The organism is Aquitalea magnusonii, assembly GCF_003202035.1.
GTDB lineage: Bacteria > Pseudomonadota > Gammaproteobacteria > Burkholderiales > Chromobacteriaceae > Aquitalea > Aquitalea magnusonii.
Genome location: NZ_QJKC01000010.1, coordinates 113,682 through 170,630 on the forward strand (window position 1 = coordinate 113,682; position 56,949 = coordinate 170,630).

The following is a 56,949-nucleotide window of genomic DNA, read 5'->3' on the forward strand; positions in this document are numbered from 1 at the left end:
TTCTGGAGCGGTCTGATCGACTGGGTAAAAAACCATCTGGTAAAAGAAGGTATGATCAACCCTGACGACGTGAACCTGATCCAGCTGATCGACGAACCCGGCCAGATCGTGGAAACCATTTTCAAGCACTACGAAACCCGCGGCTTCGAGGCTCTGCCGGAAGAACGCGAAAAACTGCTCAACCTATAACGACACTGTCACCAAGGACCCATCATCATGCGTCGCTTCCTTGCCCTCCTCGCCCTGCTGCCGCTTGCGGCCGCCTGGGCCGACACGCCGGCCCCGGCCACCGTTCCGCCGCCGCCCACCATTTCGCCGGATGCTGCCGCCACGGCCGAACCGGAAGTACGCATCATCCAGCGCGGTGACGACAAGATCGAGGAATACCGCCTCAATGGTCAGCTCTACATGATGAAAGTCACCCCTGCCATTGGTTTCCCTTACTACCTGATGGATGAAGAGGGCAATGGCAGCATGAAGCAGGTGGACCCGAATCGCCGCATCGTCATCCCGCAATGGGTTCTCAAGCGCTTCTGAGGAACAGGCATGTCGGTTTACACCACCGTCAGCGATGACATGATGCAAGGCTGGCTGAGCCGCTATGCGCTCGGCCAGCTGGTCGAACTCAAGGGCATCGCCGCTGGCGTCACCAATACCAATTACTTTGTCACCACCACCCATGGCCGTTACGTCCTCACCATCTTCGAAACCCTGAAGCTGGAAGAACTGCCCTACTACCTGACGCTGATGAGCCATCTGGCGCGTCACGGCGTGGCCTGCCCGGCCCCGCTGGCCGATCACACCGACCAGTTTGCCTCGCTCCTGGCCGGCAAGCCGGCTTGCCTGGTGAGCTGCCTGTCCGGTGCCGACATCAGCCGGCCCAGCGCCATCCAGTGCCGGGCCGTGGGGGAAATGCTGGCCCAGATGCATGTGGCCAGCGCCACCTTCCCGCGCAAGATGAAGAATCCGCGTGGCCCGCGCTGGTGGAGCGAAACCGCCACGGCCATGTATCCCTACATGGACGCGGCCGATGCCGCCAGCCTGCGTGAAGAGGTGCAATTCCAGGACAGCCACCGCTTTGATCACCTGCCCAGCGGCGTGATCCATGCCGACCTGTTCAAGGACAATGTGCTGATGGACGGCGACAAAATCGCCGGTTTCATCGACTTTTACTACGCCTGCAACGACATCCTGCTGTATGACGTAGCCATTGCCTTCAACGACTGGACGCGGCTGGAGGACGGCAGCATCTGCCCGGAACGGGCCACTGCCTTGCTGGCCGGCTACCAGTCGGTGCGTCCGCTGACCGCCGAGGAAATCCGCGCCTGGCCGGTGATGTTGCGCGCCGCCGCGCTGCGCTTCTGGACCTCGCGCCTGCTCGACCTCTACCAGCCCATGGCCGGCGAGCTGACCTACACCAAGGACCCCAAGGTGTTTCAGCGTCTGGTGGAAGCCCATCGCCAGCGCAGCGACTACTGGCTGTAAGCAGCCGGTTCACCAGCCGGCCCTGCCGCTACCCGCCACGGCCTTGCGGGCCAGCCCGCAGGGCCGTTTCACATGCGGTTGAACGCCAGCATGCCACGCGTCTGGCTCTTGTCCTTGTGATGAATGCGGTACAGCGGGCGATGCAAGGCAGGCAGGGGGGCCAGTACCGCCACCACCTGCCCGCTGTCCAGCAGTTCCTGCACCACATGCAAGGACAGGCAGCTCACCCCCAGCCCGGCGGCCACCACCCGCTTGATGGCTTCGGAATGGCCCATTTCCATGACCTGGGCAAAACCGCCCACATGCGGCAGCAACAGGCGCTCCACTTCCTCGCGCGTGCCGGAACCGCTCTCGCGCAATACCCACTGTGCCTGTGCCAGCCGTGACAGGCTGACCGCACCCTGTGCCAGTGGATGGCTGGCGGCAGCAAACACCACCAGAATATCGTCCTGCCAGGGTTCCACCACGATATCCGGGTGGTGGCAGGGCCCTTCGATAAAGCCCATGTCCACCTTGAAGCCAGCCACCGCCTCCACCACATCGGCGGTATTGGCCACCAGCAGTTCCACCCTGGCCTGCGGCTGCTGCAGCTGGAAACGGGCAATCTGTTCCGGTAGCAGATAATTGGCGATGGTGGTACTGGCGGCCAGCCGCAGATGCATGGCCGCCTCGCTGTCGAACAGCCGCTGCATGTCCTGCGCAGCATCCAGCATGGCGCGGGCGCGTGGCAGCAGCAGCCGGCCATGTTCATTCAGCACCAGCCGTCGCCCCACGCGGTCGAACAGCGGAGCGGCCAGCCCGGTCTCCAGTGCCGCCAGTGCCTGGCTGGCAGCTGACTGGGTCAGCGCCACCTGCCCGGCGGCCGCGGTCACCGTTCCCTGCTCGGTCACCGCCACAAACACTTCCAGTTCGCGCAAGCTCAAACGCAATGCCATCTGCCGCTCCTGTTGCGGCTGCTCGCCAGACACGGCGGCCAGCCGGATTGCCGTCCATTCAATATATTAATTTTTCTAATTATTTAAAGATATTTTATCCGTTTTTCAACTTTCAGGTGGCGGCGTATCGTTCAGACATCGGGGCAAAGCCCCCCACATCTTGCAGGTCGCTCATCATGAACACGCTACGTCAGCACACCCCCGGCCTGTTGCTGGTTCTGGTCCTGGCTCTGGGTTCGCTCCATGCCGCCACGTTGCCCTGGTTCAGCCAGCTGGGCCTGTCGGCACTGACCATCGCCATCGTCGGCGGCATGGTGCTCGGCAACACCCTCTATCCGCGCATTGCCCTGTCCAGTCACAGCGGCGTCACCTTTGCCAAGGGCCAGATCCTGCGCCTGGGCATCATCCTGTTCGGCTTCAAGCTGACGTTTCAGGACATCGCGGCGGTCGGCATCAGCGGCATCCTGATCGATGCCTGCGTATTGAGTTCCACCTTTTTGCTGGCCTTCTGGCTGGGTCGACGCAAGCTGGGGCTGGACGAGCAAAGCGTCATCCTGATCGGCGCGGGCAGCTCGATTTGCGGTGCTGCGGCCATTCTGGCCACCGAGCCGGTGGTGAAGGCGCATGCCGAGAAGGTTGCGGTGGCAGTGGCCACGGTGGTGGTATTCGGTACGCTGGCCATGTTTTTGTATCCCCTGCTGTTTTCGCTGGTGCAGGCGCTGGGCGTGTCCGAATTTGCCTATGGCGTGTTTACCGGCTCCACCGTGCATGAAGTGGCCCAGGCCGTAGCGGCCGGCCGGGCGGTGAGCGAGCAGGCGGCCAATAGCGCGGTGATTACCAAGATGATCAGGGTGATGATGCTGGCACCGTTTCTGTTGATCCTGTCGACCTGGCTGGGCCGCCGCCATCAGGCCGGCAGCAAGGAGGCGCGCCGCATCACCATTCCGTGGTTTGCCCTGGGTTTTCTCGCCATGGCGGCTTTCAATTCGCTGCACTGGCTGCCGCAAGCCTGGGTGGCGCAGCTGATTGCGCTGGATAATCTGCTGCTGGCCATGGCCATGGGCGCACTGGGCCTCACCACCCACTTTTCCGCCATCCGCCGTGCCGGCAGCAAGCCGATGTGGCTGGCCAGCGCGCTGTTTGGCTGGCTGCTGGTGGGCGGCACGCTGATCAATAGCGGCATCACTTATTTGCTGCACCAGCTGTGAAACACTGTGTGCAATAAAAAACCGCCCGGCATCGGGCGGTTTTTCAGGCTGCTGACAACGATATTTGCTGCGATTGTACTGGACCCGGCAAAGCCGGGCCTTTCGACTAAATAACCGATTTCGCAGCCTTGCCATCTATTCCCTATCCCCTCACCCTTTCCCTGAAAGGGAGCCTCGCTTTCCTTGCAGGCAGCGAGAGGGAGAATCGAAAAACCGCCCGGCATCGGGCGGTTTTTCTATGGCTGTCGGCTAATCAGCACGGACACTTTTTCATCGACTTGCCACCATAACGCTCGGACTGGCAGTGGGCGAAAAAGTCCTCGCGGCTCATCACCGGGGCATTGGGGCTGCAACGGCGGCGGCTGGCGACATACTTGTCGTAGTCTTTCACCCCCACCATCAGCCGCGCCGCCTCGGTCAGCTGGCGCAATAACTCAGACATTGGCTTCTCCCTGACGATAGACCGCCGGCACTTCCTTGGTGGTGACCCACTTCACGGCCAGCGCCTTGCGGATGACATTGACGGAGAACAGCAGCATGGCCACCACCACGGCAATGAACATGGCGGTGAGGGTGGCATCCACATAATCATTGAAGATGATCTGCTGCATTTGCGCCAGGCTTTTCGCCGGGGCCAGTACTTCACCCTTGGCCGCAGCGGTGGCGAACTTGTCGGCATGGGCGAGGAAGCTGATCTTGGGGCTGGCATGGAACAGCTTTTGCCAGCCGGCCACCAGGGTGACGATCAGCAGCCACAGGGTGGGCAGGGCAGTCACCCACACATAGCGCAGTTTTTGCATCTTGATCAGCACCACGGTGGCCAGGATCAGCGCAATGCCGGCCAGCATCTGGTTGGCAATGCCGAACAGCGGCCACAGGGTATTGATGCCGCCCAGCGGATCCACCACCCCCTGGTAGAGGAAGTAACCCCAGCCGGCCACGGCCAGGCCGGTGGCGGTCAGGTTGGCGCCCCAGGATTCGGTATTGGCCATGGGCTTGATGAAGATGCCCAGCAGGTCCTGGATCATGAAGCGCAGCACGCGGGTGCCGGCGTCGATGGTGGTGAGAATGAACAGCGCTTCAAACAGGATGGCAAAGTGATACCAGAAGGCCATCATGGTCTTGCCGCCAATCACGCCGGACAGGATGTGCGCCATGCCCACCGCCAGTGTCGGTGCGCCACCGGCACGCGACAGGATGGTGGTTTCGCCCACATCCTTGGCCATCTGGGTCAGCACATCCGGGGTGATGACAAAGCCCCAGCTGGAAATCACCTGTGCCGCGTCCACCGCGGTCTTGCCGATGACGGCTGCCGGGCTGTTCATGGCGAAGTACACGCCCGGATCCAGCACGCAGGCGGCAATCAGCGCCATGATGGCGACAAAGCTTTCCATCAGCATGGCACCGTAGCCGATGACACGGGCGTGGGTTTCGTTCTCGATCAGCTTGGGCGTGGTACCCGAAGCCACCAGCGCGTGGAAGCCGGACACGGCACCGCAGGCAATGGTGATGAACAGGAAGGGGAACAGGTTACCGGCAAAGACCGGGCCGCTGCCATCGATAAACTTGGTCAGCGCCGGCATGTGCAGGTTAGGCGCCACGATCAGGATGCCGATGGCCAGACCGATGATGGTGCCGATCTTGAGGAAGGTGGACAGATAGTCACGCGGGGCCAGCAGCAGCCATACCGGCAGCACCGAAGCGACAAAGCCGTAGCCGATCAGCACCCAGGCCAGGGTGGTGCCCTGCAGGGTGAACAGCGGTGCCAGCGTGGCGCTCTTGGCCACATCGCCGCCATAGACAATGGCCAGCATCAGCAGCACAAAGCCGATAACGGAAATTTCGCCAATCTTGCCCGGACGGATATAGCGGGTATAGATGCCCATGAACAGGGCAATCGGAATGGTGCAGGCGATGGTAAAGCTGCCCCACGGGCTGCCGGTCAGCGCCTTGACCACCACCAGCGCCAGTACCGCCAGCAGGATGATCATGATCATCAGGATGCCGATGGAGGCAATCACGCCGGGAATCGGCCCCAGTTCCAGCCGGATCATTTCACCCAGCGACTTGCCGTCGCGGCGCATGGACAGGAACAGCACCAGGAAATCCTGTACCGCGCCGGCCAGCATCACGCCGATGAGAATCCACAGCGTGCCCGGCAGATAGCCCATCTGCGCGGCCAGTACCGGCCCCACCAGCGGACCGGCCCCGGCAATGGCAGCAAAGTGGTGGCCGAACACCACCCATTTATTGGTGGGGACGTAGTCCAGGCCGTCGTTGTGCTTTTCCGCCGGGGTCAGCCGTTTGGCATCCAGCTCCAGCACACTATTGGCAATGAAACGGCCATAAAAACGGTAAGCGATGGAGTAGACCGACACGGCGGCCACCACCAGCCAGATGGCATTGACCGGCTCGCCACGATTGAGTGCCACCACGGCAAAAGCGACGGCGCCCGCCAGGGCCACGGCAATCCAGATTGCCCATTCCTTTAAGCGTTGCATGTGATTTTCTCTGTCCTTGGTTGATCATGGGCCGCTGCCGAAGCCGGCCTGACTGCCTCGTATGTGCAGCGTCGATTCTGTCCGCATAAACCGGGAAATACAAGCCGGATGCCAGCCCTGCCATACATGGTGATACTATTTCCACCATTGATTTTCGCAGGCATGGCATGACACCCCACATTCTCATTATCGAAGATGATATTCATCTGGCTCAGCTGATTTCCGCCTACCTTGGCAAACACGGCTACCAGGTGAGCCTGCATGGTCGCGGCGACACCGCCGCCGATGTGATTCTGGATACCCGGCCGGACCTGGTGATTCTGGATGTAATGCTGCCAGGCAAGGAAGGCTTCGATGTCTGCCGCGAGGTGCGGCTGCGCTACCATGGCCGCATCCTGATCATGACCGCCCGCGACGAGGACGTGGACGAAATCCTCGGGCTGGAACTGGGCGCCGACGACTATCTGGCCAAGCCGGTCGAGCCGCGCCGCCTGCTGGCACGGGTGCGCGCCCTGCTGCGCCGTGGCGTCGACGATGGCGGCAGCAGCGACAGCAGCGACCACGATGACCTGGTGTTCGGCCAGTTCAGCATCAGCCAGGGCACGCGCTCGGCCTCGCTCGCCGGCGAGGAAATGGAACTGACCACCGCCGAATTCGACCTGCTGTGGCTGCTGGCCAGCCATGCCGGCCAGGTGTTGTCGCGTGATGACATCATGAACGAATTGCGCGGCATCGGCTTTGACGGGCTGGACCGCTCCATCGACGCCCGCATCTCGCGCCTGCGCAAAAAGCTGGGCGACAGCCCCGATTCGCCCACCCGCATCAAGACCGTGCGCGGCAAGGGCTATCTGTTTTCGCGCAGTGACTGGGAATGATGAAGCTGCCCCTGTTGCGAGCGGACAAAAAACCGCGCCCGGGCAAAGCCTCCAAGGCATCACTGGCCACGCTGTTTGCCCGCTACTTCATCATCGCCATGGCGGCCGAGCTGGCCATCATCATCGGTTTCGCCTTCATGCTGGGCAAGCTGTACCAGAATAGCGACAGTGAAAACGCCCGCCGCATGCTGGATGGCCCGGCCTCGCTGCTGGTGCAGGAACTGGAGCGGGTCCCGCCAGCCGGCCGCGAACACGCCCTGCCACAGCTGACGCGTCATTTCAGCTATCCGGTCAAGCTGATCACGGAATTGCCGGCCGATCTGGACCCGGAGAGCAGGCAGAACTTTGCCGCCGGCAAAACCTATCTCGATTTCGACAACAACCTGCTGTACATCCCGCTGCGCGACGAGCACCGCATGGTGCTGATGGGGCCGCTGGATGCCACCAGCAACAGCAACGACAGCGGCTGGATTACCGAAGACATCGAAGTGCTGCTGCTGTGGATCCTGTTTACCGGCAGCACGCTGGGCCTGCTGATCTACTTTTACCTGCGGCCGATGTGGCGCGATCTGGTTTCGGTGCGCGATGCCGCCGAACTGTTCGCCAACGGTGATTTCCACGTACGCACCCCGCAGGCGCACAGCCGGCTGTTCGCCCCCCTGTCCACTGCCCTCAACAGCATGGCGGCCAGGCTGGAGCGCTTGCTGGAAATGCATCAGGCGATGAGCCATGCCGTGGCGCATGAAATCCGTACCCCCATTGCCCGGCTGCGTTTCGGCCTGACCATGCTGGAAGAAGAAGAGGACGAGGCCGAACGCCAGCGTTACCGCGACGGCATGGAACGTGACATGCAGGAGCTGGAAGAGCTGATTACCGCCAGCATGGAATACGCCAAGCTCAACCGGGGCGACTCCATCCTGCAGCGGGAACAGGTCGACCTGTACGACTGGTTCGACGACCTGCTCGACCTGGTCCATCCCCTGAAACCGGCCAATCTCAGCCTGTCCATGGATTGCGCGCGCGGCCAGGCCACCTTCGACCGCAAGCTGATCTATGTCGCCAGCCGCAACCTGCTGCTGAACGCCTTCAAATACGCCCAGCGCCAGGTGCATCTGATTGTCGAGCGCCATGGCAACATGCTGGAAATCCATGTCGACGACGATGGCCACGGCATTCCGCCGCAGGACTGGGAACGGATTTTCGAACCCTTCCGCCGGCTGGACCGCAGCCGGGACCGCGCCACCGGCGGCTATGGTCTGGGGCTGTCCTATGTCAGGCTGATTGCCGAACATCACGGCGGCAATGCCTTCGCCAGCAAGAGTCCGCTGGGCGGAGCCCGGCTCACCCTGCGCATCGCCCTCAGCTGACAGAGTCACAGCCTGTCACAATCCTGTGACAGGAAACTGACAGACTGGCTGCTTTATCTTGCGCATACTGCAGGCTGTTCACTTTCCTGCCGGAATTTTCCATGCCTTCACCTCGTCCCGCCGCCCTGCTGATTCACGGCCTGGGTGGTACCGTTTACGACCTCGGCTCGCTGGGCCGCACCCTGGAAGAAGCCGGGATCGATACCCATGCCCCGCTGCTGCCTGGCCACGGCACCGTACCGGACGATTTGCTGGCAACCGGCTGGCAGGACTGGATAGACAGCATGCGCGCCCAATACCGCACGCTGAAGCAGCGCCATGGCGTGGTGCATCTGGCCGGCGTCTGCCTGGGTGCGCTGGTGGCACTGGAAGTGGCACGGCTGGAAAACCATCAGGACAAGCTGGCACTGTATGCGCCACCGCTGTTTCTGGATGGCTGGAGCCTGCCGCGCCTGACCTGGTTGCGCAAGCTGGGCTATATCCTGCCGGGCATGGCCAAACGCATGCGCGTGCCGGAAGCCGAACCATTCGGCATCAAGAATGCGCGCATCCGCAAGCTGATCCAGCAACGCTTCGAACGCGGCGAACGTTTCCATTACCCGTATGTGCCGCTGGCCTGCATCCGCGAGGTCGACAAGCTGCGCAAGCAGCTGATGCCGCGCCTGCAGGAAATCACCTGCCCCACGCTGATCGTGCATGCCGACGAAGACGACATCACCAGCCCGCGCTCGGCACACCACCTGCAAAAACATCTGGGCGGGCCGGTCGACTTCATGCCGCTGTCCGACAGCTATCACATGATTCTGGTGGATAACGAACGCATGGCGGTGCTGGCGCGCAGCGTGGATTTTTTCCGGGCCCGTCCGGCCAGCAAGCCGCGTCCGGCCAGCACGACACAGCCGCTGTGGCAGGGTGAGGCCATCACCGCCTGAGCTGCCGCTGCTGCTTGCCAACACCGGGCCGACACTGCCAGCAGTGCCGGCCCGGTGTCATTGCAGACGGGCAAAGTTCCCCGGCTTCATCAACAGCAACAAAGTCCGGCGCTTTGTCATGCACTGTCATCAAGCCGGCACAGCGCCGCCACATAGCCCAGACGCTAGCCGCACAGAGCGGCCAGCCGGCTCTGGCACACTGTTTCCCATGCAAACAAGCCATGCCGCGGATACCCCCGAGCCTGCGGCAAGGTGCTTGCTCTGTATCTGTTTAGGGTCTGGCAACGGGCCCGTTCTCCTCTGTCCTTTGTGTGACTTTGTGTAACCCGCCCCCTCAGGCGGGTTCTTTTTTGTCCGCAGCGCGCGCTGCAGCAGCCGGGAAGGGCTCTGCTACAATGCCAGCCACACCACCACCCAGGATATTGCGATGAGCCATCCCCACGCCAATGAAGTGAAAGCCTTTCTGCTGCAACTGCAAGACCGCATCTGCGCCGCACTGGAACAGGCCGATGGCAGCGGGCGCTTTGTCGAGGATGCCTGGCAGCGGCCGGCGGGTGGCGGCGGACGCAGCCGTGTGCTGAGTCAGGGCGCGGTATTTGAACAGGCCGGGGTGAATTTCTCGCATGTCAGCGGTGATGCGCTGCCGGCTTCGGCCACCGCCCATCGCCCGGAACTGGCCGGTCGCCGTTTCGAGGCCATGGGGGTGTCGCTGGTGATTCATCCGGAAAACCCGCACATTCCCACCAGCCATGCCAATGTGCGCTTTTTCATTGCCGAGCAGGAGGGCGCCGAGCCGATCTGGTGGTTTGGCGGCGGTTTCGACCTGACGCCCTACTATGGCGTGGAAGAAGACGTGGTCCACTGGCACAGCGTAGCGCGCGACCTGTGCCAGCCGTTTGGCGACACGGTTTATGCCGACTACAAGAAATGGTGCGACGAGTATTTCTTCCTCAAACACCGCAATGAAGCGCGCGGTGTGGGCGGACTGTTTTTTGACGATCTGAACCAGTGGGGTTTTGCCCGCTGCTTCGACTTCATGCAGGCGGTCGGTCAGGGCTTTGTCGCGGCTTATGTCCCCATCGTGAACAAGCGCAAGGCCACGCCGTGGACCGAGGCGCAGCGCCAGTTCCAGCTCTACCGCCGTGGCCGCTATGTGGAATTCAATCTGGTGTGGGATCGCGGCACGCTGTTCGGCCTGCAGACCGGTGGCCGTACCGAATCCATCCTGATGTCGATGCCGCCGCTGGTGCGCTGGGAATATGGCTACCAACCCGCCGAGGGCAGCGCCGAAGCCGAGCTGTACCAGCGTTTCCTGCCGGTGCGCGACTGGGTGTAAGCCAGCCTACTCCACGCCGGGCGGCTGCCCCTGCAGGTCGACACAGACCCGGTTGCGACCCTCCTGCTTGGCCCGGTACATGGCGTCATCAGCCCGTTTAAGCACTGCCCCCGCCTTGCTGTCGCTGGCCAGCACCACGGCACAGCCCATGCTAGCAGTGACCTTATCCGGCAGGCCCAGCTTGGCCCAGTTCAGCCGCTCCAGCTGCAGGCGCAGACGGACGGCCGCCTTCATCGCATCGCGCAGCTCGGTGGCCGGCAATACCAGCACGAACTCCTCGCCCCCCAGCCGCGCCACCAGATCCTGGCTGCGCAGCATGCGCCGTGCCAGCCGTACCAGCACTTTCAGCACCTCGTCGCCCACGGCATGGCCGAAGGTGTCGTTGATTCTCTTGAAGTGATCCAGGTCCACCATTACCAGCGCAAACATCTCGCCGGTCTCGTGATAGCCCTGATACAGCTGTGACAGCACCGCCTGAAAGGCGCGGTGGTTCAAGGCGCCGGTCAGCGCATCGTGTTCGGACAGGCGACGCAGTTCGCGGTTGAGCACCCAGGTGCGGTTGAGCAAGGCCAGGGCCAGCCACAGCAGCAAGGCTGCCACGATGCCCGGTGCCGTGCCCTTGGCGATCTCCAGCGCCAGCACCTCATTGGGCAGGTAATGCAGCACCCGCATGCCGCTATCGCCCACGGCAAACACCTTGACATGGGCGGTGGGGCCGGCGCGGTAGTCGGCCATCACCGGCAGGCGCAACAGGTTTTCCTGCGGCAGGGCCTCCTCGGTATTGGCGGCAACAATCTGGTTCTGGGCATTCAGCAGATACAGCTTGCCCAGCACCTCGCCCGCGCTGCCCAACAGCTGATGCAGGGTGGGAACGCCGACATCCATGTACAGCGCGCCGTAAAAATGCCCGCCGGCCACAATGGGCTGACCGATGGTCAGCATGGCGCCCTTGCCCGCCTGATCGATATAGACGGGCGTGATGAAACGCCGGCCCGCCGGGTTTGCCTCCGGCAGCGCCATGCGCCAGAACACGCCGTTGGGCGTGGCCAGGGTGTAGTGGTAATCGGCGGCGGGGGCGAAGGGATAAAGGTAGATGAACTGCTGGCGTGACACGTAGTAGACCCAGGCCACGCCATGGTCATCCAGATTGCGGTAGGCTGCGGTCAGCATCGGTGCCAGCCCCAGCGCCACCGCCATTTCGCGCTGGCGTGAGGGCTCGGGCTTGCCGGGCAACACCAGCCCGGTCAGATTGCCGATCTGCTGATGGCTGAGCGGCGGCGGCAGCTGGTCCAGCGAGAAATAATTGCTCCCCGGCACCGCGCGCAGTGCGGACAGCTGGCCATCCACATCGCGCGGTGGCTCGTTCCATTGCAGCTCACGGACGGCTTCGGCCTGAATGGTATCGATAAAACCGGATATTTTTTCAAAATGCTGGCGCAGGCCGGCCACCGCACGGTGGGCATACTGGTCGGACAGACTGAGCGAACGGGAATAGACATACCAGCCGTTGGAAACAACCAATAGCATGAATACCAGCGTCAATATGCCGCGAAATAGCCGCTGGTGGTCCAGCACCATCTCGCCCAACAGCATCCTACGCATCTTGCCAACCCGCTTGCGACTCTCTCGACACCATAGCAATGTACTTTATATATGCTCACACGCTAACACGGGTATTAGCTGAGCTGTACCTTGCGCGGTCGATTGACCAGCCGGCATTGAAAAAACGGGTCAGATTGACCCGTTTTTCCCACAACAACCCGCCTGCTCAGAGCGCGAGTGTGGCAATCGCTTCCTTGGCGGCATGAATGGCGGTGGCGCGCTTGTCTTCGCCCATATTGACCGCCTCGGCCCGCACGAAGGCGATATCGCTGATGCCCAGGAAACCCAGCACGGTACGCAGGTAGTCTTCCTGGAAGTCCATCAGCTGGCCCTGTTCGGTGGAGTAGACACCGCCACGGCTGGAGACGATCACCACTTTCTTGCCACCGGCCAGGCCCTGCGGACCATTCTCGGTGTACTTGAAGGTGCGGCCGGCAGCGGCCACACGGTCAATCCAGCTCTTCAGCTGCGACGGGATGGAGAAGTTGTACATCGGCGCACCGATCACCAGCACGTCGGCAGCCAGGAATTCTTCGATCAGCGCATTGCTCAGGGCGCTTTCACTGCGCTGGTTTGCAGTCCAGTCGGCTTCGGCAGTGAAATTGGCACCGATGATTTCGCCGGACAGATGGGCAATCGGCTGGCTGGCCAGATCGCGGTAGCTGACTTCGACGGCGGCGTGACGCTGGCGCACGGCATCCACCACGGCAGCAGTCAGCTGACGGGAAACGGAGTTCTGACCAAGAATGCTGGAATCAAGGTGTAGCAGTTTCATGATGGACTTCCTTTTGTGCAGTTGGGTATGGGTGAATGGTAGTTTTTGACACCAATCATGACTAGACTGCAAAAAAAGGAAACATTGTTCCACCGATAGGACAATCTGATGCAAGACCTCAACGACCTGCTGTATTTTGCCAAGGTGGTGGAATTCGGCGGCTTCATGGCGGCCAGCCGCATGCTGGGCATACCCAAATCACGGCTGTCGCGCCGGGTGGCCGAGCTGGAGGAGCGACTGGGGGTGCGTCTGCTGCAACGTACCACGCGGCGGCTGGCACTGACCGAAGTCGGCAGCAGCTATTACCAGCATTGCCAGGCCATGCTGGCCGAGGCCGAGGCGGCGGATGACGCCATTGCCCGCATCACCGCCGAACCCCGCGGCCTGGTACGGGTCAGCTGCCCGGAACTGCTGGCCAAGACCTTGCTGGCACCGGCCCTGCCCCGCTTCATGCTGCGCCATCCGCAGGTGCGGGTCAGCCTGGAGGCCACCAACCGGCGGGTGGATCTGATCGAGGACAATATCGATGTCGCCCTGCGCGTGCGCAACAGCCTGGAAAACAGCGCCAATCTGGTGGTGCGCCAGCTGTCGGTCAGCCAGGTCATTCTGGTGGCCAGCCCGGACTTCATGCGCCAGCACCCCATGCCGCAATCGCCGGCCGACCTGCTCGCCCTGCCGGCACTGACCATGAGCCGCCCGGATGGCCGCGGCCAGTGGCAACTGCTGGACCAGGCCGGCCACACCTATAACCTGCAGATCGACAGCCCGCGCCTGATGACCGACGACCTGCTGGTACTGCTGGAGGCGGCCATTGCCGGCCTGGGCGTGGCGGCCCTGCCAGTGATGGTCTGTGACGAGGCCTTGCAGCAAGGGCGCTTGCTGCGGCTGCTGCCGGAGTTCGACAGCCCCTGGGGTATTCTGCATGCGGCCTTTACCAGCCGGCGCGGCTTGTCGCCGGCGATCAGGGCCTTTATCGATTTTCTGGTGACCGACCTGATTCCGCCCGGCCACCCCTCCTATCCTCCGGCCGGCTAGGCCGCCGGTGCCTGGCGCTGGGCCAGCAGGGTGGCGTGCAACCGGGCAGCGGTCTGCGGCCGGGCAAAATGATAGCCCTGGGCCTGCTCGCATCCCATTTGCCGCAGCAGTTCGGCAATCTGCTGGCTTTCCACCCCTTCGGCCAGCGTCTGCAGTTGCAGCTTGCGCGCCATTTCGATGATGGCGCAGACGATATTGCCGTCGTCGGCATCTTCTGCCAGATGGCGGATGAAGGATTGATCAATCTTCAGCTTGTTGACCGACAAGCGCTTGAGATAGGCCAGGCTGGAATAGCCGGTGCCGAAATCGTCGATGGCCAGCCTGACGCCCAGTTCGCTCAGCCGTGACAGCGTGTGCTGCACACCTTCGGTCTGGTGCAGCAAGGTGGTTTCGGTCAGCTCCAGTTCCAGCAGCTGTGGCGGCAGGCCGCTGTGGGCCAGCGCCTCGGCCACGGTCTGTTCCAGATTGCCGCGCTTGAACTGCACTGCCGAGATATTCACCGCCACAGACAAGGGGTGGTCCAGCAGCGGCTGCCATAGCGCCGCCTGGCGGCAGGCTTCGCGCAGCACCCATTGGCCCAGCGGCACGATCAGGCCGCTGCTTTCGGCCATGGGGATGAACTCGGCCGGTGCAATCAGCCGCTCGCCATCCTGCCAGCGCACCAGTGCTTCCACCCCCAGCATGCGGCCGTCCTCCAGACTGACCTGCGGCTGATAGTGCAGCACGAACTGGCCCGCCTCCAGTGCCGCCATGAAATGGCTGCGCAGCCGCAATACCTGCTGCGCCTCGACATTCATCCTTTCGTCGAACAGGCGGTAGGTATTACGCCCGGCATCCTTGGCGTGATACATGGCGGTATCCGCCTTTTTCATCAGGGTGGTGAAGTCCTCGCCATCGGCCGGATACAGCGCCACCCCGATGGAGGCCGAGGTGGACAGCTGATGGTTGTGCAGCATGAAAGGCTGCTCCAGGCCATGCAGGATGCGCCCGATCAGCGAGGTCAGTCCCTCCAGCCCACCCATGCCGCACAAGCCGGGCAGCAAGAGCAGGAACTCGTCGCCCCCCAGCCGGCAGGCGGTATCCTGCTCGCGCAGCAAGGACTGCAGGCGCTGCGCCACCGCTTGCAGCATCTCGTCGCCCACATCGTGTCCCAGTGAATCATTGATGGTCTTGAAGCCGTCCAGGTCCAGAAACAGCATGGCCAGCTGCTCCGCGTGGCGCTGGGCCAGGCTGGCCTGCTGGCAGAAGCGGTCTTCGGCCAGAATGCGGTTGGGCAGGCCGGTCAGTGCATCATGATGGGCGAGGAAGGCAATCTGCTGCTGCTGGCGCTTGCGTTCGCCAATATCCTGGAACAGCAGCACCGTGCCGACATTCTGGCCATCCTTGAGCAGCGGGTAGGCATCGTAACGCACGGCCAGCAGGCTGCCATCGGCGCGGGTGAATACGTCGTCGGCCTCATGCACGCTACGTCCCTGCTGCAGCGCCTGGCGAATCAGGCAGTTCGCCGCCGGCAGCGGCCGGCCATCGGCCTGCTGCGCATGAATCAGCCCCGGCAGGTCCGCCACGCGCAGGGTCGCTTCGTCGGCATGGCCCAGCAACTGGCGGGCGGCCGGATTGGAAAACAGGTAGCGGCCCTGCTCATCCATGCCGCAGATGCCCTCACCCACCGAATTGAACAACTGGCGGAAGCGGTCTTCGCTGGCCTGCAGCTCGCCACTGGCATGGCGCTGGCGTTCTTCCGAGCGGCGCAGGCGCTGCAGCAGCCAGGCCAGCAGCAGCAGCGACAGCAAGGACACCACCACCGTACCCAGCAAGGTGGCATACCACTGTGCCAGAAAGTCATTGCTGGCAATGCCGGCGGCCACATAGAAAGGGAAATCGCCCACCCGCTTGAAAGCGTAAACCCGCTCGATGTGGTCGATGGCGGCATAAAAACGGATCATCCCCTGCTGCGCGCCGGCCTCCACCCGCTGGTGCATGGGATTGTTATGCAAGGTCTGGTTGACCGTGCCCGGCCGTGCCGGATGGCGCAACACCAGCCGGCCATCGTCACTGCGGCGAAAGGTAATCACCCCATGCGGCCCCAGGTCCACCGCGTCGAACAACTGCTGGAAATAGCCGATATCCAGCGGCGCCATGGCAATGCCGGCAAACGCCCCCTGTGGGGTACGGATCGGCACCGCCATATACAGCTGCAGGCTGTGGTTGATGCGGCCGGTGGTCACTTCGGAAAAAAACAGGCGTTGCTGCGGGTGCTGGCTCAGGGCAATGAAGTAGCTGCGGTCACGCACATTGGCCTGGGGCAGCAAGTGATCGGAGGCATACAGCACATTCCCCTCGGCATCGATCAGCCGCAGGCCGATGATTTCGGGAAAATGGCGTGCCGGCAGGGCCAGCTGCTGCTGCATGGCTGCGGCATACTGTGGCCGGGCCGCCAGTGACAGGGCGGACAGCGGCGTGCGCTGGGCCAGCTCTTCCAGATTGGCCTGGGTACGCCGCAGCGCCGCTTCCAGCCGGGCCTCCAGCACGGCCACCACATTGCGGGCATTCACTTCGGCCTGGTGCTGTTTTTCGACATAGGCCGTACCCAGCAGAAAAGCGATCAGCGCGGCCGTGCCCATGAACAGCAGCAGGAAGAACACCAGGTAGATGCGTTGCGGACGCTGGATCATGGGCCAGATAAGGATGGTTGATGCTGCAGGCCATGTTAGCAAACCCTATCTGGCTGTCCTAGCCACTTCACCATCATCCGGCTGACAAAAATCAAGCTGGCGACACATGGAAAAATACATTGACATTAATATCCGGATCCAGCGATACAGCGCGGATTTTTCCGGATGACTGCCCCATGGCAAGTGGTCAGCGCTAGGAGCGTGGTTTGCACGGTCAGCGACCAGAAATGTCTGGCTGTTTTCAGCTTGACGCTCCCGCGCACCATCCTGAAGGGCCCTTGCCGGTTGGCGCTCAGGGCTGCCAGTCATGGTAGGGCTGGTGCACCGCGGCATAGGCGCGCGCCAGCTCACCACTGGCGCGGGCGGCGGCAATCGCCTTGCTCAACACCTGGTTGACATAATTGCCACGCTGGTTGCAGGAAAGAAAGATCACATCCGGGTAATCGTCGAAATGGGCGCGGTGCACATGATCCAGCCTGAATTTGCGGATCAGGAAATCCGCTTCCTCCTGCGCCCAGATCACCCCGTCTATCCGCCCCTGATTAAGCATTTTCAGCGAGCGCTCCAGATCCACCACGCTGTCGGTGTGAAAGCCCCAGTTGGTGGGTGGCGCTGCCAGCCGGTATTTGTTGAGATTGGCCATGTCCAGCAGCGCCGCCTTGTCCAGCGGCCTGGCCTTGTTGCTGTACAGCACAAAGCTGACCTTGCCCAGCATCTCATGAGCAAACTGATAAGGCGTCTGATTGTCCGCGCCATCGCGGATTTTCATGATGGGAAAACGAAAATCGGCATTCTGGTCGTTGATGTCCAGATAGACCCGCCGCACCGGCTCGATGCTGAGACTGATCCGCCCCGCGGGGTAGTACTTGTTCACCACCCTGATCAGGTTGGCAAAGGGGCTGTCCACGGCATTTTCCAGCACTTGCGGCAGAAACACCGCAATGCCGTGGATGTCCGGCCTATCATAAGCCGCCGGGCCATCCGGCGTGACCGTACCATTGCAAGCCTCCGCCGCCACCGGTAACAGGCCGAGCAGGAGCACTCCGCGCATGACCATCCGCCACATGAGACCACACCCTCCAGCCGCTTGCGATAATGCGTATTAGCATCAATCCGGCGCCGGTGCCGGACAAAATCCGCGCCGCGACGAGCCGTCATGGCGTTGGCAGAGCGGCTCAGTCCCAGGCCAGCCACTGCTGCAGGTAATGGTGCGGGTCCAGTCCCCATTTGCGCTCATCTTCGTAACGCAGCACCCGGTCGCCGCCGCCAAAGCCGAAATGCCGGGCCAGATCGATCAGGTGCGGCTTGATGTGCAGCTTGTTCTGCATATTGAAAAACGCCAGCACCTTGGGGCTGGTGAGATCGTCGTAGTTATGCTCCACCACCACCGCCAGCTTGCCGCTTTCCAGTGAAACCAGGGTGCCCACCGGATAGATGCCTATGCTTTTGACAAAATCCTTCACCTGCTGCGGATTGAAATGGTGCTTGCTCCATTCGAATATCTTGCGGATCGCCATCGGCGGCGTCATGCCCAGGTGATAGCAGCGGTCGGAAGTCAGCGCATCATAGACATCGATGATGGCGGCCTTCTGCCCCAGGCTGCTGATCTGCTCGCCCTTCTTGCCGAAGGGATAGCCGGTGCCGTCATAGCGCTCGTGATGCTCCAGCGCCGGCAGGATCACATCGCTGGACAATTCCGGATATTGCTTGAGCACGCTCACGCCATAGCCGACATGCTTGCGCATGGCCTCGAATTCGATATGGCTGAGCTTGCCCGGCTTGTTGAGTATCTGCGAATCGACATAAATCTTGCCGATATCATGCAACATGCCGCCAATGCCGGCATCCATCACCTCCTCGTTACTCAGGCCGCTGTCATGCTGCAGAATCATCAGCAGCACCCCGACACTGATGGAGTGGTGAAAGATATAACTGTCCTTTTCCTTGATCCGCCCCAGGATGTTCAGGGCATCCGCGTTGCGGCGTACCGAATCGGCCAGCTCCTGCGCCACATCGCGCACCGGGTCCATGTTCAGCTTTTTGCCCAGCTTGGCATCCAGCAGGATGCTGTGGATGGTGGCATGGGCACGATCCAGAATGGCCTTGGCCCGCGGCAACTCCGCGCCCAGCTCCGCCGTCACCGCCTGACTCGGCTTTTCCACCAGGATATCCAGCAGCGCATCGTCGATGGACTGGTCCACCTCCGACTTCAGCTGCGCCTCACTCACATCGCTGCCCTTGCGGGTATCGATGTAGAACTCCATGATCCCGGCATCGCGCAGCTGCGCGATCTGCTCTTCCCGCTCGACCCGGAAACGCGTCAGCCAGAAGGGGTGAGACATCCAGCCACAATCCAGATCGGCGATATACATGCCCAGGCGCAGCTGGTCGATACTGATCCTCTTGATGTATTCAGCCATTGCGCGTACCGGGTGCCACTTCGAAATAGCTCACCATCTGCTTCAACTGCGTGGAAATGGTATGCAGCTGGGCCGACATGGAATACGCCTCGTGGGTTTCCATGCGGTTATCCACCACCAGTTCGCTCAACTGCTGGATCTTCTCCAGGAAGTCATTGAAGGTATGGCTGCGCAACTGTTCCAGACAGAGGATGTCATCCATGTCGTTGCAGATGGCCTCCTGCAAGGCGGCATCTCCGCCGGCCAGCGCCAGCACGCTCTGGATGGCGGCACGCACATGGTCCAGCCTGTCCTTGATTTCCACGGTGGTATTCATTTCAAACAGCGATTTGGCCTCGATCAGCTTGTCATGCTGGCAATCCAGATGGTCACTGATCTCGAACAGCGCGGTATTCAGCGCCAGGCAATGCTGATCGATATGCTCGGACATCAGCAGCAGCTCATCCATCACCACCTTCAGATGCATCTGCATGGTGGCACTGGAGCGGATCAGATGCCCGGTTTCGCCGGCCCCGGTCAGCTGGACTTCGCCGGTCAGGTCGCCCTCGGCCATCTTGTCGAAATTGTCGATGGCCATTTCCAGCGGATGCACGATGCTGCGCATGAAATACCAGCCAAACAGCAATACCAGTGAAATGCCGAGGAAAATGCCGGCGAGCGAGATGTTTTCGATCAGCGCGTTGCGTTGCAGATGATGGCTGACCCGGCGCGATGCCGCTTCCAGTATCGTGCTGCGCAGATTGGCAATTTCCGTTTGCAGCTCACCGGCCACCGCGCTGGCACGCTCCTGCGCCGGGCCATCGCCGGCATGCGCCAGCCCCTGCAGCGTGCTCAGCTTGACCAGGTCTTTCTTGATCTCGTCGACACTGGCGCGGTAGTTCTCGTCAGCCGCCAGGTCATTGAGCCGGGCGATATTCTCATCCACCGACTTGAGCACCGGTGCCACCGGGCCGGTATTGCGTTTCAGGTTTTCCACTTCGCTGTGCAGATCGCCCAGCACCACGACGTTCTGCAGCACATGCTGGTTCTGATACACCAGCTGCTCGCCGCCCTGGCGGATGCCACCAATGCCCAGGTAGCCGCCCACCACCAGCAGCAGCATGACAAACAGCGAACCCAGCAGATAGCCGGAGTGGATGGACAGGATGCGCTTCAGCTTCAGGCCGGACTTTTTCTTGGGCACCTCGCCCCGGTACAGTTTTTCTGCCGCCGCGATCTGCTGCTCGGTCGCCATGGTGCGTACCGACATGTAGCCGATGGTCTTGCCCGCCTTGCGAATGGGCACCACGGTGGCTTCCACCCAGTAACTGCCACCGTCCTTGGTCAGGTTTTTCACGATGCCACGCCACAGGTCGCCCGCTTCCAGCGAGCTCCACAAATCGGCAAACGCCCAGGCCGGCATGTCGGGATGGCGCACGATGTTATGCGGCTGGCCAATCAGCTCTTCCCGCGCATAGCCGCTGATGCGCACAAAGGCATCGTTGGCGTAAGTAATCATGCCGCACAAGTCGGTCTTGGAAACAATGGCCGATGTTTCCCTGGCGGCATCCGCCAGCATTGCGTCGTCATTAAAATTAATCATTACACTTCCTGCCAAATCTTCTTGATGGAGAACATTGCCACCTTGCATTTACCCAGGGAAATGCTGCTCTGGATGGCAAATTCGGGCTGTCTGATATCACGCAATACCGGATCGGCCTTGGGAAATCCCTTGGCATCCGACACCACGTACACTTCCGGGTTTTTCTTGTTCTGGCAGTAGCTTTTCACGATGCCCACCTCGCCATTGTTCAGCTGTACCAGCGAACCGGGCGGAAAGATGCCGATTTTCCTGATCAATACCGAAATATGCTTTTCCAGGCAGAGGCTGCCCTTGCTGACGAAAATTTCCTTCAGGGAGTTGCCGGGCAGGATGCCGCTGCGCCGCTGGTTGGCCACCACCATGCCGGCATAGGTATCGGCCAGGCTGAGGATCATGGAAAACTCATGCAGCTCGTCATTTTTCTTGCCATGCGGATAACCACTGCCATCCGGCTTTTCATGATGCTCGTAGACATAGCGCAGCCATGCCTCGTTATGGATGCCATGCTTGCGCAACATGCGTACCGCAGAAACCGTGTGCTCCTTGATGCGGCTGTATTCATGATCAGACATGATCTCCAAATGACTGGACGTATGATCAAAGTGGTAAAGACTGATGTCGCGGGTAAGCGCCGCACAGACCAGGGGTAATAACTGCGCGTCGTCATCGCAGGACTGCACGGCGATCAGGTAAGCAACGGCAGCACCCAGCACATGCTTGACCGGGCGGGTTTCCCGGCTGCTCTGGTTCAGATAGAGCGCCGCCAGCACGGCATCGCTGTTGCGCTTGAGCAGCTGGATCAGTTGCCGTGCCCGCTGCCACACCAGGTCCTCGATACGGGACAGATTGCTGGGCGGGCTGAGCACGATCTTGTGGATGCGGGAGATCGAGGTGATCAACTCGGTGGCCAGTACAAAAACGGGTTCGCGCACCGCCCACTCGTCACGCTCGTCCTCATTGGCCGCCTCATTGCTTTTTTCTTCTGCCGGGTTTGGCTCACCGATGTAATAACCGCGATGGACGATTTTCTCGGCCACCCCCGGCATGGAAATGACGATGCCCTTGCGCAGGATGAGATTGTTATTGGCATCGTAAATGGACCACTCGAGTGGTTTGTTGACCGGGAGGTCGGATAAGCTGGCTCTGCGCAGTAGCTTAACCATCAAATTTCCACCTCTTGCAGACCAGGCGTCCGCCAAGCATGCCGCCGACATGGACCGTCATATGCTGTTCATTGGGTAAATTCATGATTCAGTTTCAAAAATCCAAATATTTTAAAAGTGGTTAAATTTCTGTTTAAAATTAACCCAATTTTCATTGCGCGAGTATTTCAAATACATATGTCATCAAATTTGACAATCATCAAATTTTTGGGAAATCGCGGGGAAAAGGACGAGTCTGCAGCCACTGAAAATCCATTTCTGCAACAGGTGCGGATCGTGCTGCGGCCAGACCGGCTCAGGCCATCGAGCAGCAGCACGTCAGCCAGCGTCGGCAAGGCATTGAAATTGCATGCAATGCCCTGGCGCGCCCCAGGGCCAGGACGCCCCGCCACAGACCGAGCCGCGCCGGCTCGGGTCGATGCCCAGCCACTGTGCGGCGCTGCCAGTCGGGATAAATGAACACGACAGCCACAGGCCATCCTCACCCCTGCCGGCTGGTGGAGCGGCTGCTTTGCTCTGTTACAGGATGGATATTGGCTGGCGCGGAAAATTAAATACCATGGGCATTAATGACTGCCACGGGGAATGACAGCAGCTAGCGAGCCGGACGCAAGCGAGCGCGGGCAGGATCTTGTGCGCAGCCCGCAGCCGGCGCCAACAGCCGACCAGGCATCCCGGCAGGCGGGCGCAACATCGGGATGCCATTCCGGGCGCTCAGTCCAGCCAGGGATGTGCCGCCAGCCAGCGACCCAGCTCATTGTCATTGGCGCACTGCAGTTTGCTGAAGATATTGGCACGATGGGTTTCCACCGAGCGATGGCCACAAGGCGGCACCAGGATGCGGGCGATCTCCTTGTTGGGCTGACCGAGGCCGACCAGCCGGGCCACCTCGCGTTCACGCGGCGTCAGCTCTGCCCAGCGTTGCAGCGCCTGGGCGCGGGCGCGCGCCAGGGCGATGGCCGCCGGCAGCTTGTCCAGCAGCTGCTGGGTATCCGGCTTTTCCACCCAGTCGTAGGCACCGCGCCGCACAGCCTCCAGCGCGGTGGGAATATCGCCATGCGCCGACAGAAACAGGGTGACCAGCGGGCTGTGTGCCGCCAGCAGCTGCTCAAACACGCTCAGCCCGCTCATCCCGCCCAGGCGCAGGTCGAGAATCACGCAGCCGGGCTGGCGCAGGTTGACCGCGCCAAGAAAATCCTCGCCCGAGGCAAAGGCCTGCACCGCCAGCCCCTGGGAAAACAGCAGCAGGATCAGCGAGCGGCGCAATGCTTCGTCGTCGTCGACCAGAAACAGGGTCAGTGGCAAATCGTTCATGGTTCCACCGGTAGGGTAAAAGTAAACACCGCGCCACCGCCGGCACGGTCGTCAACCGTCATGGCACCGCCATGCGCTTCGATGATGGTGCGGCAGATATTCAGCCCCAGCCCCAGCCCGTCCGGCTTGGTGGTAAAGAACGGGGCAAAGATCTGTTCGCGCTGCTCGGGGGGAATGCCCGGCCCCGAGTCGGCCACGCTGATGCTGACCAGCTGCTCCACCCGCTGGCAGGCCAGGGTAATGGTGCGGCAGGGTGCCGGCTGGCCCTGCATGGCGTGGAGTGCGTTGTGGATGAGATTGACCAGCACCTGCTCCAGCAGCACCGTGTCACCGCGCACCGGTGCCGCCGCATCGTCCAGCAGCAGTTGCAACTGCACGCCGTGGCGTTGCAATTCCGGCTTCAGCAGCAACGCCGCATGGGAGATGACATTCTCCATGCGCAGGCTTTCGTAGTGCGCCCGCTGCGGATTGATGAACACCCGCACCCGCTTGACGATTTCACTGGCGCGTCGCGACTGCTCGACGATTTCGTCCAGCGTGCCGGCCAGCATGTCGGTGGCGCCCTGCGCCGCCAGCGCCCGTGCGGCAATGGCGAAATTGGACAGGGCCATCAGCGGCTGGTTGAGTTCGTGCGCCAGGGTGGAAGCCATTTCCCCCACGCTGGCCAGCCGGGCGCTACGGGCCAGCCGCAGCTCCTGATCGCGCTGGCGCGCTTCGGCCTGCTTTTGCGCGGTGATGTCCACCACCGAGCTCATCCAGCCGCGGTGCACTCCTTGGGCATCCACCAGTGGCGCGGTGTACACCATGGTGATCACATCCCGTCCGTCCTTGTGGCGGATGCGTGACTCGAAGCCCTGCGGGGTGGCTCGCCCCTGCAGCACCTCGTCGCTCTCGCGAGCCTGTTTTTCCAGATCATCCGGATGCCAGTAGGGATAAGGCGGACGGCGCCCCAGCAATTCTTCCGCCTCATAGCCCACCATGGCGCACAGTGCCGGATTGACATAGATGATGGTGCCGGCTGCATCGCGGGCGCGCATGCCCACCAGCAAGGAGTCTTCCATGGCCTTGCGGAAGCTGTGCGCCTCTTCCAGATCCCGCGTGCGTTCTTCCACCCGGCGCTCCAGTTCCAGCCGCGCCGCGCGCTGTTCGACAAAGCGCTTCTCGCGCAGCCGCCAGTACAGAATGCCCAGCAGCAGCAGCGCCACCGCCAAGGCGCTGAGCATGAGCGCAGCCTGCCGTGCCTGCACCACCTCCTTCATGTCGGTGGTTACCGTCAGGGTCCAGCCCAGCTCCGGCAGCGGGGTATCCAGCGCAAACAGCTCGCGGCGCTGGCCTTGCACCGTGGTATGCAGGACAAAGCCCCCGGTGTCGGCCGCCGGCTCACGCCGCCAGGGCAGCACGGCAAAACGTTCGCGGCTGCCATACTGGCGATGGCTGCCTATCCAGCGCAAATCCGCCGCTGACACCGGCTGGATGCTGTGAAACAGCCATTCGGGCACGGCACTCAGAAAGACAATGCCATGGCCATCGCGCAGCACCACCGGGTCGCTGCCGCGCATCCACGCCGCCTGCAAGGGCTCCAGGCTGATCTTGACCGCCACCACCCCCAGGATGACGCCATGCACCCGCACCGCTTCGGCAATGAACAGGCCGGACTGGCCGGTGGTGAGGCCAAGGCCGTAAAACAGGCCACGCTGGCCTTGCAAGGCGTTTTCAAAATAGGGGCGCTGGCGATAAGACTCGCCGACAAAGCTCGACGGCAGCTGCCAGTTGCTGGCCGCCAGTGTCAGCCCGGCACGGTCGATCAGAAACAGGGCCGCCGCACCGGTAGTGCGCTGCAAATCAGCAAAGTAAGCATTGACCCGCCGCTGCAAGGCGGCATCGTGCGGGGTGCTGAGCAAGGCTTGTACATCCGGATGGCGGGCCGCGGCATAAGGCAGGAAATCATGCTTTTCCACCAGGCCCCGCAAGCCCAGCACATGGGCGGCGGCGGCCTGGCGCAAGGCCACCGTCTTGGATTGCAGCTCGTGCTGCGCAGCCCAGTTGCCCGACGCCACGATCAGAACAAGCGCGCCGGCCAGCGTGAGCAGCCTGCGCCAGTGGCGTGCATTGAACCAGGCAAGCATGGCATTTCCCACAAGGCAGAGCAGACGAACATAACAGCTGCCCCCGCGCTTTGGAACACTTCTCCGTAGTTTTACGGAGAGGGGCGCGACGAAGTTGCGGATGCCCGCCCGCCCCATGGCTGCCATAGTAAAAGGGCAAAAACGGGGGAGACCTGCCCGCCCCCGCACAACAAAAGGAGACCATCAATGAGCACCGCTTCCACCAGGCCGGCCAGCGACGGCCAGACCGGCGAACGCATTTCCGCCAAACGCTTGCGCGCCATCTTTGTCGGTTCCGCCGGCAATCTGGTCGAATGGTTTGATTTTTACTGCTATTCCGCCTTCGCCCTGTATTTTGCCAATAGCTTCTTCCCTGCCCAGGATCCCACTGCCCAGCTGATGTCCACCGCCGGCATTTTTGCCCTCGGCTTTTTCATCCGCCCCATCGGCGGCATTTTGTTTGGCCATATTGGCGACCGCATGGGGCGCAAGACCGCGCTGATGGCCTCGGTGCTGCTGATGTGCTTTGGCTCCCTGCTGATTGCCTGCGCCCCCACCTATGCCTCGGTCGGCATCCTGTCGCCCTGCATCCTGCTATTGGCGCGCCTGCTGCAGGGCCTGAGCCTGGGCGGCGAATACGGTGCCAGTGCCACCTATCTGTCGGAAATGGCTGCGTCCAGACACCGTGGTTTCTACAGCAGTTTTCAGTACGTCACCCTGATTGGCGGCCAGCTGCTGGCACTGATCCTGCTGCTGGTCTTGCAGAAATTCCTGCTCAGCGCCGAAGAACTGCGCGCCTGGGGCTGGCGCATTCCCTTTGTCATCGGTGCCGGGCTGGCTATCCTGGCCCTGCGCATGCGCCACAACATGCCGGAAACCCAGTCGTTTGAAACGGCGCGCAAATCAGCCAAGGCAATGGGTGGGCTGCGCCAACTGGCCCAGCACCCCAAAGAGGTCCTGCTGGTGGTGGGCCTGACCATGGGCGGCACGCTGGCCTTCTATGTCTACACCACCTATATGCAGAAATTCCTGCGCCTGTCGGTGGGCCTGACTGATATGCAAACCACAGCGGTATCTGCCGCCTCGCTGCTGTTCGCCATGTGCCTGCAACCGCTGTATGGCGCGCTGTCCGACCGCATTGGCCGCAAACCGCTGCTGATCGGCTTTGCCCTGCTGGGCACCCTGTTCACCGTGCCGCTGCTCACCGCCATCCGCCATGCCAGCGGCCCTTGGGAAGCCTTTGGCCTGATCGCCTGCGCCTGGATCATCGTCTCCGGCTATACCTCGATCAATGCCCTGGTGAAGGCCGAGCTGTTTCCCGCCACCATTCGCGCCACCGGGGTGGGCGTTCCCTACGCCTTTGCCGTATCGGTATTTGGCGGCACCGCCGAATACCTCGCCTTGTGGTTCAAGTCCATCCACCTGGAAAGCGGCTTCTACTGGTATGCCACGGCGGTGATCGCGTGCTCCTTGCTGGTTTGCTGGTTCATGCGCGATACCGCGGCCCATTCGCAAATCGATGCCGAAATCAAAGGACAACAAGCAGGATAGCGCGCCCTGATGGCGTTAGCGCTCAGCACGGCACCGTCTCCCCAAACAGGGGACACGGTGCTTTTTTTGTGACCTCAGCCATTCTTCAAATCAGATCATCGCCCGGAAATGTTCAGGCAAACCGCCTGCAGCCTGCCCGCACAAGCTGCGCCACATGACACCCGGCCCGCCACCGGGGGCTGCAGCCCGTTCAGGCCAGCGCCCACCCGTATAGAGTATTCGCCAGCAGCACGGCACAGCGGTTATTCTCCCATCATGCAGCGTGACTGAATGATGGAAAACAAGCCGATATCGGGTAGCGACCATGTTTTGGGAGAAAAATCTGTGAATGCAATCAGATGCATGAGCATCGGCAGCCGTTTGATTCTGGCTTTTGGCATGTTGTTACTGACCTTGATTCTGGTGGCCGCCTTTGCCCTGCACCAGATGACCCAGCAAAAAAACATCACGGCCACAATAGTGGAGGATCAGTCCTCGCGCGTGGCCCTGGCCAATGAATTGAAAACCGATGCACAAGCCGCGGCGCTCCCCCTGTTGCAGCTGCTGGTGACCAGTGAGCGGGATGCGCGGATTCCCCTGTACAAAAACATGGATGAAATCAATGCCGCCGCGGCCAAGGCACTGGAGAATTTGCGCAAGGCCAGTCCGGATGGCGGCAACAAGGAGGCACTGGACCAGATAAGCGCACTGTCCTCAGCCTACCGGCACGCCTTTCAGGACACGGTGGAACAAATCGAACTGGATGGCCCGGCATCGGCACACCAGCATTTTCTCAGCCATACCCAGCCGGCGCTGAAAGCGCTGCTGGGGGCGGTGGATACACTGCTGGCCAAGGAACAGCAGGCCATGAAAGATGGCCAGCATGCCCTGGTGCAATCCGAGGCCAATGCCCGCCTGATGGTCATGTCCATGACGGTGGCGGCCATGGTGCTGAGCGTGTTGCTGGCCTGGGTGGTGACACGCAGCATCACCCTGCCCCTGTCCGAGGCGGTGGCCTTTGCCAGCCGGGTGGCCACCGGCGATCTGGATCATCAGCTGCATGTGCAAGGCAAGGACGAGACTGCCGTGCTGGCGCGCGCCCTGATCACCATGCAAAGCGCGCTGTCCAAGCTGATCGGCTCCATTCATGCCTCGGCGCACAGCATGCGCCAGGCGGCAGAGCAGATGAGCCTGCCGGTAGAACATGTACAAGCCAGCTCAAAGGCGCAGCACGAGGCGGTGGCCCAGGTGACACGCACCACCGCCAGCTTTGCCCACGAGGCAAAGGACATCGCGCTGACCGCCGGCAGCAGCCGGCAGCAGGCCGAGGCCGCACGCGATCTGGCCTCGCAGGGCTGCGAGCTGATCAACACCGCGTCCAATGAAGTGACCGGCATTGCCGCCACCATTTCCAAATCCGCCAATGCGGTCGATACCCTGCGCGAACGCGCCATCTCGGTACGCGCACTGCTGACCACCGTGAAGGAAATCGCCGACCAAACCAATCTGCTGGCCCTGAATGCCGCCATTGAAGCGGCCAGAGCCGGCGAAGCCGGCCGGGGATTCGCCATTGTGGCCGACGAAGTGAGAAAGCTGGCGGACCGCACCTCCAAGGCCACCACCGAAATTGATGATGTGATTGATGCCATCGACAAACAAACCAGTGTTGCCATCCAGCAAATCGATCTGGGCCAGCAAGAAATGCGCCGCGGTGTCGAGCTGATCGAGGGAATGGTGCAGCCGCTGAACCAGTTACGGGAAGGCGCCGAGCAGTCGCTTGGCCGGCTAGACCAGCTGGCCACCACCCTGTCGCGCCAGATGCAGGACAGCAGCACCATCGCGCAAAGCATTGCCGAGGTGGGGAATATGGCTTCGGACAATCTGCAGGCCACTGCCGCGGTAGCCCGGACATCGCAATCGCTGGACAACCTGTCCGCCGAATTGACCAGGGAACTGCAACGCTTCCGGCTGGCGCGCTGACAGGGCGGGTGGCAGCCACGGCCGCCGCCCGATTGTTGCGCTCAGGCACACGCTGGCCGTGGCGCGCTGCAGAGTGCTTGCGCCATACTCGGTGCTGGCCAATGAATGGGGAAATACGCTGTGGACAGATTCGCCGCCATGGAAACCTTTGTCTGCGTCGTAGAGGCCGGGTCGTTTTCTGCGGCAGCACGACGCCTGAGTGTGGGGCAACCCGCCGTATCCAAAACGGTGGCCCAGCTGGAAGAACACCTGGGCGTACGCCTGTTGACCCGCTCGACGCGCGGCCTGAGCCCCACGGAAGCCGGACTGCATTTTTTTGAGCGGGCCAGGCTGGCCATCCAGGAAGCGGATGCTGCCGAACTGGCGGCGCGGGGCGCGGCCGGCAGCCTGTCTGGCCGCCTGCGTGTCTCTGCCGCGGTCAGCTTTGCCCGGCTGCATGTTCTTCCCGCCCTGCCCCGCTTTCTGGCTGCCCATCCCGCGCTGGAAGTGGATGTCATTCTGGATGATCGTAATGTTGACCTGATTGAAGAAGGCATCGATGTTTCGCTGCGCATGGGCAGCCTGGGCGACTCCACCATGACCGCACGCAAGATCAGCCAGTCACCGCGCCTGGTGGTGGCAACGCCCGGCTATCTGGCAGGCGCAGGCCGGCCAGACAGCCCGGCAGACTTGCTGTCCCATCAGGTGATCGTCTATCTGCAAGGTCAGCGCAATGCCACATGGACCTTCCGCCAGGGCAGTAGCGAGGCATCGGTCGCGGTGCATGGCCGGGTACGGGTCTCGGCCGCAGAGGGCGTGCGTGCCGCCGTGCTGGCCGATATGGGGCTGGCCATCGCTTCGGCCTGGATGTTCGCGCCAGAACTGGCCAGCGGTGCCGTCGAGCCGGTGCTGCCCGACTGGCAGCTGCCGCCAGTGGAACTCTGGGCGGTTTTCCCGAATGGCCGCCTGGCCAGCAGCAAGGCGCGGGCCTTTGTCGATTTCGTGGCCGCCGAACTGGCTGCAGCGCGGGCCTGATGCGGGTGACGACCCGCTTCATTCCTCGCAGGAATAGCTGATAGTCGGAGCCGCCGTCTTATCGGCAGGTCTGCTCCGGGACAGAATGGCCCCATCCCCGCCGTGGGGCACATTCAACCCAGAGGAAAACAGCATGAGCACCATCAATGTTCCCGAGCGCGAACAAGTCGCACCGGCCAATCAGGCCATTTTCGACAGCCTGCAAAAGGCACTGGGCTTTGTGCCCAATCTGTATGCCACCTTTGCTCACTCCGATACCGCACTGGCCACCTATCTGGCCCTGCAAAATGCCAAATCCTCGCTCAGCGGGCGCGAACGGGAGGTCATCAATCTGGTGGTCAGCCAGGTCAACCACTGCCGCTACTGCCTGGCCGCCCATACCGCCCTGGGCAAGATGCACGGTTTCACCGACGAACAGATCATCCAGATTCGTCGTGCCGATATTGATTTCGATCCCAAACTCGCTGCCCTGGCCGCTTTTGTCAAACAGGTCGCCGTGGCTCGTGGCCATGACAGCGAGGCCGCCAGAACCGCCTTTTTTGCTGCCGGTTACAGCAAGGCCAATCTGATCGACACCCTGATGGTGGTGGGAGACAAGATCATCAGCAATTACCTGCACAGCGTGACCGACATTCCGGTCGACTTCCCGGCTGCCATCGACATCGACGACTGAAGCCGGCACGACGCGCAGCCCGTCCGGCCATGGAGGAGAGCAAACAGACCATTACGCACGGCATGGCAGCACCCTGCACCACCATGCCCGTGGAGTCATCATGCGCTTATCAGCACAACTAGACAGTCTCCAGGCGCGCTGGCGGGCCAGCGCAGGACAAGACATTGCCAACACCATCAGCCAGGACAATGCCCGCCTGCTGGCCAGCGCAGGACAAGACATTGCCAACACCATCAGCCAGGACAATGCCCGCCTGCTGGCCAGCGGCATGATCGAGCACGCGCTGAAAGCGGGCGCCCCCTTCCCGGACCTGGCCTTGTCCGACGCCAGCGGCCAGCGGCTACGCATCTATGACTTATTGGCCAAAGGCCCGGCCATCATCACCTTCTATCGGGGTGGCTGGTGCCCCTACTGCAGCCTGGAGCTGCGCGCCTATCAGCACGCCCTGGCCGAGATACAGGCGGCAGGAGGCCAACTGATCGCCATTTCCCCGGAAACACCCGAGCACAGCGCAGACACCGCCCAAAGCAATGCCCTGAGCTTTACCCTGCTCAGTGATGCGGGAGGCCAACTGGCCGCAGCGCTGGGTATCCGGTTTGAGATGGCAGCGCCGATCATCCGGCTGTATCAGCAGTTCGGGCATGACCTGCCGCAGCACAACGGCGATGGCAAATGGTCCTTGCCCATCCCTGCAAGCTATGTGCTAGACCGCGCTGGACTGATCCGGCTGGCCTTTGTTGATCCCGACTACCGCCAGCGGCTGGAGCCGGCAGAAGCCATCAAGGCGCTGCAAGGACTGGCCTAGCCCCACCAGCAGTCCTCTCGCCAGCCGCTTGCCTGGGCGAGCAGGCAGGCAGCACAGCCTGTCGCAAAAACAAACAGCCCGGCAGGTCTCCCGGCCGGGCTGTGCTGCACACTTTAATTGTTAATGACTGGACTTTATTGTCTGTGCTGCAACTTTATTGTGCGCAAACACCAGTCACATCACTCGGGCTTGCTTACTCCACCGTCACGCTCTTGGCCAGATTGCGCGGCTTGTCCACGTCGGTGCCACGCGCCAGGGCGACGTGATAGGCCAGCAGCTGTACCGGAATGGTGTGCACAATGGCGGACAGTACGCCAACATGGCGCGGGGTGCGGATCACATGCACGCCGTCGGATTCGCTGAAATGGCTGTCCAGATCGGCAAATACGAACAGCTCGCCGCCGCGGGCACGGACTTCCTGCATATTGGACTTCACTTTTTCCAGCAGCGCGTCGTTGGGGGCAATCACCACCACCGGCATGCTTTCATCCACCAGTGCCAGAGGGCCGTGTTTCAGCTCACCGGCCGGGTAGGCTTCGGCGTGGATATAGGAGATTTCCTTGAGCTTGAGCGCGCCTTCCAGCGCGATCGGGTAGTGCAGGCCACGGCCGAGGAACAGGGCGTTTTGCTTGGCGGCAAACTTGTCGGACCAGGCCTTGATTTGCGGCTCCAGATTGAGCGCATGCTGTACCGAACCCGGCAGCTGGCGCAGCGCTTCCTGATAATCATGCTCGGCTGCTGCATCCACGCGGCCGCGCAGCTTGCCCAGCGTCACCGCCAAGGCAAACAGGCCGACCAGCTGGGTGGTGAAGGCCTTGGTGGAAGCCACGCCGATTTCAGCACCGGCGCGGGTGTAGAACACCAGTTCGCTGGCGCGCGGAATGGCGGACTCACGCACATTGCAGATGGACAGGGCCATGCTGTGGCCCAGTTCCTTGGCGTATTTCAGCGCTTCCATGGTGTCCAGCGTTTCGCCGGACTGGGAGATAGTCACCACAAGGTGTTTGGGGTTGGCAAAGGCGTCGCGGTAGCGGTATTCGCTGGCGATTTCCACATCGCAGCTGATGCCGGCGATGCTTTCAATCCAGTATTTGGCAGTCAGACCGGCATAGTAGCTGGTGCCGCAGGCCAGGATTTTCACCCCCTCCACTTGCGGCAGCAGTTCGGCGGCACGCGCACCGAACAGGCCGGCGGCAAAGCCGTTTTCCAGCACCGCTTCGATGGTGTCGGACAGGGCCTTGGGTTGTTCGTGGATTTCCTTTTGCATGAAGTGGCTGTACGGGCCCAGTTCCAGCGAAGCCAGCGATACGTCGGACACATGCACAGCACGTTCGATCACCTGATCGTTCTTGTCATGCAGTACTACGCTGTCACGGGTGAGCAGGCCGATATCGCCCTCTTCCAGGAAGATGACGCGACGGGTGGCGGACAGAATGGCAGACACGTCGGAAGCGATGAAGTGTTCACCCTCGCCCAGCCCCACCAGCAGCGGGCAGCCCATGCGGGCGCATACCAGTTCGTCCGGACGGTCCAGCGCGATGACGCCGATGGCGTAAGCACCGGTCAGCTCGCGGGTGGCTTGCTTGACTGCATCAAACAGGCTGACGCCGCCCTGATAGTAGTGATGCACCAGGTGGGCGATGACTTCGGTGTCGGTCTGCGAGGTGAAGGCATAACCCAGCTCCTTCAGGCGCTGACGCTGTTCTTCATGGTTTTCGATGATGCCGTTATGCACCACGGCAATCTTGTCGAAGGAGATGTGCGGGTGAGCATTGTGCTCGGTCACACCGCCATGGGTGGCCCAGCGGGTGTGGCCGATGCCAAGCTGGCCTTGCAGCCCTTCCGCTGCGGCGGCGGCTTCCATTTCCGCCACACGGCCGACACGGCGCACGCGGCTGATGGCATCCCCGGTATGCACGGCAATACCGGCGGAATCATAGCCGCGGTATTCCAGGCGCTTGAGGCCATCCACCAGAACCGGAACCACATTACGCGCCGCAATGGCGCCGACGATGCCACACATTATTTTCTCCTTGCACTATCGTTGCCGGCAGGCGCGCAGATCAGCGTGATGCCCTTGGCCTGAATGATGTCCCTGGATGCCGCTGGCAGTGCCTCGTCGGTAATCAGGGTATGAATGGTGTGCCACGGCAATTCCAGATTGGGAATGCGGCGGCCGATCTTGTCCGACTCCACCATGACGATGACTTCGCGCGCCACTTCCGCCATCACCCGCGACAGGCCCACCAGTTCGTTGAAGGTGGTGGTGCCACGTTCCAGGTCGATGCCGTCGGCACCGACAAACAGCTGGTCGAAATCGTAGGAGCGCAATACCTGCTCGGCTACCTGGCCCTGGAAGGATTCGGAGTGCGGGTCCCAGGTGCCACCGGTCATCAGCAGCGTGGGTTCGTTTTCCAGTTCGCGCAGCGCAGCGGCCACATTAAGCGAGTTGGTCATCACCACCAGGCCGCGCTTGCTGCCCAGCAGCGGAATCATGCCGCTGGTGGTGGTGCCGCTGTCGATGATGATGCGGTTGTGATCGCGAATGCGTTCGGCCGCTGCACGGGCGATGTCCAGCTTGCGGTCGGATACCGCCCCCACTTCCGGCTCCACCGCCATTTCGCTGGGCAAGGCCACGGCACCGCCGTAACGGCGCAGCAGCAGGCCGCCGGTTTCCAGCAGGGCCAGGTCTTTGCGGATGGTGACTTCGGAGGTGGCAAAGCGCTGGGTCAGTTCATCGACACTGACTTCACCACGCTCTTGCACCAGGGTGGCAATGGCATGGCGGCGCTGCTGGGTGTTTCGTTTGGTCATGCGTGGTTTCGTTTCGAAAGTTTGCCGATGATAGCAAGGCGAAATGGCATTGGCAATGAAACAAAACAACAAAACTGTTACTTTTCTTTCGAACCGAAAGAAAACTGACAACATTGAAAGATAATGGACAGCAAAAACCCGGCGGCTTCCATACAGGAAACACACCGGGTGTCGGCAGTGTACTGGCCAGCCGCTTCAGCTCTTTTTCTGCGGTCGCTTCCAGCCGGCAATGGTCACCTGCCGTGCCCGTGCCACGGTCAGGGCATCGGCCGGGGCGGTGCGGCTGATCACCGAGCCCGCCCCCACCGTGGCACCGCTTTCCAGGGTGACCGGGGCCACCATCAGCGTACCGGAGCCGACAAACACATTATCCTGAATCACCGTCTTGAACTTGTTCACGCCGTCGTAATTACAGGTCACCGAGCCGGCTCCCACATTCACCTTGCTGCCGATTTCGGCATCGCCGATATAGGTGAGGTGATTGACCTTGGAACCCAGGCCAACCGTGCTCTTTTTGATTTCGACAAAATTGCCGATATGCACTTCATCGGCCAGCACCGCACCGGGGCGCAGACGGGCATACGGTCCGAGGCGGCAATCTGCTCCGACCACGGCATCTTCCAGATGCGAGAAGGCGGCAATACGGCTACCGGCGGCAACCTTGACGTTTTTCAGCACGCAGTTGGCACCGATCTCGACATTGTCGCCCAGTTCCACCACGCCTTCGAATACGCAGTTGACGTCGATGCTGACATCGCGGCCATGCAGCAGCTGGCCACGGATATCGATACGGGCCGGGTCCGCCAGCGTGACACCGGCGGTCAGCAGCGCACGCGCCTGGTTCTGTTGCAGGATGCGCTCCAGCTCGGCCAGTTGCAGCTTGTTGTTGACCCCAGCGGCTTCCCACGAGGCCGACACGCTGGCGCTTTCCACCGGGATGCCTGCGGCGACGGCCAGTGCCAGCACATCGGTCAGATAGTATTCACCCTGGGCATTGCCATTGCGCAAGGCATGCAGCCAGTCGCCCAGATGGCGGTTGGGCAGCACCATCATGCCGGTATTGATTTCGCGGATGGCCAGCTGTTCCGGCGTGCAGTCCTTGTGTTCGACAATGGCCTTGAGCTTGCCATCGGCACCGCGCAGCATGCGGCCATAGCCGCTGGCATCATCCAGCACGTCGGTCAGCACCGCCATGCCGTCGCCAGCAGCGGCAATCAGCTGCTGCAGGGTTTCGCTACGGGTCAGCGGCACATCGCCATACAGCACCAGGGTCTTGCCTTCGCTTGGCAGGGCCGGCAGCGCCATTTTCAGTGCATGACCAGTACCCAGTTGTTCGGCCTGCTCGGCCCAGACAATATCTTCATCCTTGATGGCTTGGCGTACCTGTTCGCCGCCAAATCCGTACACCACGACCAGCCGCGCCGGGTTCAGGCTGCGAGCGGTGGAAATCACGCGGGCAAGCATCGGCGCACCGCCGATGGGATGCAAAACCTTGGGTTTGGCGGAGTACATGCGGGTACCCTTGCCTGCCGCCAGAATGACAATACTGAGGCTGTCCATGCGAGCTCTTTACTGGTCAAAAATAATGCAGAAATGAAAAAGGCTGCCACAAAAGTGGCAGCCTGCAACTATACACGATTCGTTCTCGCGCTTTTAGTGCACACGCTTCTTGAGGTAATCCAGCGCCTTGAGCTGGGCAATGGCCACTGCCAGGGCAGCATGCGCCTTTGCCGTGCTCAGGTCGTCGGTAGCGTGCTGCAGAGATTCCTCTGCTGCGCGCTTGGCCTCATTGGCGCGAGCTTCGTCGAGATCCTCGCCGCGGATCGCCGTATCAGCCAGCACGGTGATGTGGGTGGGCTGTACTTCCAGCATGCCGCCGGAGACAGCCACCAACACTTCTTCCTTGCTGCCGGGTACTGTCATGCGCAGTACACCGGGTTTGATACGGGTCAGGAGCGGCACGTGTCGCGGATAGACACCGATCTCACCTTCCAGCGCCGGAGCGACCAGAAACTCGGCTTCGCCAGAGTAGATGAGTTGTTCGGTGCTCACCACTTCCACATGCATCTTGGACATAAGCCCTCTCCTTAATTAAAGGGTCTTGGCTTTCTCAGCGGCTTCTTCAATAGAGCCAACCATGTAGAACGCTTGTTCCGGCAGGTGGTCGTATTCGCCAGCGAGAATCGCCTTGAAGCCCTTGATGGTGTCGCGCAGGGAGACGTATTTGCCCGGGGAACCGGTAAATACTTCGGCCACGTGGAAGGGCTGGGACAGGAAACGCTGGATCTTACGCGCGCGTGCCACGACCAGTTTGTCTTCCTCGGACAGTTCGTCCATACCCAGAATGGCGATGATGTCGCGCAGTTCCTTGTAGCGCTGCAGCGTGGATTGCACGCCACGGGCTACGGAGTAGTGCTCGTCACCAACCACCAGCGGGTCCAGCTGGCGCGAGGTGGAGTCCAGCGGGTCAACGGCCGGGTAGATACCCAGGGCAGCGATGTCACGCGACAGAACCACGGTAGCGTCCAAGTGGGCAAAGGTGGTTGCCGGGGACGGGTCGGTCAAGTCATCCGCAGGGACGTATACGGCCTGGATGGAGGTAATGGAACCATCCTTGGTCGAGGTAATACGTTCTTGCAGACGGCCCATTTCTTCGGCCAGAGTCGGCTGGTAACCCACGGCGGAAGGCATACGGCCCAGCAGTGCGGATACTTCGGTACCGGCCAGGGTGTAACGGTAGATGTTGTCAACGAACAACAGCACGTCACGGCCCTTGCCGGATTCGTCCTTCTCGTCACGGAAGTGCTCGGCCATGGTCAGACCGGTCAGAGCAACGCGCAGACGGTTACCCGGCGGCTCGTTCATCTGGCCATACACCATCGCTACCTTGTCCAGTACGTTGGAGTCCTTCATTTCGTGGTAGAAGTCGTTACCTTCACGGGTACGCTCACCTACACCAGCGAACACGGACAGACCGGAGTGGGCCTTCGCGATGTTGTTGATCAGTTCCATCATGTTCACGGTCTTGCCTACACCGGCACCGCCGAACAGACCAACCTTACCACCCTTGGCAAACGGGCAGAGCAGGTCAATCACCTTGATGCCGGTTTCCAACAGGTCGGTAGCGGAAGACAGCTCGTCGAACTTCGGAGCAGACTGGTGAATGGCGCGACGTGCGTCGGTAGCCACCGGACCAGCTTCATCAACCGGATTACCCAGTACATCCATGATACGACCCAGGGTGGCGCTACCCACCGGCACCGAAATCGGTGCGCCGGTGTTGGCAACTGCCATGCCACGCTTCAGGCCGTCCGAGCTACCCATCGCAATGGTACGGACCACGCCGTCGCCCAGCTGCTGCTGGACTTCGAGCGTCAGGTCAGCGTCAACCAGCTTCAGGGCATCATAAACCTTCGGCATGGCGTCGCGCGGGAATTCCACGTCGATCACCGCACCAATGATTTGTACGATTTTGCCTTGGCTCATTATCGGTTCCTAAACATTTAACTTTTACAGTCTGTGTACGGCTTACACCGCTGCGGCACCGGCCACAATCTCAGACAGCTCAGTGGTAATCGCCGCTTGACGGGCCTTGTTGTACACAAGGCGCAGCTGCTTGATCGTATTACCCGCGTTGTCGGTTGCGGCTTTCATGGCCACCATACGCGCTGCCTGTTCGGAAGCCATATTTTCGGCCAGAGCCTGATACACCACCGACTCCAGGTAACGCTTGACCAAGAACTCCATCAGGCTGGGGGCATCCGGTTCGTAGAGGTAATCCCACGAATGCGAGTGCTCCACCACCATGTGATGCGGAGTCAACGGCAGGAGCTGTTCGATTGTCGGTTCCTGTTTCATCGTGTTGATGAAACCGGAATAGACGATGTAAACCGCGTCCAGTTCGCCTTCAGCGTACTGCTTGAACAGCACTGTAAGCGGGCCAATTAGTTTGTCCATCTTCGGAATATCACCGAGCTGGACGGCGCTAGCCACGACATTGAGACGGGCACGCTGGGTGGCAGCCAGGGCCTTTTGACCCAGGCAGCACACGTCGACTTCGACGTTCTGATCCTGCAGCTCCTTGACCTTGGCATAGAAGCGCTTGAACGAGTTCACGTTCAGGCCGCCACACAGGCCCTTGTCAGAGGAAACCAGGATGATACCAGCGCGCTTGACAACGTCACGGCGTGCAAGCAGTGGATGACCAAGATCCGCGTTTGCCTGAGCAAGGTGCGCCATAACCGTGCGCACCTTCTCAGCATAAGGACGGGCAGCGCGCATACGCTCTTGCGTTTTGCGCATCTTGGAGGTTGACACCATTTGCATCGCGCGAGTGATCTTCTGCGTGTTTTGCACGCTTCGGATCTTGGTGAGAATCTCTTTACCGACTGCCATTCCTGAACCTTTCTTTAGCTACGACGTGAGTCGAAAGGCTCAGTTGAAGCTGTAGCCAGCCTTGAACGATTCCATCGCCTTGGCCAGTACCTTCTCGTTGTCGCCGGACAGATCGCCCGAAGCGTTAACGGCGGCCAGCAGGTCGCTGTGGTTCGCACGCACGTAAGCGAGGAACTCAGCTTCGAATGCCAGGGCCTTCTTCACCGGAACGTCTTCGTAGCTACCCTTGTTCACAGCCCACAGGGTCAGCGCCATTTCGGCGGTGGCCAGCGGCACGAACTGCTTCTGCTTCATCAGTTCGGTAACCACTTCACCGTGTTGCAGCTGCTTGCGGGTTGCTTCGTCCAGGTCGGAAGCGAACTGCGAGAACGCAGCCAGTTCACGATACTGGGCCAGGGCCAGACGAATACCACCACCCAGCTTTTTGATGACCTTGGTCTGAGCCGCACCACCCACGCGCGATACCGAGATACCGGCGTTGATGGCCGGACGGATACCTGCGTTGAAGAGGTCGGATTCCAGGAAGATCTGGCCGTCAGTGATGGAAATCACGTTGGTCGGAACGAAGGCGGAAACGTCACCGGCCTGGGTTTCGATGATAGGCAGTGCGGTCAGCGAACCGGTCTTGCCCTTCACTTCGCCATTGGTCAGTTTTTCTACTTCGTCCTCGTTGATGCGGGAAGCGCGTTCCAGCAGACGGGAGTGGAGGTAGAACACGTCGCCAGGGTAGGCTTCACGGCCCGGCGGACGACGCAGCAGCAGGGAGATCTGACGGTAGGCAACGGCTTGCTTGGACAAGTCATCGTATACGATCAGTGCATCTTCGCCGCGGTCGCGGAAGTATTCGCCCATGGAGCAGCCGGAGTACGGTGCAATGAATTGCAGCGCAGCGGCTTCGGAAGCGGTAGCGGCAACGATGATGGTGTGACCCAGTGCACCGTGCTCTTCCAGCTTGCGTACCACGTTGGCAATGGAGGATGCTTTTTGACCTACGGCAACGTAGATACAAACAACACCAGTGCCTTTTTGATTGATGATGGCGTCCAGGGCAACGGCGGTCTTGCCGGTCTGGCGGTCACCAATGATCAGCTCACGCTGACCACGGCCAACCGGAACCATGGAGTCAATCGCCTTCAGGCCGGTCTGCATCGGCTGGGATACCGATTGACGCGCAATCACGCCCGGCGCGATCTTTTCGATCGGGCTGGACAGCTTGGCGTTGATCGGACCCTTGCCGTCGATCGGCTGGCCCAGGGCATTGACAACACGGCCCACCAGTTCCGGACCTACCGGCACTTCCAGAATGCGACCGGTACACTTGACTTCGTCGCCTTCGGAAATGTGTTCGTACTCACCCAGTACCACGGCGCCGACAAAGTCGCGCTCCAGGTTCATGGCGAGGCCGTAGGTGTTGCCCGGGAACTCGAGCATTTCGCCCTGCATCACGTCTGCCAGACCGTGGACACGAACGATACCGTCGGTCACGGAAATGACCGTACCCTTGGTACGGACTTCAGCGCCTTCAGCCAGGTTCTGAATCTTGGCCTTGATCAGATCGCTGATTTCAGAGGGGTTCAACTGCATGATCTCTCCTAATTCTTGAGGCTTGCCGCCATCGCTTGCAGCTTGCCGCGCACGGAACTGTCGATGACATCGTCACCAACCAGCACGCGCACACCACCGATCAGATCGGCATTGTCACGCACATCAAGACGTACGGTTTTGCCGTAGTGCTTGGAAAGCGTGCTGGTGAGTTCGGCTTTCTGTTCTTCGGTCAGCGGGAACGCCGTTTCAACTTGCGCATCAACGATGTTTTCCGCTTCGGCCTTGAACAGTTCAAACTGACTGGCGATATGCGGCAGCAGCATCAGGCGGTGGTTCTCGATCAGGGCGACCAGAAAGTTTTTCACGCTTTCATTGGCACGCTCGCCGAGGACATCCAGCATCAGCGCCTCAACCTCTTTTGCGGTATGTTTCGGATTGGTGACAACTTCGACCATATCCGGGTTGTTCACCATGGCAGCCAGCCACGCAAGCGCATCGGACCACTGGTCCAGCGTACGCGTTTCGGTGGCGAGGCTGTATACCGCTTCGGCGTAGGGCCTTGCGACGGTAATGAGTTCTGCCATGAGTTAATTAAAACTCCGCTTTGATGGAGGAAAGCAGGTCGGCGTGCTTGGCTGCATCGATCTCTTTGCGCAGGATCTTCTCTGCGCCGACTACGGCCAGCTGGGCCACATGCTCACGCAGGGCTTCCTTGGCACGCATCACTTCCTGATCGATCTGACCTTTGGCGTCAGCCACAATGCGGGCACCTTCGGTGCTGGCATTTTCCTTGGCTTCGTCCACAATCTGGGTTGCACGCTTCTCGGCAGAAGCAATGATTTCCATTGCTTGCTGCTTGGCCTTGCGAACTTCGTCCGCAACGCGCTTTTCAGCGGCTTCCAGATCTTGCTTGCCACGTTCTGCAGCGGCCAGGCCGTCTGCAATACGCTTGGCACGCTCTTCCATCATATTGGTAAGCGGAGGCCAAACAAACTTCATGGTGAACCATACCAGGATGGCGAACGTGATCGCCTGGCCCAGTAGTGTTACGTTAAATTCCACGCTTGTTTTCCTCCAGAGAATGACTTCTACACCAACCGTTTACTGACTAAAAATTAGCCACCCAGAGCTGCTTTGGCAGCGGACAGGAACGGGTTGCTGAAGGTGTACAGCATGGCAACACCCACACCGATCATGGAGATCGCATCCAGCAGACCGGCGATGATGAACAGCTTGGTTTGCAGAACCGGGATCATTTCCGGTTGACGGGCGGAGGCCTCGAGGAATTTGCCACCCAGAATGGCGAAGCCGATAGCAGTGCCGAGAGCGCCAAGGCCAATGATCAGAGCAGCTGCGATAGCGGTCATCGACTGAATCTGAGAAACGAGTGCTTCCATTATTTATCTCCTAAGACTTATGCAAGGATGGTTGGTAAAAAAACTAAAACAAAGGTAAAGCTCAAACGAAAACAAATACCACGAACTCTTTAGTGCGCTTCCACGGCCAGGCTCAGGTACACGATGGTCAGCATCATGAACACGAAGGCCTGCAGGGTGATGATCAGGATGTGGAAGATGGCCCACGGTGCACCCAGGATCCACTGTGCGCCCCAGGGCAGCAGTGCGATCAGGATGAAGATCAGTTCGCCGGCATACAGGTTGCCGAACAAACGAAGCGAGAGAGAGATCGGCTTGGCGGCCAGTTCGACCAGCTGGAAGATGAAGTTCAGCGGGGCCAGGATGATGGCGCCAATCGGATTGTGGGTGTGGAACGGTGCGGTCAGCAGTTCCTTGCCCCAGCCGCCCAGGCCCTTGGCCTTGATGGAGAAGCCGATGATGCACAGGAACACGGACAGCGACATGGCGAAGGTGGCATTCACGTCGGCGGACGGCACCGAACGGAAGTAAACGTGATGCGCTTCCAGACCGAAGAAGGTGTGGCCGATCCACTGCGCAATGTTCGGCAGCAGGTCAACCGGCAGCATGTCCATTGCGTTCATCAGGAAAATCCAGCAGAAGATGGTCAGTGCCAGCGGGGCGATGACCTTGCTCTTGGCATGGAAGATTTCCTTAACCTGGGTGTCCACCAGTTCGATGATGGATTCCACGAACAACTGCAGCTTGCCCGGATTTTCCAGGCTGGCACGACGGGCCACCATGGCAAATACACCGGCAAACACAAACGCCAGGAACAGGGAGACGGAGAAAGTGTCTACGTGCAGGCTCCAGAAGCCGCGAGCCGGGGACGGATCGGAATTCCAGAAGGTAAGGTGGTGATTAATGTACTCAATTGCGTTGCTTGCCATCGCTCTTTTCTCAATTATTTGATTAGAAGCCCTAACCAGTAGCCGGACACCGTGGCGAAAAAGCCTGCCAGCAAACCCACTACCGATAAATCCTTGAAAAACACCAAAGATGCACCAAACATTAAGACAGTCAGGATGAATTTGACTGCCTCTGCCTTGAAGTGCGCCTTCATCAGCACCGCAGGTGGGACATGACGCTTGGCGTAGGCGATTCTGGCATAGACCGCGGCTGGAATCAGCGCCGACAATCCCCCCAGCAGAACCGACACCGGAACCACCGTGGTGCCACCACTCAATACGGCACCAAGTAGTACGGCCACTACAAGCAGTTTTGCCTGCAGGCGCAGCACGCGCCCGACTTCCGGATTTTGCATGTCCAACACTTAAAAAATCGCTCGATTATAGGCTGAGGGCTTGATTTGCGTCAAACTGAACATCGCCCGCACCATTGCAGTGCAACATATAATCATTTGCTTGATTTTGCTTGAAGTTTTTCCAGCAGCCGTTCCAGATCATCCAGACTGGCATATTCCACCTGCAAGCGGCCCTGCCCGCGCGCGCCATGACGAATGCTGACCTTGGCGCCAATGCGCTCCGACACTTCCTGCTCCAGCCGGGCAATGTCCGGGTCCTGCCGTTTTTCCACTGCGGCGACTGTGGTTTTTTGGTCAGACAATTGTTGTACCCGGCGCTCTACTTCGCGTACCGACCAGCCCTTGTCCACGGCCGCGTGCGCCAGCTCCAGCTGCTGTACCACCGGCAAGGCCAGCAAGGCACGGGCATGGCCCATTTCCAGCTGTCCCTGATGCAGCATGTGCTGCACCGGCTCTGGCAGCGCCAGCAGGCGCAGCAGATTGGACACGGCGCTGCGTGAACGGCCCACGGCATCGGCGGCGGTTTCGTGGGTCAGGCCGAATTCGCTGATCAGCCGCTTGAGACCTTGCGCCTCTTCGATGGGATCCAGCTCCTGGCGCTGGATGTTCTCGATCAGCGCCATGGCCAGGGCCGCTTCATCGGCCACGGTTTTCACCACCGCCGGCACTTCGGCAAGCCCCGCCTTGCGCGCAGCGCGCCAGCGGCGTTCACCGGCGATCAGTTCGTACTCACCGAGGCCCACTTCACGCACCACCACCGGCTGGATGATGCCCTGTGCGCGGATCGACGCCGCCAGCTCGTCCAGCGCCACTTCGTTCATGTGGCTGCGTGGCTGGTATTTGCCGGGACGGATCAGGTCGATGGAAAGCGTGGTAAGACGGTCGTCTACCGCGGCGCTGGTGGCGAGGAGCGCGTCAAGACCGCGCCCGAGTCCTTTGAGTTTGGCCATGTTGTCAGACAGATGGAGTTGCGGTTGCGGGTTCGAGGCGGGCAGTCAGTTCCTGCGCCAGCGCGAGATAGGCCTGGGCACCGCGGGCGTTGCGGTCGTACACCAGGCCGGGCAGACCATGGCTGGGCGCCTCGGCCAGCCGTACATTGCGCGGAATGACGGTTTCGAACACCTTGCTGCCAAAGTGGCTGGCCAGCTGCTCGGACACCTGCTGTGAAAGATTACTACGTGCATCGAACATGGTGCGCAGCAGGCCCATGATTTCAATGCGCGGATTCACCGCCGTGCGTACCTTGCGCAAGGTGGTGACCAGATCGGACAGCCCTTCCAGCGCATAGTATTCACACACCATGGGTATCAGCACGCTGTTGGCGGCCACCAGGCCGTTGAGCGTCAGCAGATTGAGCGAGGGCGGGCAGTCGATCAACACATAGTCGTACTGGTCGTCGACCAGACTGAGTGCGTTTTTCAGACGGGCTTCGCGGGCCAGTTCGTTGACCAGTTCCAGCTCGGCCCCGCCCAGGTCGCGATTGGCCGGCAGCACGTGATAGCCACCCTGCTTGGCGGGCTGGCGCACCTCTTCCACCGAGGCATCGCCCAGCAGCACGTGATAGACCGACTGCTCCAGCGCCTGCTTGGCGATGCCACTGCCCATGGTGGCATTGCCCTGCGGGTCGAGATCCACTATCAGCACCCGCCGCCCCAGCTCGGCCAGACCTGCAGCCAGATTGACCACGGTGGTGGTCTTGCCGACCCCACCTTTCTGGTTGGCGACCGCGATCACCCGTGCATTCATTTAGCCACCATTCTCACCAGATGGCGTTCGGCGTCCAGACCGGGCACCGACACCGGCAGTACTTCGGCGACGGCCACCGTTTCCGGCAGCAGCGAGATTTCTTCGTAGGGATAAACACCCTTCATCGCCAGATACTGCCCGCCTTCGGCCAGCAGATGCGGCGTCAGGCGGACAAACTCGGCCAGCTCGGCAAAGGCGCGACTGGTGATGCGGTCGAACTTCTGTTCCGGCTGATAGGCTTCCACCCGACTGGTGACGACCTCGACATTGGGCAGGCCCAGTTCGATGACCGCCTGGCGCAGAAAGGTGGTTTTCTTGTGATTGGAGTCCAGCAGGACAACCTGCAGATCCGGCCGGGCAATGGCCGCCGGAATGCCGGGCATGCCGCCGCCCGAGCCGACGTCCAGCAGACGGCTGCCACCATTCAGGTGCGGCACCAGCGACAGGCTGTCCAGCAAATGGTAGCTGACCATGCGCTGCTCCTCGCGCACGGCGGTCAGGTTATAGGTGTGGTTCCATTTGGCCAGCAGCGTCAGGTAGCCGTCCAGCAAGGCCAGCTGTTGTTCATTCAACCCCAGGGCCAGTTGATCCAGCCCGTTTTTCAGTTCTGCAGTATGTGTCATGCGCTTGGCTTGGCAATTATTCAATTTTGGCGTCGGTAAAACCGCGTTTCAGATGCACCATCAGCAGCGCTACGGCCGCCGGGGTAATGCCCTGGATGCGCGAAGCCTGGCCCAGGGTTTCCGGGCGCTGCTGATTCAGTTTTTGTTGCACTTCCTTGGACAGGCCCTTGACCAGTGCGAAGTCGATGTCAGCCGGCAGGCGGATGTCTTCCAGATTGTCACGGCGCGCCAGTTCTTCGTTCTGACGATTGATATAGCCTTGATATTTGACCTGAATTTCCACTTGCTCGGCAACCACCTCGTCGGCCACGCCACCGGCCGCTTCCGGCAGGGTCATCAGCTCACGGTAGGCGACATTGGGGCGCTTGAGCAGGTCGAACAGGTTGTATTCGCGCTCGATGCCCTTGCCCAGCAGGGCTTCCAGCGCCGCGGCATCCTGCAGCTTGGCCGGGTGCAGCCAGGTGGTCTTCAGGCGGGCGGTTTCGGCTTCCACCGCGTCACGCTTGCGGCAGAAGGCTTCCCATTGTGCATCGCCCACCAGGCCCAGCTTGCGGCCCATTTCGGTCAGGCGCAAGTCGGCATTGTCCTCGCGCAGCTGCAGGCGGAATTCGGCACGGCTGGTAAACATGCGGTAAGGCTCGGAGACGCCCTTGGTGATGAGATCGTCCACCAGCACGCCCAGATAGCCCTCGTCGCGACGCGGACACCAGCCCTCTTCATCACGCGAATACAGACCGGCATTCAGGCCGGCCAGCAGCCCTTGCGCTGCGGCTTCTTCGTAACCGGTGGTGCCGTTGATCTGGCCGGCAAAGAACAGACCCTTGATGGATTTGGTTTCCAGCGTGGACTTGAGGCCGCGCGGGTCGAAGTAATCGTATTCGATGGCATAGCCGGGACGCAGTATGTGGGCGTTTTCCATGCCGCGAATCGAGCGCACCGCTGCCAGCTGGATATCAAACGGCAAGCTGGTGGAAATCCCGTTGGGGTAGAACTCGTGCGTGGTCAGGCCTTCCGGTTCCAGGAAGACCTGATGGCTGTCCTTGTCGGCAAAGCGGTTGATCTTGTCCTCGATGGACGGGCAGTAACGCGGGCCCACCCCTTCAATCACGCCGGTAAACATCGGGCTACGCGCGAAGCCGGAGCGGATGATGTCATGAGTTTGCTGATTGGTGTGGGTAATCCAGCACGGCAGCTGCTTGGGGTGCATGCTGCGCTGGCCACGGTAGGAGAACACCGGCTCGGGCGTATCCCCGGGCTGCTCTTCCATGACCGAGAAGTCGATGCTGCGGCCATCGATGCGCGGCGGCGTACCGGTTTTCAGGCGACCCACCGGCAAGGCCAGCTCACGCAGGCGTGCGCCCAGGGTGGAGGCTGCCTGATCACCGGCACGGCCGCCGGTGTAGTTTTCCAGGCCGACATGAATCTTGCCGGACAAGAAGGTGCCGGCGGTCAGCACCACGGTGCGGGCGCGGAAAGTGATGCCAATGGCCGTGATGGCACCGGCCACGTGATCGCCTTCAATCAGCAGGTCGTCCACCGGCTGCTGGAATAGCGTGAGATTGGGCTGGTTTTCCAGCATCTCGCGAATGGCCGCCTTGTAGAGGATGCGGTCAGCCTGCGCACGCGTGGCGCGTACCGCCGGACCTTTCGAGGCATTGAGGGTGCGGAACTGGATGCCGCCGATGTCGGTGGCCAGCGCCATGGCGCCACCCAGTGCATCCACCTCTTTCACCAGGTGACCCTTGCCGATGCCACCAATCGACGGATTGCACGACATCTGACCCAGGGTCTCGATATTGTGGGTAAGCAGTAGCGTGGCGCGCCCCATGCGGGCTGCGGCCAGTGCGGCCTCGGTGCCGGCGTGACCGCCGCCGACCACGATCACGTCAAATTGTGTGGGATAAATCATCTGGCTGTACTCGGAACCCCGTGCATGCGAACGACGCATGGGTGATGCGTGCAGGAAAAACGGCCTATTCTACGGCAAAACCGATAACCATGTAAGTCATTGATTTACTTCGCCCCTGTTGTAACCCGACGTTAAAACGCAGGTCATCCACAAGTCATGTGATGGAAATGTCTTCGTCAAACAGGATGATTAGCATGTTTTGGACGGACAGCAGGCCAAAAAGCTGCTGCCAAATGAAGGAGTTGCCCGCAATGCCGGGCCGACTGGACGAAAGTCCGAGCGACATTCCTTGCTGACAAAACTAGCATGCATCGCATGTTCCGAGGGGAGTAAGTCATGCAATTGAACGAAAGCGTTTCCGCCCGCCGCCAGCTGAAACTGGGAGTACGTGTCGCCGAAACCGCTGAAGATATCCGCCGCGCCCAGAAACTGCGCTTCGATGTATTTGCCGGCGAAATGGGTGCCGAACTGTCCTCGCATGAGCTGGGCATCGACTGCGACGAATACGATGCACTGTGCGATCACCTGATCGTGGAAGACGCCAACAGCGGCCTGGTGGTCGGCACTTATCGCATGCTGCCGCCGGATATGGCCCGCCGCGCCCCCTCGCTGTATTCCGAACACGAATTCGACCTGACCCGCCTGGACAACCTGCGCGACGGCCTGATCGAAGTGGGCCGTTCCTGCGTCCACAAGGACTTCCGCAGTGGTGGCGTCATTGCCCTGCTGTGGTCCGGTCTGGCTGATTATGTGCAGAAAAAGGGCGGTGAATATCTGGCCGGTTGCGCCAGCGTCAGCCTGGCCGATGGTGGCCATCAGGCTGTCAGCCTGTATCGCCAGCTGGAAGCCAGCCACCTGTCCCCGGCAGAATGGCGCGTGTTCCCGCACCTGCCGCTGCCGCTGGACCGCATTCAGGACGATGCCGCCTCTTCGCCGATGCCGCCGCTGATCAAGGGCTACCTGCGCGCCGGCGCCTTCATCTGCGGCGAACCGGCCTGGGACCCTGATTTCAACTGCGCCGACTTCTTCATGCTGTTGCCGATGAGCCGCCTCACCGGCCGCTACAACCGTCACTTCGTAGGCTGATTCCCAGCCTGCCGCAGCCTAGCTGTGTCATCAGCCCGGACGAAACCCCCCGTTCGTCCGGGCTGTTCTGCATTCAAGCCACCGCCAGCCCGGCAGCTGGCTGCTACAATCCGCCACATGAGCTACCCGTTTGCAGCAGTCGGCATCGTCCACTCCCCCTACAAGGAAAAATTCGGCATCCCGCGCCAACCTTCGCTGGCCCCGGCCGCCGAGGTCAGTGTGGAATTGCTGCCACCATTCAATCACCCGGACACCGTGCGCGGACTGGAAGCCTTCTCCCATGTCTGGATCAGCTTCGTGTTCCACCAGACCGCCCGCCGCGGCTGGCAAGCACTGGTGCGACCGCCACGCCTGGGCGGCAATGCCAAGGTGGGCGTGTTTGCCAGCCGCTCCACCCATCGCCCCAATCCGCTGGGCCTGTCGCTGGTGGAACTGCGCGGCATCGACTTTCACGACGGCGTACGCCTGCAACTGGCCGGCGCCGACCTGCTGGATGGCACGCCGGTGCTGGACATCAAGCCCTACATTCCTTTTGTGGAAGCCCGGCCGGAAGCCCGTGGCGGCTTTGTCGACGGCCCGCCGGTCTGCCTGCAGGTAGAGTGGAATAGCACAGCGCTGCAACAGCTGGCCGCCCTCCCCTCCCCGCCGCCCGCCCTGGCCGCCCTGATCGAACAGGTGCTGGCACAAGACCCGCGACCGGCCTATCAGGACGACCCGCAGCGCATCTATGGCGTGCAGCTGTATGACTACAACATCCGCTTCAGCGTGGCGGATAACCATGCCCGCGTGCTTGAAATACAGCGGCTTGCCCCGAACTAAAGTCACATGCCCCAGTCACACCGGGGCCCTTTACTCTGGAGAATATAATCATGACACCTCGCGCGAAGACGATCATGCTCGCCTTCACCCTGGTTTCTGTCCTGGCGGCACCGTTCGCGGAAGCCGCACGCCTGGGCGGAGGCAAGAGCGCCGGCATGCGCCGCTCGGCCCCGACCAAGAGCTACCAGCAGCCCACCCCGATGCCGGCACCGGCACCGCAAGCTGCTCCGCAAGCACAGCCCAAGAAAGGTCCGGGCATTGGCACAGCCATTGCCGCTGGTGCCGCTGGTGCCGCCGCCGGCTACATGCTGGGTTCGGCCATGAACAGCAACCATGCCTCCGGCAATGCGTCGGAAGCCGCCAGCGGCTCCGGCATCCCCTGGGGCACCCTGGCCTTGCTCGGCCTGCTGGGCATTGGCGGCCTGATGTGGTTCCGCCGCAAGAACGCTACCCCCGCAGCACCGATGAACACCCCGATGCCGGCGGGCAATGCGCCAGTATTCAATAGCAGCAGCCAGGATGCCGCCCGCTTCGATCCGATTCCCAAGATCGGCTCCGGCCTGGGTCAGCCAGCGTCTTACGGCGCCGCTGCACCGGCCATGGCTGGTGGTGTACCCGCCCGCCTGCCGGATGGCACCGAAACGCCGAACTTCCTGCGTCAGGCCAAGGCCACCTTCCTGCATTTGCAAAGCCTCAACTCGCCGGACAGCCTGGAAGAAGTACGCAAGTACATGACGCCGGATCTGTTCGAAGGCCTGCGCAACGACATCGCCGGCAATAGCGATGTGGCCGACTTCCCGCAGCTGGACTGCCAGCTGGCGGAAGCCGTGGAAGAGGCTGGCCGTTACATTGCCACCGTGCGCTTCTCCGGCACGGTGAGCGAATCGGTCAATGCCCCGGCGGTGCCGTTCAGCGAATACTGGCACTACATCAAGGATGGCAGCACCGGCGGCAAATGGCTGGTGGCAGGCATTCAGCAGGAGTAATTTCTTCTTTTTGTGCTGATTTATCTCAACGGGCCCAGTCGGGCCCGTTTTTTATTATCGGCCCATGCTCTACACTGGAATGCCAATTGCTAGAGAGATTGGCTTACGGGCCAGCAAGAGCCCCACTCCAGGAAGGAATGTACTGTAATGAAACGTTTCGAGCATGCCGGTCTGACCCTTGGCAGCCATTTTCAGCCCATCTACAGCCTGGCGCATCGCCGCACGGTGGGTGTGGAAGCCCTGTTGCGCGCCGAGCAGAACCAGCTGCCACTCTCCCCGGCCGAGGCCTTTTACGCCATGGTGTCGCCAGAACGGCGTCACGGGCTTGACCTGGCGGTCAGCCAGGCCCATGTCCAGCATTTTTCCCAGCTGGAACAAGCCCATCCGCACTGGTTGTTTCTCAATGTCGATGCCGCCTCGCTGTCGCGCCCCGAGCGCGCCATGGCGCTGGCCAATTCCATCCGCGAAGCCGGCCTGCAGCCGGGCAATGTGGTGCTGGAAGTGCTGGAACATGTGCTGGAAGTGGATGAGGCGCTGATCGAAGGCGTCAACCTGCTGAAAAAAGCCGGTTTCCTGATCGCCATCGACGACTTTGGCGTCGGCCATTCCAACCTGGACCGGGTCTGCCAGCTGGAGCCCGACCTGGTGAAATTCGACAAGGACTTGCTGCGCAGCGCGGTCAGCCAGCCGCGCACCCGCAATCTGCTGTCCAGACTGGTGCGGCTGATGCATGAAATTGGTGCACTGGTGGTGGAAGAAGGCATCGAAACCGAAAACGACGTACTGGTAGCGCTGGAATCCGGCTGCGATCTGGTACAGGGCTATTATGTGGCACGGCCCAGCCTGACACCCGATGCGGACGACATCATCACCAAGCGGCTGGATTCGCGCTGGGACGAGCTGATGGTGCGCGACCTGCTCAAGCGCAAGATCACCCGGCGCCAGATCGAACTGGCACGGCAGGCCTTTGTGCAATCGGCCATTTCACTGATGCAGGGCACCCCGTTTGATCAGGCGGCCACCCCGATGCTGGCCATGCCGGACGTAATCCGCTGCTTTTTGCTGGACAGCGAGGGCCGCCAGATCGGCCGCAACCTCAACAGCCGCCACAACACCGTGGCCAGCAACCTGAAATTTGCCCCGCTGGCCGACACCACCGGCGCCGTGTGGTCGCGCCGCGCCTATTTCCAGCACGCCATCGACCAGCCCGGCGTGCTGTACATGAGCGAGCCTTATCTGTCGATGACCGACACCCGCTCCTGCGTGACGCTGTCGATGGCCATTGAAATCGACGAAGCCATGCATGTGCTGTGTGCCGACGTACTGGCCCCGCGTGTACACAGCAGCCACGGCTGAAAACGGCAAACGCAGCAATGAAAAAGGACCGCACGCGGTCCTTTTTCGTTTCCGGGCGCCGGCTTACTGCGCCGGGCTGACCTCGGAGATGTTTTCAAACAGGGTGACCACCTTCTGCACCCCTGCGGTTTCGCTCACCACCTGCGCCGCAGCCTGGCCTTCGGCCGGCGTCACCAGCCCCAGCAGGTAGACCACGCCACGCTCGGTCACCACCTTGATCTGATTGGGCGAGTAGCCCTTGCCATCCAGCATGCGGGTGCGCACCTTGCTGGTGATCCAGGTATCGTTGCTGCGCTCGGACAAGCCGGACGACGGTGCCACCACCGTGTAGTTGTACACCCGGCGGACATTGGGCATGCCACGGGCAATCAGCTCGGCCTGCTGGCCAGCCTCGGCGCTCGGCACCTCACCGGTCAGCAGCACGGCACGGTTGTAGCTGGTGGCATTGACATGGGCCGACGGCAGCTTGTCGCCAATCTGGTGCGATACCTTCACTTCGATGCTCTGGTCATCCACATAGGCACCGCTGGAACGACGGTCGGTGGCCACCAGCGCACCACCGGCCACGCCGCCAGCCGCCAGGGCAAAGCAACCGGACAAGGCGCTGGACAGGCCGGCAGCCAGCAACAGGGTCAGGACTGTGTGTTTCATTTACTCGCCTCCCAACAGCATGTAGTCAATCGCATCGCACAGCGCATGCACCAGCAGGATATGCACCTCCTGGATGCGCGCGGTACGCAATACCGGCACATTCAGCTGAATGTCCTCCGGCGACAGGATTTCACTGATCTTGCCGCCGTCCTTGCCGGTCAGGGCAATCACGCCCATGCCGCGTTCGTGGGCGGCATAGATGGCTTCGATCACATTGGCAGAATTGCCCGAGGTGGAAATGGCCAGCAAGAGGTCGTTGGTATGCCCCAGCGCCCGCACCTGCTTGGAAAAAATCATGTCGAAATCGTAGTCGTTACCAATGGCGGTGAGCGCCGAGGTATCGGTTGCCAGTGAAATGGCCGCCAGACCGGGGCGTTCTTTTTCAAAACGCCCCAGCATCTCGGCGGCAAAATGCTGGGCATCCGCTGCCGAGCCGCCATTGCCGCAGGCCAGGATCTTGCCCTCGTTCATCAGGCAGCTGACCATGCGCTCGGCCGCCAGGGCCACCGCCGGCGACAGCAACTCCATGGCCTCCTGCTTGGCGGCGATGCTTTCCAGAAAATGTCCGTTGACGCGTTCAATCAGGTCCATGCTTTTCCTCGTAGCAGCCAACCGGGGGCTGCTATGCAAAAATGTTTTTCAGCCACTGTAGCGGCTGCTCGCCTTCACTCAGCACAGCATCAAAACGACAAGGTGCGTCTACTCCCCTATCGGACAGGTAGACTGCCGCCGCGTGCATGAGTTTCCTTTGTTTGTTTGCGGTAATGCTGTAAGCGGCACCGCCAAAGCGGGCGCTGGCGCGATGGCGCACCTCGACGAACACCCAGCAGCGGCCATCACGCATGATCAGATCGATTTCGCCACCCCGGCACAGCCAATTGCGCTCCACCAGTTGCAGCCCCTGTCGCAACAGGAAGGACAAGGCCCGCTCTTCCGCCAGCCTGCCCTGCTCATTCATGGGGTTTACTCGCCCTCGCCAATCAGCGACACCGGCAACTGGCGGTCGAACACGCGGTCGCGCCCCAGTTTCAAATCACCGGTCACGCCATCCAGCTTGATGCTGGCCGGATTACGGCTGTTCGCCAGTTGCAAGGCCAGGCGATAGGCATCAATCCCCAGCGCATACAGCCGCTCGGTTTGCAGGGTCAGCGCGCTGGCCGGCCGCGCATAACGCTTCACCGCCGGATGCTGCGGCATCAGGAACCACGGCATGTCGATAAAACGGATACCGGCCAGTTGCCGGTCCGGGGTGCGGGTACTGATCTGCGAGGTGGCATACACCGCCAGCTCTGGCAGCAAGGCAGGCTTCAGCCGGGCCGCCTCGGCCGGCTCCACCGCCAGAAACACCGCATCCGCGCCTGCTGCCGCCGTGGCGAGTTCGGACAGATTGTGGCCGTTGTCCTCCATCTGCTGTGCATCCTTGCCCGCCTGGCTGCGCCACTCGTCGGCAAAAGCCTGCTTCAGCCGGCTGGACAGCACCTCGCCATCGGTAATGATCAAGGGATTGGCACGGCCATCTTCCCGCATCAGCCGGGCAATCTGCCGCGCTTCCACTTCCACATTCAAGGCCAGGGTAAACAGCTTGGGGTTGGTGGGCACATCGCGCCCCACCGCATTCAGCGCCAGCGTGGGCACGCTGACATAAGGCGCCACCGCGGCAATGCCGCTGCGCGACAGCGGGCCGATCACCACATTCACCCCGCCCGCCACCGCCTCGCGGTAACGCTGGGCGGCATTGTGCTCATCGGCATCAATCACCACCACCTCGGCCTGCGGATCGACATCATGCGCCGCCTCCACCCCGCTGCGCACCACCGCCGCCGCCTCGCCCAGCAGGCGTGACTCGGTAGGCAGCAACAGGCCGATCTTCACCCGCGACGCCATCTTGCCCGGTGCGGGCAGGGGCTTGGCCTGCGGCGCCATGGCCGGCGCCGAAGCCGGCGCAGTCTGCGCCCGAACCGCCGCACCAGCCGCGCTATTGAGCGGCGCGGCATTGAGTTGGATGATATAGTCCGGTGCCTGCGCCTGCGCAGCCGTCAACCATGTCATCATGACGCCAACCAACAGCGGAGCCAGTCTTTGCATACTTCGTTCGCTCACTTGCTTGAATCTGCACGGGAAAGTTTCTGTCGCGGCACATTATATGTGGTGGCCACCCCCATTGGAAACCTGGGAGATGTTACCGCGCGTGCGCTGACTGCCTTTGGCGTGGCCGATGTGGTGTGCGCCGAAGACACCCGCGTCACCGGCAGCCTGCTGACAGCATACGGCATTCACGCCAACAAACTGGTCAGCCTGCGCGAACACAACGAACGCAGCATGGCCGAACAAGTCATCCGCTGGCTGGCGGAAGGCCAGATCGTGGTGCAGGTATCCGATGCCGGCACCCCCGCCGTATCCGACCCCGGCGCCCGGCTGGTGGAAGCCGTGCGCGCCGCCGGCCACCCGGTACGCCCCATTCCCGGCGTGTCCGCCGTCATCACCGCCCTGTCCGCCAGCGGCTTCACCAGCAATGCCTTTCTGTTTCACGGCTTTTTGCCGCCCAAAAGTGGCGAACGCCGCCGCACCCTGCAGCAATGGCTCAGTGCCGACCACCTGGTGGTGTGCTACGAAGCCCCGCACCGCATCGTCGACACCCTGCAGGACATCGTGGCCGAACTGGGGCCGGAACGCCGGCTGATGCTGGCACGCGAACTGACCAAAACCTTTGAAACCTTCCACAGCCTGCCCGCCGGCGAACTGCTGGAATGGGTCAAGGCCGACAGCAACCAACAGCGCGGCGAAATCGTGCTGATCATCGACGCCGCCCCGCAGCCCGACAGCGACGAAGCCCTGCCGGAAGAAGCCATCCGCATCATGAACATCCTCAGCGCCGAACTGCCGATGAAACAGGCCTCCACCCTGGCCGCCCAGATCAGCGGGGCCAACCGCAAGCAACTGTATGACCATGCGCTGAAATTGAAAAAGGACGCCGCAGAGTGATTTACAAGGGCAGGCGGATCAGATAGACTTGCCTCCTCTTGCGATGCCCGGGTGGCGAAATCGGTAGACGCAGGGGATTCAAAATCCCCCGCCGCAAGGTGTGTCGGTTCGAGTCCGACCCCGGGCACCACATCCTTACCAGCTAAGGATTGCAGCAAGAATCAAAACAGCGCCGCAAGGCGCTTTTTTGTTGCCCAAATTCCGCCATGGAACACTGGCGGGACACCAACGCAACACAGCACTCCCCGGCAGGCTCAGCCCGTAGCCATGCCGTGCCACATCCTTCCCCGGTATTGACAAGCCAAGCCCACCACCCAACAATTGCCGCGTGCTGTTCAATAGCGGCACCGGGCGTAGGAACCCGATTAGCACTATGGCGGACACCACCGCGAAAGCGGTTTTTTTGCGTCCGTGCGTCTTGTCTTGCCTTCTATGGCGGGCCGGGCGGGGCAGCCTTCGGGCTGGCCGGTTCCATAGTGCCGGTATTCCTACCCCCGTTCGGACTGCCACCCACCGTAGGAAGTGGTTGGCGGTACGCAAACCGCACACTATGGAGGCAATCACCATGCCTGGCATCTCCCGCGCCCAGTTGCGCCCTCCCCCCGCGATTGTCATTGCCCTTGCAGCCCTGCCATCTTTCAGCAAGGAGGCCCGCGCATGAACACCCAGCCCCTGCAAAACCAGCCCGTTCCCGCCGCCTATCTGGCGCTGGCCACCTTTGAAGACCAACTCCGCTACCTGCAAACCCTGGCCAGCCTGCCGGAACATGCCGCACTGCGCGATTCCATCAGCCAGCTGACCTGCCTCTCCCAGACCATCCAGCACACCATTGCCGATGGCATCTGCACGCTGGACCGTGCCGCTGACTGCATGCAATGCCTGCTTGATCTGCTGCACCACGCAGAGGACATGCCGCTGGCAGCCAACCAGCTGGCCGGGCTGCTGACCCCGCTGCATCAGCAAATCAGCCTCGCCCGCACCGATATCGGCCAGCTCCTCTAAAGAACAAACAGCGCCGCAAGGCGCTGTTTTGTTGAACGTCCGACGTCCTGCCCGCGTTGCCCTGCACCCACTGAAGCTGACCTAGTGCGCCCTGGAGAACTACGCGATGCCCGCAGGGAAGTGGTTGATGAAGAGTGGCCAAAATAGCGAATTCCATCAGAACGGATGAAATGGGTGAGCCACATATTGTGCCATTGTCATTACAAGCGCTAGAGTTGCAGCAACAGCTGCACCCGCTGACTGGCCGTGCTGCCCTGCTCTTCCCCGCCATGACCGACCACGACCGGCCAATGAGTGAAAACACCTTGAGCTACGCCATGGGCCGCATGGGCTACAAAGGCCAGGCCACACCGCACGGTTTCCGCGCCCTGGCATCAACGGTGCTGAATGAGGAAGGCGTTAACGCCGACGTGATCGAGCGCAAGCTGGCACATGCGAAACGGAACAAGATACGGGCGGCTTACCACCGGGCGGAGTACTTGGACGAGCGTAGAAAGATGATGAATTGGTGGAGTGAATTCTTAGATACTCATCAGCAACATCCCGCAAAAAAACAACCAAAATTTAATTAAATACTTATCAAAATGGAGTAAATATGCACCTCGGCAGATTTCATTGCGCAATTGAACAGCTTCACATTTATTACAAGTCGACCAATCCAATTCAGCACATACAAAACATCATAAACTCACTAAACCAAGTTGCCGCGAACCCCGGGCACTTAGAAATTGCAAAAAACTACACCAACTCCCTAGAGGAATGCAGAATCACTCTAGAAAGCTCCACACTCAACAACCCAAGACCGATTCTAAAGAATATTTTAAAATCTATAAAAGCCGAAGAATATATTGGAAATAAATTATTTGACAAAATAAAAACAGCAATCGCTTCTCATTCAGCAGCCCCAAGCCTAGCAAGCCAAGCCCTTACCAATATACAACGAGATACGCAAGCATTTTTCAACAACATCGAATCTATTGACAACTGCTTCGGTAACCTAGAAGTTGAGTATGACGACTTGAGTGCCGGAGAAGCCGAAATAGGTCT

Annotated in this window: 54 protein-coding genes and 1 tRNA gene (2 of these 55 running past the window's edge); 23 read left to right on the forward strand and 32 right to left on the reverse strand. The window is 61.1% G+C overall.

Features of this window, described 5'->3' with window-relative positions; all coding sequences use genetic code 11:
• The 3 genes in view from DFR38_RS12265 to thrB are tightly spaced (at most 27 nt apart) and all read left to right on the forward strand, a layout consistent with a single transcriptional unit that may run on beyond the window.
• Positions 1-189: the 3' end of an LOG family protein gene (locus DFR38_RS12265; protein WP_059285725.1), read on the forward strand. The gene continues 540 nt to the left of window position 1, outside the view; the window shows 189 of its 729 coding nt (coding positions 541-729); the start codon falls outside the window, past its left edge; its stop codon occupies positions 187-189.
• A gap of 27 nt (positions 190-216) precedes the next feature.
• Positions 217-537, forward strand: a complete 321-nt coding sequence (locus DFR38_RS12270) for a DUF2782 domain-containing protein (protein WP_110313465.1) — start codon at positions 217-219, stop codon at positions 535-537.
• A gap of 9 nt (positions 538-546) precedes the next feature.
• The gene (gene thrB / locus DFR38_RS12275) at positions 547-1,485 is read left to right on the forward strand and encodes a homoserine kinase (protein ID WP_059285724.1); all 939 of its coding nucleotides are present in this window, start codon (positions 547-549) and stop codon (positions 1,483-1,485) included.
• A gap of 68 nt (positions 1,486-1,553) precedes the next feature.
• On the opposite strand, the gene DFR38_RS12280 is transcribed toward thrB, so the two are convergent.
• A complete protein-coding gene (locus tag DFR38_RS12280; protein ID WP_059285740.1) occupies positions 1,554-2,420 on the reverse strand; it encodes a LysR family transcriptional regulator in 867 nt (288 codons plus the stop codon).
• 176 nt (positions 2,421-2,596) lie between these two features.
• On the opposite strand from DFR38_RS12280, the gene DFR38_RS12285 reads away from it, so the two are divergent.
• Positions 2,597-3,628: a YeiH family protein gene (locus tag DFR38_RS12285; protein WP_059285723.1), complete on the forward strand. Its 1,032-nt coding sequence runs from the start codon at positions 2,597-2,599 to the stop codon at positions 3,626-3,628.
• A 253-nt stretch (positions 3,629-3,881) separates the two neighbouring features.
• Here the strand turns inward: DFR38_RS12285 and DFR38_RS12290 are convergent, their stop codons facing one another.
• Both DFR38_RS12290 and DFR38_RS12295 read right to left on the reverse strand, forming a co-directional pair.
• Positions 3,882-4,070, reverse strand: coding sequence for a YbdD/YjiX family protein (locus tag DFR38_RS12290; RefSeq protein ID WP_059285722.1), 189 nt, complete (start codon positions 4,068-4,070; stop codon positions 3,882-3,884).
• Positions 4,063-6,129, reverse strand: a complete 2,067-nt coding sequence (locus DFR38_RS12295; protein ID WP_110313466.1) for a carbon starvation CstA family protein — start codon at positions 6,127-6,129, stop codon at positions 4,063-4,065. Before DFR38_RS12295 ends, DFR38_RS12290 begins: the two co-directional genes overlap by 8 nt.
• A gap of 167 nt (positions 6,130-6,296) precedes the next feature.
• Between DFR38_RS12295 and DFR38_RS12300 the strand changes: the two genes are divergently transcribed.
• From DFR38_RS12300 to hemF, 4 genes are all read left to right on the forward strand, one after another.
• Positions 6,297-7,004: a winged helix-turn-helix domain-containing protein gene (locus DFR38_RS12300; RefSeq protein ID WP_059284987.1), complete on the forward strand. Its 708-nt coding sequence runs from the start codon at positions 6,297-6,299 to the stop codon at positions 7,002-7,004.
• Positions 7,001-8,371: an ATP-binding protein gene (locus DFR38_RS12305; RefSeq protein ID WP_244909903.1), complete on the forward strand. Its 1,371-nt coding sequence runs from the start codon at positions 7,001-7,003 to the stop codon at positions 8,369-8,371. Before DFR38_RS12300 ends, DFR38_RS12305 begins: the two co-directional genes overlap by 4 nt.
• Positions 8,372-8,472: 101 nt before the next feature.
• On the forward strand, positions 8,473-9,303 hold the full coding sequence (locus DFR38_RS12310; RefSeq protein WP_110313467.1) for an alpha/beta hydrolase: 831 nt from the start codon (positions 8,473-8,475) through the stop codon (positions 9,301-9,303).
• A gap of 427 nt (positions 9,304-9,730) precedes the next feature.
• Positions 9,731-10,639 (forward strand): oxygen-dependent coproporphyrinogen oxidase, encoded by a 909-nt coding sequence (gene hemF / locus DFR38_RS12315; protein ID WP_059284984.1) that lies wholly within the window; start codon positions 9,731-9,733, stop codon positions 10,637-10,639.
• A 6-nt stretch (positions 10,640-10,645) separates the two neighbouring features.
• Here hemF and DFR38_RS12320 read toward each other — a convergent pair whose 3' ends face one another.
• Both DFR38_RS12320 and DFR38_RS12325 read right to left on the reverse strand, forming a co-directional pair.
• Complete coding sequence (locus DFR38_RS12320; protein ID WP_082693298.1) at positions 10,646-12,241, reverse strand: sensor domain-containing diguanylate cyclase; 1,596 nt, start codon at positions 12,239-12,241, stop codon at positions 10,646-10,648.
• Between the two features lie 166 nt (positions 12,242-12,407).
• Positions 12,408-13,016, reverse strand: a complete 609-nt coding sequence (locus DFR38_RS12325; RefSeq protein ID WP_059284982.1) for an FMN-dependent NADH-azoreductase — start codon at positions 13,014-13,016, stop codon at positions 12,408-12,410.
• A 108-nt stretch (positions 13,017-13,124) separates the two neighbouring features.
• On the opposite strand from DFR38_RS12325, the gene DFR38_RS12330 reads away from it, so the two are divergent.
• Complete coding sequence (locus DFR38_RS12330; RefSeq protein ID WP_059284981.1) at positions 13,125-14,051, forward strand: LysR substrate-binding domain-containing protein; 927 nt, start codon at positions 13,125-13,127, stop codon at positions 14,049-14,051.
• On the opposite strand, the gene DFR38_RS12335 is transcribed toward DFR38_RS12330, so the two are convergent.
• From DFR38_RS12335 to DFR38_RS12365, 7 genes are all read right to left on the reverse strand, one after another.
• Complete coding sequence (locus tag DFR38_RS12335) at positions 14,048-16,723, reverse strand: bifunctional diguanylate cyclase/phosphodiesterase (protein ID WP_059284980.1); 2,676 nt, start codon at positions 16,721-16,723, stop codon at positions 14,048-14,050. The two genes, DFR38_RS12330 and DFR38_RS12335, sit on opposite strands and share 4 nt — an antisense overlap.
• A 292-nt stretch (positions 16,724-17,015) precedes the next feature.
• Positions 17,016-17,774: a hypothetical protein gene (locus DFR38_RS12340; RefSeq protein ID WP_146215975.1), complete on the reverse strand. Its 759-nt coding sequence runs from the start codon at positions 17,772-17,774 to the stop codon at positions 17,016-17,018.
• Between the two features lie 124 nt (positions 17,775-17,898).
• A complete protein-coding gene (locus tag DFR38_RS12345) occupies positions 17,899-19,143 on the reverse strand; it encodes an HD-GYP domain-containing protein (RefSeq protein ID WP_059284978.1) in 1,245 nt (414 codons plus the stop codon).
• Positions 19,136-20,725: a methyl-accepting chemotaxis protein gene (locus tag DFR38_RS12350; RefSeq protein WP_158527735.1), complete on the reverse strand. Its 1,590-nt coding sequence runs from the start codon at positions 20,723-20,725 to the stop codon at positions 19,136-19,138. The genes DFR38_RS12345 and DFR38_RS12350 overlap by 8 nt, the downstream gene beginning before the upstream one ends.
• Positions 20,725-21,888 carry an HD-GYP domain-containing protein gene (locus tag DFR38_RS12355; protein WP_059284976.1) on the reverse strand — a complete coding sequence of 388 codons (1,164 nt, stop codon included), beginning with the start codon at positions 21,886-21,888 and terminating at the stop codon, positions 20,725-20,727. The genes DFR38_RS12350 and DFR38_RS12355 overlap by 1 nt, the downstream gene beginning before the upstream one ends.
• 714 nt (positions 21,889-22,602) lie before the next feature.
• Complete coding sequence (locus DFR38_RS12360; protein WP_110313469.1) at positions 22,603-23,202, reverse strand: response regulator transcription factor; 600 nt, start codon at positions 23,200-23,202, stop codon at positions 22,603-22,605.
• Positions 23,199-25,328, reverse strand: coding sequence for a sensor histidine kinase (locus DFR38_RS12365; RefSeq protein WP_211310759.1), 2,130 nt, complete (start codon positions 25,326-25,328; stop codon positions 23,199-23,201). The genes DFR38_RS12360 and DFR38_RS12365 overlap by 4 nt, the downstream gene beginning before the upstream one ends.
• 186 nt (positions 25,329-25,514) lie before the next feature.
• Between DFR38_RS12365 and DFR38_RS12370 the strand changes: the two genes are divergently transcribed.
• The 5 genes from DFR38_RS12370 (at position 25,515) to DFR38_RS12390 (ending at position 31,309) form a co-directional block, all read left to right on the forward strand.
• Positions 25,515-26,858 (forward strand): MFS transporter, encoded by a 1,344-nt coding sequence (locus DFR38_RS12370; protein ID WP_059285287.1) that lies wholly within the window; start codon positions 25,515-25,517, stop codon positions 26,856-26,858.
• A 342-nt stretch (positions 26,859-27,200) separates the two neighbouring features.
• Positions 27,201-28,817 (forward strand): methyl-accepting chemotaxis protein, encoded by a 1,617-nt coding sequence (locus DFR38_RS12375; protein WP_059285288.1) that lies wholly within the window; start codon positions 27,201-27,203, stop codon positions 28,815-28,817.
• 120 nt (positions 28,818-28,937) lie between these two features.
• Positions 28,938-29,831, forward strand: a complete 894-nt coding sequence (locus DFR38_RS12380) for a LysR family transcriptional regulator (protein WP_059285317.1) — start codon at positions 28,938-28,940, stop codon at positions 29,829-29,831.
• A gap of 133 nt (positions 29,832-29,964) precedes the next feature.
• The gene (locus DFR38_RS12385) at positions 29,965-30,504 is read left to right on the forward strand and encodes a carboxymuconolactone decarboxylase family protein (protein WP_059285289.1); all 540 of its coding nucleotides are present in this window, start codon (positions 29,965-29,967) and stop codon (positions 30,502-30,504) included.
• A gap of 100 nt (positions 30,505-30,604) precedes the next feature.
• Entirely contained in the window at positions 30,605-31,309 is a 705-nt protein-coding gene (locus DFR38_RS12390) for a peroxiredoxin-like family protein (RefSeq protein ID WP_059285290.1), read from the forward strand.
• 193 nt (positions 31,310-31,502) lie between these two features.
• Here the strand turns inward: DFR38_RS12390 and glmS are convergent, their stop codons facing one another.
• The 16 genes from glmS to mnmG all read right to left on the reverse strand — a co-directional run bounded on the left by glmS (position 31,503) and on the right by mnmG (position 47,020).
• The gene (glmS, locus tag DFR38_RS12395) at positions 31,503-33,332 is read right to left on the reverse strand and encodes a glutamine--fructose-6-phosphate transaminase (isomerizing) (protein WP_059285291.1); all 1,830 of its coding nucleotides are present in this window, start codon (positions 33,330-33,332) and stop codon (positions 31,503-31,505) included.
• Entirely contained in the window at positions 33,332-34,123 is a 792-nt protein-coding gene (locus DFR38_RS12400) for a DeoR/GlpR family DNA-binding transcription regulator (RefSeq protein ID WP_059285292.1), read from the reverse strand. The genes glmS and DFR38_RS12400 overlap by 1 nt, the downstream gene beginning before the upstream one ends.
• A 195-nt stretch (positions 34,124-34,318) precedes the next feature.
• Positions 34,319-35,683 (reverse strand): bifunctional UDP-N-acetylglucosamine diphosphorylase/glucosamine-1-phosphate N-acetyltransferase GlmU, encoded by a 1,365-nt coding sequence (gene glmU / locus DFR38_RS12405; RefSeq protein WP_059285293.1) that lies wholly within the window; start codon positions 35,681-35,683, stop codon positions 34,319-34,321.
• Positions 35,684-35,776: 93 nt separating this feature from the next.
• Positions 35,777-36,199, reverse strand: coding sequence for a F0F1 ATP synthase subunit epsilon (locus DFR38_RS12410; RefSeq protein ID WP_059285294.1), 423 nt, complete (start codon positions 36,197-36,199; stop codon positions 35,777-35,779).
• A 15-nt stretch (positions 36,200-36,214) separates the two neighbouring features.
• Complete coding sequence (gene atpD / locus DFR38_RS12415) at positions 36,215-37,609, reverse strand: F0F1 ATP synthase subunit beta (RefSeq protein WP_103523577.1); 1,395 nt, start codon at positions 37,607-37,609, stop codon at positions 36,215-36,217.
• 42 nt (positions 37,610-37,651) lie between these two features.
• Positions 37,652-38,518: a F0F1 ATP synthase subunit gamma gene (gene atpG / locus DFR38_RS12420; RefSeq protein ID WP_059285295.1), complete on the reverse strand. Its 867-nt coding sequence runs from the start codon at positions 38,516-38,518 to the stop codon at positions 37,652-37,654.
• Between the two features lie 39 nt (positions 38,519-38,557).
• Positions 38,558-40,102, reverse strand: a complete 1,545-nt coding sequence (gene atpA, locus DFR38_RS12425; protein WP_059285296.1) for a F0F1 ATP synthase subunit alpha — start codon at positions 40,100-40,102, stop codon at positions 38,558-38,560.
• 8 nt (positions 40,103-40,110) lie between these two features.
• The gene (locus tag DFR38_RS12430) at positions 40,111-40,647 is read right to left on the reverse strand and encodes a F0F1 ATP synthase subunit delta (protein ID WP_059285297.1); all 537 of its coding nucleotides are present in this window, start codon (positions 40,645-40,647) and stop codon (positions 40,111-40,113) included.
• A 7-nt stretch (positions 40,648-40,654) separates the two neighbouring features.
• Positions 40,655-41,125: a F0F1 ATP synthase subunit B gene (locus DFR38_RS12435; protein WP_059285298.1), complete on the reverse strand. Its 471-nt coding sequence runs from the start codon at positions 41,123-41,125 to the stop codon at positions 40,655-40,657.
• Between the two features lie 53 nt (positions 41,126-41,178).
• On the reverse strand, positions 41,179-41,460 hold the full coding sequence (gene atpE / locus DFR38_RS12440; RefSeq protein WP_045847701.1) for a F0F1 ATP synthase subunit C: 282 nt from the start codon (positions 41,458-41,460) through the stop codon (positions 41,179-41,181).
• 89 nt (positions 41,461-41,549) lie between these two features.
• Entirely contained in the window at positions 41,550-42,368 is an 819-nt protein-coding gene (gene atpB, locus DFR38_RS12445; RefSeq protein WP_059285299.1) for a F0F1 ATP synthase subunit A, read from the reverse strand.
• 14 nt (positions 42,369-42,382) lie between these two features.
• Complete coding sequence (locus DFR38_RS12450) at positions 42,383-42,742, reverse strand: ATP synthase subunit I (RefSeq protein WP_059285300.1); 360 nt, start codon at positions 42,740-42,742, stop codon at positions 42,383-42,385.
• 92 nt (positions 42,743-42,834) lie between these two features.
• A complete protein-coding gene (locus DFR38_RS12455; RefSeq protein ID WP_059285301.1) occupies positions 42,835-43,692 on the reverse strand; it encodes a ParB/RepB/Spo0J family partition protein in 858 nt (285 codons plus the stop codon).
• 4 nt (positions 43,693-43,696) lie between these two features.
• Complete coding sequence (locus DFR38_RS12460; RefSeq protein ID WP_059285302.1) at positions 43,697-44,488, reverse strand: ParA family protein; 792 nt, start codon at positions 44,486-44,488, stop codon at positions 43,697-43,699.
• Entirely contained in the window at positions 44,485-45,111 is a 627-nt protein-coding gene (rsmG, locus tag DFR38_RS12465; protein WP_059285303.1) for a 16S rRNA (guanine(527)-N(7))-methyltransferase RsmG, read from the reverse strand. Before rsmG ends, DFR38_RS12460 begins: the two co-directional genes overlap by 4 nt.
• Positions 45,112-45,127: 16 nt before the next feature.
• The gene (gene mnmG / locus DFR38_RS12470; RefSeq protein WP_110313480.1) at positions 45,128-47,020 is read right to left on the reverse strand and encodes a tRNA uridine-5-carboxymethylaminomethyl(34) synthesis enzyme MnmG; all 1,893 of its coding nucleotides are present in this window, start codon (positions 47,018-47,020) and stop codon (positions 45,128-45,130) included.
• Positions 47,021-47,356: 336 nt separating this feature from the next.
• On the opposite strand from mnmG, the gene DFR38_RS12475 reads away from it, so the two are divergent.
• From DFR38_RS12475 to DFR38_RS12490, 4 genes are all read left to right on the forward strand, one after another.
• Positions 47,357-48,106, forward strand: a complete 750-nt coding sequence (locus tag DFR38_RS12475) for a GNAT family N-acetyltransferase (RefSeq protein WP_059285304.1) — start codon at positions 47,357-47,359, stop codon at positions 48,104-48,106.
• Between the two features lie 117 nt (positions 48,107-48,223).
• On the forward strand, positions 48,224-48,925 hold the full coding sequence (tsaA, locus tag DFR38_RS12480; RefSeq protein WP_110313471.1) for a tRNA (N6-threonylcarbamoyladenosine(37)-N6)-methyltransferase TrmO: 702 nt from the start codon (positions 48,224-48,226) through the stop codon (positions 48,923-48,925).
• A 50-nt stretch (positions 48,926-48,975) separates the two neighbouring features.
• Positions 48,976-49,911 (forward strand): Tim44 domain-containing protein, encoded by a 936-nt coding sequence (locus DFR38_RS12485; RefSeq protein WP_059285305.1) that lies wholly within the window; start codon positions 48,976-48,978, stop codon positions 49,909-49,911.
• A gap of 147 nt (positions 49,912-50,058) precedes the next feature.
• Positions 50,059-51,267, forward strand: a complete 1,209-nt coding sequence (locus DFR38_RS12490) for a sensor domain-containing phosphodiesterase (protein WP_059285306.1) — start codon at positions 50,059-50,061, stop codon at positions 51,265-51,267.
• A gap of 63 nt (positions 51,268-51,330) precedes the next feature.
• Here DFR38_RS12490 and DFR38_RS12500 read toward each other — a convergent pair whose 3' ends face one another.
• From DFR38_RS12500 to DFR38_RS12515, 4 genes are read right to left on the reverse strand one after another with little or no spacing between them, the layout of a single operon-like run.
• Complete coding sequence (locus DFR38_RS12500) at positions 51,331-51,918, reverse strand: BON domain-containing protein (protein ID WP_059285307.1); 588 nt, start codon at positions 51,916-51,918, stop codon at positions 51,331-51,333.
• Complete coding sequence (locus tag DFR38_RS12505) at positions 51,919-52,509, reverse strand: phosphoheptose isomerase (protein ID WP_059285308.1); 591 nt, start codon at positions 52,507-52,509, stop codon at positions 51,919-51,921.
• Positions 52,510-52,540: 31 nt separating this feature from the next.
• A complete protein-coding gene (locus tag DFR38_RS12510) occupies positions 52,541-52,876 on the reverse strand; it encodes a YraN family protein (RefSeq protein ID WP_059285309.1) in 336 nt (111 codons plus the stop codon).
• A gap of 5 nt (positions 52,877-52,881) precedes the next feature.
• Positions 52,882-53,970 (reverse strand): penicillin-binding protein activator, encoded by a 1,089-nt coding sequence (locus DFR38_RS12515; RefSeq protein ID WP_239688571.1) that lies wholly within the window; start codon positions 53,968-53,970, stop codon positions 52,882-52,884.
• Between the two features lie 27 nt (positions 53,971-53,997).
• On the opposite strand from DFR38_RS12515, the gene rsmI reads away from it, so the two are divergent.
• The 5 genes from rsmI to DFR38_RS21040 all read left to right on the forward strand — a co-directional run.
• Entirely contained in the window at positions 53,998-54,900 is a 903-nt protein-coding gene (rsmI, locus tag DFR38_RS12520; RefSeq protein ID WP_110313473.1) for a 16S rRNA (cytidine(1402)-2'-O)-methyltransferase, read from the forward strand.
• 45 nt (positions 54,901-54,945) lie between these two features.
• A tRNA-Leu gene (locus DFR38_RS12525) sits at positions 54,946-55,030 on the forward strand.
• A 527-nt stretch (positions 55,031-55,557) separates the two neighbouring features.
• Positions 55,558-55,902, forward strand: coding sequence for a DUF1484 family protein (locus DFR38_RS12530; protein WP_059285312.1), 345 nt, complete (start codon positions 55,558-55,560; stop codon positions 55,900-55,902).
• Positions 55,903-56,072: 170 nt separating this feature from the next.
• Positions 56,073-56,474 carry a tyrosine-type recombinase/integrase gene (locus DFR38_RS12535; protein ID WP_059285313.1) on the forward strand — a complete coding sequence of 134 codons (402 nt, stop codon included), beginning with the start codon at positions 56,073-56,075 and terminating at the stop codon, positions 56,472-56,474.
• Between the two features lie 23 nt (positions 56,475-56,497).
• Positions 56,498-56,949, forward strand: the 5' portion of a protein-coding gene (locus DFR38_RS21040; RefSeq protein WP_146215976.1) for a hypothetical protein. 676 nt of this gene lie beyond the right edge of the window; only the first 452 of its 1,128 coding nucleotides appear in the window; its start codon is at positions 56,498-56,500; its stop codon lies beyond the right edge, outside the window.

Excerpts from the sequence above, each read along its gene's own strand:
- DFR38_RS12340 (WP_146215975.1), bottom strand. The coding sequence starts at position 17,774 with ATGCGCGGAGTGCTCCTGCTCGGCCTGTTACCGGTGGCGGCGGAGGCT.
- DFR38_RS12485 (WP_059285305.1), top strand. The coding sequence starts at position 48,976 with ATGACACCTCGCGCGAAGACGATCATGCTCGCCTTCACCCTGGTTTCT.
- DFR38_RS12450 (WP_059285300.1), bottom strand. The coding sequence starts at position 42,742 with ATGCAAAATCCGGAAGTCGGGCGCGTGCTGCGCCTGCAGGCAAAACTG.
- glmU (WP_059285293.1), bottom strand. The coding sequence starts at position 35,683 with ATGGACAGCCTCAGTATTGTCATTCTGGCGGCAGGCAAGGGTACCCGC.
- atpD (WP_103523577.1), bottom strand. The coding sequence starts at position 37,609 with ATGAGCCAAGGCAAAATCGTACAAATCATTGGTGCGGTGATCGACGTG.
- DFR38_RS12390 (WP_059285290.1), top strand. The coding sequence starts at position 30,605 with ATGCGCTTATCAGCACAACTAGACAGTCTCCAGGCGCGCTGGCGGGCC.
- thrB (WP_059285724.1), top strand. The coding sequence starts at position 547 with ATGTCGGTTTACACCACCGTCAGCGATGACATGATGCAAGGCTGGCTG.
- DFR38_RS12370 (WP_059285287.1), top strand. The coding sequence starts at position 25,515 with ATGAGCACCGCTTCCACCAGGCCGGCCAGCGACGGCCAGACCGGCGAA.
- DFR38_RS12305 (WP_244909903.1), top strand. The coding sequence starts at position 7,001 with ATGATGAAGCTGCCCCTGTTGCGAGCGGACAAAAAACCGCGCCCGGGC.
- DFR38_RS12320 (WP_082693298.1), bottom strand. The coding sequence starts at position 12,241 with ATGCGTAGGATGCTGTTGGGCGAGATGGTGCTGGACCACCAGCGGCTA.
- DFR38_RS12505 (WP_059285308.1), bottom strand. The coding sequence starts at position 52,509 with ATGGACCTGATTGAACGCGTCAACGGACATTTTCTGGAAAGCATCGCC.
- atpB (WP_059285299.1), bottom strand. The coding sequence starts at position 42,368 with ATGGCAAGCAACGCAATTGAGTACATTAATCACCACCTTACCTTCTGG.
- DFR38_RS12430 (WP_059285297.1), bottom strand. The coding sequence starts at position 40,647 with ATGGCAGAACTCATTACCGTCGCAAGGCCCTACGCCGAAGCGGTATAC.
- DFR38_RS12455 (WP_059285301.1), bottom strand. The coding sequence starts at position 43,692 with ATGGCCAAACTCAAAGGACTCGGGCGCGGTCTTGACGCGCTCCTCGCC.
- DFR38_RS12500 (WP_059285307.1), bottom strand. The coding sequence starts at position 51,918 with ATGAAACACACAGTCCTGACCCTGTTGCTGGCTGCCGGCCTGTCCAGC.
- DFR38_RS12355 (WP_059284976.1), bottom strand. The coding sequence starts at position 21,888 with ATGGTTAAGCTACTGCGCAGAGCCAGCTTATCCGACCTCCCGGTCAAC.
- DFR38_RS12335 (WP_059284980.1), bottom strand. The coding sequence starts at position 16,723 with ATGATCCAGCGTCCGCAACGCATCTACCTGGTGTTCTTCCTGCTGCTG.
- DFR38_RS12280 (WP_059285740.1), bottom strand. The coding sequence starts at position 2,420 with ATGGCATTGCGTTTGAGCTTGCGCGAACTGGAAGTGTTTGTGGCGGTG.
- DFR38_RS12310 (WP_110313467.1), top strand. The coding sequence starts at position 8,473 with ATGCCTTCACCTCGTCCCGCCGCCCTGCTGATTCACGGCCTGGGTGGT.
- DFR38_RS12295 (WP_110313466.1), bottom strand. The coding sequence starts at position 6,129 with ATGCAACGCTTAAAGGAATGGGCAATCTGGATTGCCGTGGCCCTGGCG.
- DFR38_RS12350 (WP_158527735.1), bottom strand. The coding sequence starts at position 20,725 with ATGATTAATTTTAATGACGACGCAATGCTGGCGGATGCCGCCAGGGAA.
- DFR38_RS12325 (WP_059284982.1), bottom strand. The coding sequence starts at position 13,016 with ATGAAACTGCTACACCTTGATTCCAGCATTCTTGGTCAGAACTCCGTT.
- DFR38_RS12385 (WP_059285289.1), top strand. The coding sequence starts at position 29,965 with ATGAGCACCATCAATGTTCCCGAGCGCGAACAAGTCGCACCGGCCAAT.
- DFR38_RS12535 (WP_059285313.1), top strand. The coding sequence starts at position 56,073 with ATGGGTGAGCCACATATTGTGCCATTGTCATTACAAGCGCTAGAGTTG.
- atpG (WP_059285295.1), bottom strand. The coding sequence starts at position 38,518 with ATGGCAGTCGGTAAAGAGATTCTCACCAAGATCCGAAGCGTGCAAAAC.
- DFR38_RS12460 (WP_059285302.1), bottom strand. The coding sequence starts at position 44,488 with ATGAATGCACGGGTGATCGCGGTCGCCAACCAGAAAGGTGGGGTCGGC.
- DFR38_RS12375 (WP_059285288.1), top strand. The coding sequence starts at position 27,201 with ATGAGCATCGGCAGCCGTTTGATTCTGGCTTTTGGCATGTTGTTACTG.
- DFR38_RS12300 (WP_059284987.1), top strand. The coding sequence starts at position 6,297 with ATGACACCCCACATTCTCATTATCGAAGATGATATTCATCTGGCTCAG.
- mnmG (WP_110313480.1), bottom strand. The coding sequence starts at position 47,020 with ATGATTTATCCCACACAATTTGACGTGATCGTGGTCGGCGGCGGTCAC.
- DFR38_RS12285 (WP_059285723.1), top strand. The coding sequence starts at position 2,597 with ATGAACACGCTACGTCAGCACACCCCCGGCCTGTTGCTGGTTCTGGTC.
- DFR38_RS12330 (WP_059284981.1), top strand. The coding sequence starts at position 13,125 with ATGCAAGACCTCAACGACCTGCTGTATTTTGCCAAGGTGGTGGAATTC.
- DFR38_RS12475 (WP_059285304.1), top strand. The coding sequence starts at position 47,357 with ATGCAATTGAACGAAAGCGTTTCCGCCCGCCGCCAGCTGAAACTGGGA.
- rsmG (WP_059285303.1), bottom strand. The coding sequence starts at position 45,111 with ATGACACATACTGCAGAACTGAAAAACGGGCTGGATCAACTGGCCCTG.
- DFR38_RS12290 (WP_059285722.1), bottom strand. The coding sequence starts at position 4,070 with ATGTCTGAGTTATTGCGCCAGCTGACCGAGGCGGCGCGGCTGATGGTG.
- DFR38_RS12270 (WP_110313465.1), top strand. The coding sequence starts at position 217 with ATGCGTCGCTTCCTTGCCCTCCTCGCCCTGCTGCCGCTTGCGGCCGCC.
- hemF (WP_059284984.1), top strand. The coding sequence starts at position 9,731 with ATGAGCCATCCCCACGCCAATGAAGTGAAAGCCTTTCTGCTGCAACTG.
- DFR38_RS12515 (WP_239688571.1), bottom strand. The coding sequence starts at position 53,970 with ATGATGACATGGTTGACGGCTGCGCAGGCGCAGGCACCGGACTATATC.
- atpA (WP_059285296.1), bottom strand. The coding sequence starts at position 40,102 with ATGCAGTTGAACCCCTCTGAAATCAGCGATCTGATCAAGGCCAAGATT.
- DFR38_RS12490 (WP_059285306.1), top strand. The coding sequence starts at position 50,059 with ATGAAACGTTTCGAGCATGCCGGTCTGACCCTTGGCAGCCATTTTCAG.
- DFR38_RS12345 (WP_059284978.1), bottom strand. The coding sequence starts at position 19,143 with ATGGCTGAATACATCAAGAGGATCAGTATCGACCAGCTGCGCCTGGGC.
- DFR38_RS12410 (WP_059285294.1), bottom strand. The coding sequence starts at position 36,199 with ATGTCCAAGATGCATGTGGAAGTGGTGAGCACCGAACAACTCATCTAC.
- DFR38_RS12530 (WP_059285312.1), top strand. The coding sequence starts at position 55,558 with ATGAACACCCAGCCCCTGCAAAACCAGCCCGTTCCCGCCGCCTATCTG.
- atpE (WP_045847701.1), bottom strand. The coding sequence starts at position 41,460 with ATGGAAGCACTCGTTTCTCAGATTCAGTCGATGACCGCTATCGCAGCT.
- DFR38_RS12360 (WP_110313469.1), bottom strand. The coding sequence starts at position 23,202 with ATGAACGATTTGCCACTGACCCTGTTTCTGGTCGACGACGACGAAGCA.
- DFR38_RS12400 (WP_059285292.1), bottom strand. The coding sequence starts at position 34,123 with ATGACCAAACGAAACACCCAGCAGCGCCGCCATGCCATTGCCACCCTG.
- tsaA (WP_110313471.1), top strand. The coding sequence starts at position 48,224 with ATGAGCTACCCGTTTGCAGCAGTCGGCATCGTCCACTCCCCCTACAAG.
- DFR38_RS12365 (WP_211310759.1), bottom strand. The coding sequence starts at position 25,328 with ATGCTTGCCTGGTTCAATGCACGCCACTGGCGCAGGCTGCTCACGCTG.
- DFR38_RS12510 (WP_059285309.1), bottom strand. The coding sequence starts at position 52,876 with ATGAATGAGCAGGGCAGGCTGGCGGAAGAGCGGGCCTTGTCCTTCCTG.
- glmS (WP_059285291.1), bottom strand. The coding sequence starts at position 33,332 with ATGTGTGGCATCGTCGGCGCCATTGCGGCGCGTAATGTGGTTCCGGTT.